General features: G+C 61.2%; 54 protein-coding genes (1 of these 54 running past the window's edge). 14 read left to right on the top strand and 40 right to left on the bottom strand.

Annotated elements, in window-relative coordinates; all coding sequences use genetic code 11:
* From AD662_RS05060 to ffh, 8 genes are all read right to left on the bottom strand, one after another.
* Positions 1-654, bottom strand: the 5' portion of a protein-coding gene (locus AD662_RS05060) for a homoserine dehydrogenase (RefSeq protein WP_003198098.1). 651 nt of this gene lie to the left of the window's left edge; only the first 654 of its 1,305 coding nucleotides appear in the window; it begins with the start codon at positions 652-654; the stop codon falls past the left edge of the window.
* 132 nt (positions 655-786) lie between these two features.
* Entirely contained in the window at positions 787-1,518 is a 732-nt protein-coding gene (gene dsbC / locus AD662_RS05055) for a bifunctional protein-disulfide isomerase/oxidoreductase DsbC (RefSeq protein ID WP_014336731.1), read from the bottom strand.
* Between the two features lie 340 nt (positions 1,519-1,858).
* Positions 1,859-2,755 carry a site-specific tyrosine recombinase XerD gene (xerD, locus tag AD662_RS05050; protein WP_018611113.1) on the bottom strand — a complete coding sequence of 299 codons (897 nt, stop codon included), beginning with the start codon at positions 2,753-2,755 and terminating at the stop codon, positions 1,859-1,861.
* 133 nt (positions 2,756-2,888) lie between these two features.
* Complete coding sequence (gene rplS, locus AD662_RS05045) at positions 2,889-3,239, bottom strand: 50S ribosomal protein L19 (RefSeq protein WP_003175895.1); 351 nt, start codon at positions 3,237-3,239, stop codon at positions 2,889-2,891.
* A gap of 45 nt (positions 3,240-3,284) precedes the next feature.
* A complete protein-coding gene (gene trmD / locus AD662_RS05040) occupies positions 3,285-4,058 on the bottom strand; it encodes a tRNA (guanosine(37)-N1)-methyltransferase TrmD (protein WP_170845966.1) in 774 nt (257 codons plus the stop codon).
* A complete protein-coding gene (rimM, locus tag AD662_RS05035; protein WP_018611149.1) occupies positions 4,040-4,576 on the bottom strand; it encodes a ribosome maturation factor RimM in 537 nt (178 codons plus the stop codon). Before rimM ends, trmD begins: the two co-directional genes overlap by 19 nt.
* A 5-nt stretch (positions 4,577-4,581) precedes the next feature.
* Complete coding sequence (gene rpsP, locus AD662_RS05030) at positions 4,582-4,833, bottom strand: 30S ribosomal protein S16 (protein ID WP_003198088.1); 252 nt, start codon at positions 4,831-4,833, stop codon at positions 4,582-4,584.
* 251 nt (positions 4,834-5,084) lie between these two features.
* The gene (gene ffh / locus AD662_RS05025) at positions 5,085-6,461 is read right to left on the bottom strand and encodes a signal recognition particle protein (RefSeq protein ID WP_003198085.1); all 1,377 of its coding nucleotides are present in this window, start codon (positions 6,459-6,461) and stop codon (positions 5,085-5,087) included.
* A 206-nt stretch (positions 6,462-6,667) separates the two neighbouring features.
* On the opposite strand from ffh, the gene AD662_RS05020 reads away from it, so the two are divergent.
* The 8 genes from AD662_RS05020 (at position 6,668) to cmoB (ending at position 16,432) form a co-directional block, all read left to right on the top strand.
* Positions 6,668-7,480 (top strand): cytochrome C assembly family protein, encoded by an 813-nt coding sequence (locus AD662_RS05020; protein ID WP_018611152.1) that lies wholly within the window; start codon positions 6,668-6,670, stop codon positions 7,478-7,480.
* A gap of 12 nt (positions 7,481-7,492) precedes the next feature.
* On the top strand, positions 7,493-8,734 hold the full coding sequence (locus AD662_RS05015; RefSeq protein WP_018611154.1) for an HlyC/CorC family transporter: 1,242 nt from the start codon (positions 7,493-7,495) through the stop codon (positions 8,732-8,734).
* Positions 8,735-9,154: 420 nt separating this feature from the next.
* The gene (locus tag AD662_RS05010; RefSeq protein ID WP_018611156.1) at positions 9,155-10,468 is read left to right on the top strand and encodes an MFS transporter; all 1,314 of its coding nucleotides are present in this window, start codon (positions 9,155-9,157) and stop codon (positions 10,466-10,468) included.
* A 209-nt stretch (positions 10,469-10,677) separates the two neighbouring features.
* Positions 10,678-13,092 (top strand): endopeptidase La, encoded by a 2,415-nt coding sequence (gene lon, locus AD662_RS05005; protein WP_018611158.1) that lies wholly within the window; start codon positions 10,678-10,680, stop codon positions 13,090-13,092.
* Between the two features lie 284 nt (positions 13,093-13,376).
* Positions 13,377-13,769 carry a protease inhibitor I42 family protein gene (locus AD662_RS05000; protein WP_053185830.1) on the top strand — a complete coding sequence of 131 codons (393 nt, stop codon included), beginning with the start codon at positions 13,377-13,379 and terminating at the stop codon, positions 13,767-13,769.
* A gap of 2 nt (positions 13,770-13,771) precedes the next feature.
* Positions 13,772-14,407 carry a lysoplasmalogenase gene (locus AD662_RS04995; RefSeq protein WP_053185827.1) on the top strand — a complete coding sequence of 212 codons (636 nt, stop codon included), beginning with the start codon at positions 13,772-13,774 and terminating at the stop codon, positions 14,405-14,407.
* Between the two features lie 328 nt (positions 14,408-14,735).
* Positions 14,736-15,479, top strand: coding sequence for a carboxy-S-adenosyl-L-methionine synthase CmoA (gene cmoA, locus AD662_RS04990; RefSeq protein ID WP_018611163.1), 744 nt, complete (start codon positions 14,736-14,738; stop codon positions 15,477-15,479).
* Positions 15,476-16,432 carry a tRNA 5-methoxyuridine(34)/uridine 5-oxyacetic acid(34) synthase CmoB gene (gene cmoB / locus AD662_RS04985; protein WP_043042530.1) on the top strand — a complete coding sequence of 319 codons (957 nt, stop codon included), beginning with the start codon at positions 15,476-15,478 and terminating at the stop codon, positions 16,430-16,432. Before cmoA ends, cmoB begins: the two co-directional genes overlap by 4 nt.
* 171 nt (positions 16,433-16,603) lie before the next feature.
* Here cmoB and tadA read toward each other — a convergent pair whose 3' ends face one another.
* The 6 genes from tadA to AD662_RS04960 form a co-directional block, all read right to left on the bottom strand.
* Positions 16,604-17,101 (bottom strand): tRNA adenosine(34) deaminase TadA, encoded by a 498-nt coding sequence (gene tadA, locus AD662_RS04980; protein WP_018611167.1) that lies wholly within the window; start codon positions 17,099-17,101, stop codon positions 16,604-16,606.
* On the bottom strand, positions 17,101-18,477 hold the full coding sequence (locus AD662_RS04975) for a multicopper oxidase family protein (protein ID WP_018611169.1): 1,377 nt from the start codon (positions 18,475-18,477) through the stop codon (positions 17,101-17,103). Before AD662_RS04975 ends, tadA begins: the two co-directional genes overlap by 1 nt.
* A 198-nt stretch (positions 18,478-18,675) precedes the next feature.
* Positions 18,676-20,655: a tetratricopeptide repeat protein gene (locus AD662_RS04970; protein WP_053185824.1), complete on the bottom strand. Its 1,980-nt coding sequence runs from the start codon at positions 20,653-20,655 to the stop codon at positions 18,676-18,678.
* 324 nt (positions 20,656-20,979) lie between these two features.
* Positions 20,980-21,504 carry a helix-turn-helix transcriptional regulator gene (locus tag AD662_RS04965; RefSeq protein WP_053185984.1) on the bottom strand — a complete coding sequence of 175 codons (525 nt, stop codon included), beginning with the start codon at positions 21,502-21,504 and terminating at the stop codon, positions 20,980-20,982.
* A 4-nt stretch (positions 21,505-21,508) separates the two neighbouring features.
* Positions 21,509-21,784 (bottom strand): hypothetical protein, encoded by a 276-nt coding sequence (locus tag AD662_RS28125; RefSeq protein ID WP_074849556.1) that lies wholly within the window; start codon positions 21,782-21,784, stop codon positions 21,509-21,511.
* A gap of 168 nt (positions 21,785-21,952) precedes the next feature.
* Positions 21,953-23,566: a Fic family protein gene (locus AD662_RS04960; RefSeq protein WP_053185821.1), complete on the bottom strand. Its 1,614-nt coding sequence runs from the start codon at positions 23,564-23,566 to the stop codon at positions 21,953-21,955.
* A 232-nt stretch (positions 23,567-23,798) separates the two neighbouring features.
* Here AD662_RS04960 and AD662_RS04955 point away from each other — a divergent pair, with 232 nt between their 5' ends.
* Positions 23,799-24,587, top strand: coding sequence for a hypothetical protein (locus AD662_RS04955; RefSeq protein ID WP_018611177.1), 789 nt, complete (start codon positions 23,799-23,801; stop codon positions 24,585-24,587).
* A gap of 308 nt (positions 24,588-24,895) precedes the next feature.
* The gene (locus AD662_RS04950) at positions 24,896-27,199 is read left to right on the top strand and encodes an autotransporter family protein (RefSeq protein ID WP_053185818.1); all 2,304 of its coding nucleotides are present in this window, start codon (positions 24,896-24,898) and stop codon (positions 27,197-27,199) included.
* Positions 27,200-27,394: 195 nt separating this feature from the next.
* Here the strand turns inward: AD662_RS04950 and guaA are convergent, their stop codons facing one another.
* From guaA to AD662_RS04930, 4 genes are all read right to left on the bottom strand, one after another.
* Positions 27,395-28,972 (bottom strand): glutamine-hydrolyzing GMP synthase, encoded by a 1,578-nt coding sequence (gene guaA / locus AD662_RS04945; RefSeq protein WP_003198041.1) that lies wholly within the window; start codon positions 28,970-28,972, stop codon positions 27,395-27,397.
* A 79-nt stretch (positions 28,973-29,051) separates the two neighbouring features.
* Positions 29,052-30,521: an IMP dehydrogenase gene (gene guaB / locus AD662_RS04940; protein ID WP_024616424.1), complete on the bottom strand. Its 1,470-nt coding sequence runs from the start codon at positions 30,519-30,521 to the stop codon at positions 29,052-29,054.
* 293 nt (positions 30,522-30,814) lie between these two features.
* Entirely contained in the window at positions 30,815-31,363 is a 549-nt protein-coding gene (locus AD662_RS04935) for a hypothetical protein (RefSeq protein WP_053185981.1), read from the bottom strand.
* A gap of 70 nt (positions 31,364-31,433) precedes the next feature.
* Positions 31,434-32,201 (bottom strand): sulfite exporter TauE/SafE family protein, encoded by a 768-nt coding sequence (locus AD662_RS04930; RefSeq protein ID WP_053185815.1) that lies wholly within the window; start codon positions 32,199-32,201, stop codon positions 31,434-31,436.
* A 251-nt stretch (positions 32,202-32,452) separates the two neighbouring features.
* On the opposite strand from AD662_RS04930, the gene xseA reads away from it, so the two are divergent.
* The 3 genes from xseA (at position 32,453) to leuA (ending at position 36,794) form a co-directional block, all read left to right on the top strand.
* Entirely contained in the window at positions 32,453-33,832 is a 1,380-nt protein-coding gene (xseA, locus tag AD662_RS04925; RefSeq protein ID WP_024616421.1) for an exodeoxyribonuclease VII large subunit, read from the top strand.
* A 3-nt stretch (positions 33,833-33,835) separates the two neighbouring features.
* A complete protein-coding gene (locus AD662_RS04920; RefSeq protein ID WP_053185812.1) occupies positions 33,836-34,657 on the top strand; it encodes a peptidoglycan DD-metalloendopeptidase family protein in 822 nt (273 codons plus the stop codon).
* Positions 34,658-35,114: 457 nt separating this feature from the next.
* Entirely contained in the window at positions 35,115-36,794 is a 1,680-nt protein-coding gene (leuA, locus tag AD662_RS04915; RefSeq protein ID WP_024616419.1) for a 2-isopropylmalate synthase, read from the top strand.
* Between the two features lie 207 nt (positions 36,795-37,001).
* On the opposite strand, the gene AD662_RS04910 is transcribed toward leuA, so the two are convergent.
* From AD662_RS04910 to trmJ, 22 genes are all read right to left on the bottom strand, one after another.
* Complete coding sequence (locus tag AD662_RS04910; RefSeq protein WP_018607665.1) at positions 37,002-37,418, bottom strand: hypothetical protein; 417 nt, start codon at positions 37,416-37,418, stop codon at positions 37,002-37,004.
* A gap of 68 nt (positions 37,419-37,486) precedes the next feature.
* Positions 37,487-38,278, bottom strand: coding sequence for an amidohydrolase (locus tag AD662_RS04905; protein ID WP_029866701.1), 792 nt, complete (start codon positions 38,276-38,278; stop codon positions 37,487-37,489).
* The gene (locus tag AD662_RS04900) at positions 38,266-39,414 is read right to left on the bottom strand and encodes a pyridoxal phosphate-dependent aminotransferase (protein WP_018607670.1); all 1,149 of its coding nucleotides are present in this window, start codon (positions 39,412-39,414) and stop codon (positions 38,266-38,268) included. Before AD662_RS04900 ends, AD662_RS04905 begins: the two co-directional genes overlap by 13 nt.
* Before the next feature lie 285 nt (positions 39,415-39,699).
* On the bottom strand, positions 39,700-41,172 hold the full coding sequence (der, locus tag AD662_RS04895; protein WP_053178266.1) for a ribosome biogenesis GTPase Der: 1,473 nt from the start codon (positions 41,170-41,172) through the stop codon (positions 39,700-39,702).
* Between the two features lie 133 nt (positions 41,173-41,305).
* The gene (bamB, locus tag AD662_RS04890) at positions 41,306-42,457 is read right to left on the bottom strand and encodes an outer membrane protein assembly factor BamB (protein WP_014336700.1); all 1,152 of its coding nucleotides are present in this window, start codon (positions 42,455-42,457) and stop codon (positions 41,306-41,308) included.
* Complete coding sequence (locus tag AD662_RS04885; RefSeq protein ID WP_018607675.1) at positions 42,450-43,091, bottom strand: YfgM family protein; 642 nt, start codon at positions 43,089-43,091, stop codon at positions 42,450-42,452. The genes bamB and AD662_RS04885 overlap by 8 nt, the downstream gene beginning before the upstream one ends.
* A 40-nt stretch (positions 43,092-43,131) precedes the next feature.
* Positions 43,132-44,421 carry a histidine--tRNA ligase gene (hisS, locus tag AD662_RS04880; protein WP_014336698.1) on the bottom strand — a complete coding sequence of 430 codons (1,290 nt, stop codon included), beginning with the start codon at positions 44,419-44,421 and terminating at the stop codon, positions 43,132-43,134.
* Positions 44,422-44,443: 22 nt separating this feature from the next.
* Entirely contained in the window at positions 44,444-45,553 is a 1,110-nt protein-coding gene (ispG, locus tag AD662_RS04875) for a flavodoxin-dependent (E)-4-hydroxy-3-methylbut-2-enyl-diphosphate synthase (RefSeq protein WP_018607678.1), read from the bottom strand.
* 3 nt (positions 45,554-45,556) lie between these two features.
* Positions 45,557-46,597, bottom strand: a complete 1,041-nt coding sequence (locus AD662_RS04870) for a RodZ domain-containing protein (protein WP_053185810.1) — start codon at positions 46,595-46,597, stop codon at positions 45,557-45,559.
* Complete coding sequence (pilW, locus tag AD662_RS04865; protein WP_018611567.1) at positions 46,597-47,355, bottom strand: type IV pilus biogenesis/stability protein PilW; 759 nt, start codon at positions 47,353-47,355, stop codon at positions 46,597-46,599. Before pilW ends, AD662_RS04870 begins: the two co-directional genes overlap by 1 nt.
* Positions 47,356-47,367: 12 nt before the next feature.
* Positions 47,368-48,516: a dual-specificity RNA methyltransferase RlmN gene (gene rlmN, locus AD662_RS04860; RefSeq protein WP_018611569.1), complete on the bottom strand. Its 1,149-nt coding sequence runs from the start codon at positions 48,514-48,516 to the stop codon at positions 47,368-47,370.
* A gap of 28 nt (positions 48,517-48,544) precedes the next feature.
* On the bottom strand, positions 48,545-48,970 hold the full coding sequence (gene ndk / locus AD662_RS04855; protein WP_003185145.1) for a nucleoside-diphosphate kinase: 426 nt from the start codon (positions 48,968-48,970) through the stop codon (positions 48,545-48,547).
* An 88-nt stretch (positions 48,971-49,058) separates the two neighbouring features.
* Positions 49,059-49,259 (bottom strand): Fe-S cluster assembly protein IscX, encoded by a 201-nt coding sequence (iscX, locus tag AD662_RS04850; RefSeq protein WP_018611573.1) that lies wholly within the window; start codon positions 49,257-49,259, stop codon positions 49,059-49,061.
* Between the two features lie 13 nt (positions 49,260-49,272).
* The gene (gene fdx, locus AD662_RS04845) at positions 49,273-49,614 is read right to left on the bottom strand and encodes an ISC system 2Fe-2S type ferredoxin (protein WP_018611575.1); all 342 of its coding nucleotides are present in this window, start codon (positions 49,612-49,614) and stop codon (positions 49,273-49,275) included.
* A 3-nt stretch (positions 49,615-49,617) separates the two neighbouring features.
* Positions 49,618-51,480: a Fe-S protein assembly chaperone HscA gene (hscA, locus tag AD662_RS04840; RefSeq protein ID WP_018611577.1), complete on the bottom strand. Its 1,863-nt coding sequence runs from the start codon at positions 51,478-51,480 to the stop codon at positions 49,618-49,620.
* A gap of 50 nt (positions 51,481-51,530) precedes the next feature.
* The gene (gene hscB, locus AD662_RS04835; RefSeq protein ID WP_024616411.1) at positions 51,531-52,052 is read right to left on the bottom strand and encodes a co-chaperone HscB; all 522 of its coding nucleotides are present in this window, start codon (positions 52,050-52,052) and stop codon (positions 51,531-51,533) included.
* An 8-nt stretch (positions 52,053-52,060) separates the two neighbouring features.
* Positions 52,061-52,384: an iron-sulfur cluster assembly protein IscA gene (iscA, locus tag AD662_RS04830; RefSeq protein ID WP_003185155.1), complete on the bottom strand. Its 324-nt coding sequence runs from the start codon at positions 52,382-52,384 to the stop codon at positions 52,061-52,063.
* A gap of 24 nt (positions 52,385-52,408) precedes the next feature.
* The gene (gene iscU, locus AD662_RS04825; protein ID WP_003185157.1) at positions 52,409-52,795 is read right to left on the bottom strand and encodes a Fe-S cluster assembly scaffold IscU; all 387 of its coding nucleotides are present in this window, start codon (positions 52,793-52,795) and stop codon (positions 52,409-52,411) included.
* Positions 52,796-52,838: 43 nt separating this feature from the next.
* Positions 52,839-54,053, bottom strand: a complete 1,215-nt coding sequence (locus AD662_RS04820; protein ID WP_018611581.1) for an IscS subfamily cysteine desulfurase — start codon at positions 54,051-54,053, stop codon at positions 52,839-52,841.
* A 50-nt stretch (positions 54,054-54,103) separates the two neighbouring features.
* On the bottom strand, positions 54,104-54,595 hold the full coding sequence (gene iscR, locus AD662_RS04815; RefSeq protein ID WP_018611583.1) for a Fe-S cluster assembly transcriptional regulator IscR: 492 nt from the start codon (positions 54,593-54,595) through the stop codon (positions 54,104-54,106).
* Between the two features lie 305 nt (positions 54,596-54,900).
* Positions 54,901-55,677 (bottom strand): serine O-acetyltransferase, encoded by a 777-nt coding sequence (cysE, locus tag AD662_RS04810; protein ID WP_053185807.1) that lies wholly within the window; start codon positions 55,675-55,677, stop codon positions 54,901-54,903.
* Position 55,678: 1 nt separating this feature from the next.
* Positions 55,679-56,449, bottom strand: coding sequence for a tRNA (cytosine(32)/uridine(32)-2'-O)-methyltransferase TrmJ (gene trmJ / locus AD662_RS04805; RefSeq protein ID WP_003185164.1), 771 nt, complete (start codon positions 56,447-56,449; stop codon positions 55,679-55,681).
* Between the two features lie 144 nt (positions 56,450-56,593).
* Here trmJ and suhB point away from each other — a divergent pair, with 144 nt between their 5' ends.
* The gene (gene suhB, locus AD662_RS04800; RefSeq protein WP_003185165.1) at positions 56,594-57,412 is read left to right on the top strand and encodes a type III secretion system regulator SuhB; all 819 of its coding nucleotides are present in this window, start codon (positions 56,594-56,596) and stop codon (positions 57,410-57,412) included.
* The last annotated feature ends 259 nt before the right edge of the window (positions 57,413-57,671 follow it).

Genomic DNA, 57,671 nt, shown 5'->3' with positions numbered 1-57,671 from the left:
GAACTGCAACGGAATGCCGAACGCAATGGAGGCCAGGATCGTCAGCTTGTGCGCTGCGTCGATGCCTTCCACGTCGAACGTCGGATCAGCCTCTGCGTAGCCCAGGGCCTGGGCTTCGGCGAGCACGTCTTCGAAGGTGCGACCCTTCTCGCGCATCTCGGTGAGGATGAAGTTGCCGGTGCCGTTGATGATCCCCGCGACCCAGTTGATGCGGTTGGCCGACAGGCCTTCGCGGATCGCCTTGATCACCGGGATACCACCGGCCACGGCGGCTTCGAAAGCCACGATCACGCCCTTCTCGCGGGCCTTGGCGAAAATCTCATTACCGTGAACAGCGATAAGCGCCTTGTTCGCGGTGACCACATGCTTGCCATTCTCGATGGCCTTGAGTACCAGCTCACGGGCAACGGTGTAGCCGCCGACCAGCTCTATGACGATGTCGATCTCAGGGTTCGTGGCCACTTCGAAGACATCGTTGGTAATCGCAATACCGGTCGTCTGGAACTGAGGCTTTGGCGTGCGCATGGCAATTTGTGCCACTTCGATCCCACGCCCGGCACGACGAGCAATTTCCTCGGCGTTGCGCTGAAGTACGTTGAAGGTGCCGCCACCGACGGTACCTAACCCACAGATGCCTACTTTGACCGGATTCACTCTTGACTCCCCATGAAACGGCCGACGCAAGGTCGGCCGTGAAATACAGCCGCGCAGCAACGCGACTTTGTGTTTAACGGCCCGACGAAGGTTTTCGCCGAGCCGTGATCTTCAGAAGCAGATCGCCCATGATCATTTCGCGTCCAGGGCCAGTTTGGCGACTTGTGGCGCCGGCTGGTAGCCCGGAATCACCTGGCCGTCGGCCAAAACGATGGCCGGCGTGCCGTTCACACCAATGGACTGGCCAAGGGCGAACTGCTTGGAAACCGGGTTCTCGCACTTGGCGGCCTTGATTTCCTTGCCATCGACCATCTTGTCCATGGCCGCTTTCTTGTCCTTGGAGCACCAGACCGCCTGCAACTGCTCATCGCCCGGCGAGCCCAGGCCCTGGCGCGGGAACGCAACATAGCGCACTTCGATGCCGCGCTTGTTCAGCTCCGGCACTTCGGCGTGCAGCTTGTGGCAATACGGGCAGGTGGTGTCGGTGAACACGGTGATGTGCGACTTGGTTTCGCCAATCGCCGGGTAGACCACGGTTTCAGCGACTGGAATGCCGTTGATCAACTTGGAAATGCCCTGGCGCTCGGTCATCTCGGTGAGATTGACCGGCTTGCCGTCCTTGAGCTCGAACAGGTTGCCCTGGACGATATACTGACCGTCGGCGCTGGCGTAAAGCACGCGACTGCCCTTGAGCTTGACCTCATACAGGCCGGCCATGGGACTGGCCGAGATGGTTTCGATCGGCACTTCGAGCTGAAGGTTTTCCAGGCTCTTGCGGATAGCCTTGTCGGCCGCGTCGTCGGCGATGGCAAAGGTACTGGCCAGCGCAATGGCGGCGGCGGTGAACATCTGGATCAAACGCATGGGGACTCCTGAGGCGAACAAATGAGACGGGAAACGCCGACCCGCAGATTCGGGTTCCAACCGCCCACTGTGCAAACCGACAAAGCCTACCACATAAGGCCCGCGTGACCGAATGCCGCTGATGCAAGACGCTTTGAGGATTGATGCAGGCTTTTCTGTGGGAGCTTTTCTATGAGAGCTTTTCTGTGGGAGCTTTTCTGTGGAGCTGTCCTGTGGGAGCTGTCCTGTGGGAGCAAGGCTTGCCCGCGATGGCCGCGCCGCGGTGTAACAACTACACCGCGTTATCGTTCATCGCGGGCAAGCCTTGCTCCCACAAGCTCGCTCCCACAGGGAATTTCATTCAGCCGCGCGGATGGTGTTTGGCATGCAAGTCCTGCAACCGCGCCCGGGCGACGTGGGTGTAGATCTGGGTGGTGGACAGGTCGCTATGGCCTAGCAGCATCTGCACCACCCGCAAGTCGGCGCCGTGGTTGAGCAAGTGCGTGGCAAAGGCATGGCGCAAGGTGTGGGGCGAGAGGGATTTGCCGATCCCGGCCACCTTGGCCTGGTGCTTGATGCGGTGCCAGAAGGTCTGGCGGGTCATCTGCTCACCGCGCAGGCTGGGAAACAGCACATCGCTGGGACGCCCGCCCAGCAGCTCATGACGGGCATCGCGCATGTAGCGCTCGACCCAGACGATCGCTTCCTCACCCATCGGCACCAGGCGTTCCTTGCTGCCTTTGCCCATCACCCGCAGCACGCCCTGGCGCAGGTTGACCTGCTCCAGGGTCAAGCTGATCAACTCGGTGACCCGCAGGCCACAGGCATACAAGACTTCCAGCATGGCCCGGTCGCGCTGACCGATGGCTTCGCTGAGGTCGGGTGCCGCCAGCAGCGCCTCCACATCGGCTTCCGACAGGGATTTGGGCAATGGGCGCCCCAGCTGCGGCATTTCCACGCGCAAGGTCGGGTCCACCGCGATCAGCTTTTCCCGCAGCAAATAGCGATAGAACCCACGCAGGCCGGAGAGAAACCGTGCCGTCGAGCGAGGTTTGTAGTTCTGCTCCAAGCGCCACGCCAAGTGATCGAGGATCAACTCCCGGCCAGCATTGATCAGTTCCAGGTGGTTTTCCTGCAGCCAACCGTTGAACAGCGCCAGGTCGCTGCGATAGGCATCGCGGGTGTTATCGGACAGGCCCTTCTCCAGCCACAGGGCGTCGAGAAACTGGTCTATCAGCGGATGATCGATGGCGGGCATATGAACTCTTGAAGGATGCGGGCACACACAGCATCAATATGGCAAATGAAGCTATGCAGGGTGCTCAAAGCGCAAATCGCAGGCAACAAAAAAGCAGCCCGCAGGCTGCTTTTTTTTGCATCGGAAGCTGGACTTAAGCCAGTTTTTCCTTGATGCGAGCTGCTTTACCCGACAGGTCACGCAGGTAGTACAGCTTGGCTTTACGTACGTCACCGCGACGCTTGACAGCCATGCTGTCGATTTGCGGGCTGTAGGTCTGGAAAGTACGCTCTACGCCGACACCGTTGGAGATTTTACGAACGGTGAATGCACTGTTCACGCCACGGTTACGCTTGGCGATAACGACGCCTTCGAACGCTTGCAGACGGGAACGGTCGCCTTCCTTCACTTTCACCTGAACGACAATGGTGTCGCCTGGGGCAAAGGTAGGGATTTCTTTGGTCATCTGCTCTGCTTCGAGTGCAAGGATGATTTTGTTAGTCATGCTGTGCTCCTAAGGCAAGTCGTCGGACTCACCATCGATACGTTGTTAACTATCGTCCCGCTCGCGGATGTATTCCTCGAGCAGCTTCTTCTCTTCTCCAGAAAGCGAGCGGCTTTCCAGAAGATCGGCGCGTCGTTCATAGGTCCGACCAAGGGACTGCTGTAAACGCCAACGCCGGATGTGCGCGTGATTGCCACTTAGCAACACGTCGGGAACACGCTGATCCGCATACACCTCCGGTCGGGTGTAGTGCGGGCAATCCAGCAGACCATCCGTAAAGGAATCTTCCTCAGCGGAATCTGCATGCCCTAAAGCTCCAGGCAGCAGTCGTGTAACCGCATCGATCAGGACCATCGCCGGCAGCTCGCCGCCAGACAGTACATAGTCGCCAATCGACCACTCTTCATCGACATGAGCTTCAATGAAACGCTCGTCAATGCCTTCATAACGGCCGGCAATCAGGATCAATGCATCCGAATTCGCCAGCTCGCGTACCGCCGACTGAGTCAGCTGACGGCCTTGGGGCGACAGGTAGATCACCTTCGCACCCTCCCCGGCTGCCGTCCTGGCCTGAACCAGCGCATCTTCCAGGGGCTTGATCTTCATCACCATGCCCGGACCACCGCCAAACGGGCGATCGTCCACAGTGTGATGTCGATCCGTGGTGTAGTCCCGCGGATTCCAACAGGTGAGCTGCAACAGCTCCTGTTTCACCGCGCGGCTGGTTATGCCGTACTCGCTGATGGCGGAAAACATCTCGGGAAACAATGTAATGACTTCAACGCGCAAATTAGCCACGTTTAGAAATCCGCATCCCATTCCACCTTCATCTCGCCTGCGGCAAGGTCGACGGCCAACACGCATTGCTCGGTATAGGGCAACAGGCGTTCGCGATCATCCAGGCTGCCGACGCAAGGCTTGACCACCATGACATCGTTCGAACCGGTCTCGAGCAGGTGATCGATTTTCCCGAGCAATTGCCCGAGGTGGTCGATGACCTTCAGACCCACCAGCTCGTACCAGTAGTACTCGCCGTCGGTCAGTTCAGGGAACAGGTTGCGCGGCACGCAGATCTCATAACCGGCCAGAAGACGCGCTTCTTCACGATCATCGAGATCCTTGAGCTTTGCGACCAGGAACTTGTCGTTCCCGCGTCCGCTGACCAGCTCCACCTGTTTCACGCTACCTTCGCGCTTGAGCGTCCAGGTTTTGTAGTCCAACAGGTTCTTGATCGGATCAGTAAAGGAATACACCTTCACTTCGCCGCGAACGCCATGTACAGAGTAGATCTTGCCGACAACGATCAAATCATCAGCATCTTTTGGCGTCGCGTTCATATTGCTCAGGCCGCAGCCTTAGCCGATTCCTTCAACAACTGAGCAACGCGCTCAGAAGGTTGTGCACCAACGCTCAGCCAGTAGGCTACGCGCTCTTGGTTCACGGACAGACGAACTTCCTGACCACGGGCAACAGGGTTGAAGAAACCAACCTGCTCCTTGTGGGAACCGTCACGCGGGTTGCGGCTGTCGGTTACGGTCAGGTGGTAAAACGGGCGCTTTTTGGAGCCGCCAAGGGCAAGACGGATTGTTAGCATGTGAACATCGTTCCTGTAGTCGGTGCTGCAAATCTAAATGCACAGCGGGCATAGGTGCCCGAAAGGCCGCATATTCTAAGGAATATCCGGACTTTTGCAAATGTCTTTTTCCGGCGCCTGGCGCCATGCGATCAAGATTTGCCATAGAGCCGTCATGAAAAACGGCAAGTCAGCTCCCGCGTAGCGCGGGTTTGCTGGAGATCCCCGCATCCGTGCGGGGCAACGCCGACATGACAGTCGGCGCAGATTCTTTACATTTTCGGCATGCCGCCGCCGGGCAACATACCACCCATGCCGCGCATCATCTTGGCCATTCCGCCCTTGGCGGAGAATTTCTTCATCATCTTCTGCATCTGCTTGTGCTGCTTGATCAAGCGACCGATGTCCTGCACCTGGGTGCCGGAACCCATGGCGATACGGCGTTTGCGCGAACCACTGATCAGCTCAGGGTCGCGGCGCTCGGCCGGGGTCATGGAGTTGATGATGGCTTCCATCTGCTTGAACTGCTTTTCAGCCGCGCCCTGGGCATTGCCCATCTGCGCCAGGTTCACGCCACCGATGTTCGGCAGTTTGTCCATGAGGCCGCCAAGGCCGCCCATGTTCTTCATTTGTTGCAACTGGTCGCGGAAGTCTTCGAGGTCGAAGCCCTTGCCCTTCTTCAGCTTCTTGGCCAGTTTGTCGGCCTTGTCCTTGTCGAGGGTCTGTTCGGCCTGCTCGATCAGGCTGAGCACGTCGCCCATGCCGAGGATGCGCGAAGCGATACGCTCGGGGTGGAACGGCTCGAGCGCTTCGCTCTTCTCGCCCATACCGATGAACTTGATCGGCTTGCCGGTGATGGCGCGTACCGACAGCGCGGCACCGCCACGGGCGTCACCGTCGACCTTGGTCAGGATCACGCCAGTCAACGGCAGCGCATCACCGAATGCCTTGGCGGTGTTGGCCGCGTCCTGGCCGGTCATGGCATCGACCACGAACAGGGTTTCCACCGGGTTGATCGCGGCATGCAGCGCCTTGATCTCGCCCATCATCTCTTCATCGATGTGCAGGCGACCGGCGGTATCGACGATGACCACGTCGATGAATTTCAGTTTTGCTTCTTTAATTGCCGCCTGGGCGATGTCCACCGGCTTCTGGCTCAGGTCGGACGGGAAGAACGTCACGCCAATGTCGTTGGCCAGGGTTTCCAGTTGCTTGATTGCCGCCGGACGGTAGATGTCCGCCGACACCACCATCACCGACTTCTTCTTGCGCTCTTTAAGGAAGCGCGCCAGCTTGCCGGCTGTCGTGGTCTTGCCCGCGCCCTGCAGGCCGGCCATCAGCACCACCGCTGGCGGTACGGCGCTCAGGTTCAGGTCTTCGTTGGCGGCGCCCATCAGGCTTTCGAGTTCGGCCTGGACGATCTTCACGAACGCCTGGCCCGGTGTCAGGCTGCGCGACACCTCGGTGCCGACGGCACGCTCCTTGACCGAATTGACGAAGTCCTTGACCACCGGCAGGGCGACGTCGGCTTCGAGCAACGCCATGCGCACTTCGCGCAGGGTGTCTTTGATGTTGTCCTCGGTCAGTTTCGCCTTGCCGGTGACATGGCGCAGCGTCTGCGAGAGACGGTCGGTTAGGTTTTCAAACATGCGCGATCCTTTCAGGCCCAGATGAGACCGGGATAATGGCGGCCCAGACCGTGAAAAATGTGCTCGGCGAGCCTGCGGCGTGGGCAGGTCGCGGATTATAGCGAAGAAGCGGGCGACGTACACCTTACTGTCAGTTGCGGTGGTCTTTCGTGCGGAGGGGGTTCTATGCCAAACTCAGCGCCTTTCGGGCTTGCCTAACAGGATTTATGCTCCCCTTGTCACCCAGCTTGCTTGCCACGCTCGCCGCCGCTTGCCTTTATGCCGCTGCGACCCTCTATCAAGGCACCCGCCTGGCCACCGGCGCCAAGGCGAACAAACGCCTGCTGGTTACGCTTGGCGTGCTGGCGGTGCTCGGTCACGCGACCAGCCTTTATACCCACCTGATGACACCGATCGGCCTGGGCCTGGACTTCTTCAACGCCGCCAGCCTGATCGCCGTCGCCGTGATCGCCCTGACGCTGCTGGCCTGCTCGCGCATTCCGGTGGAAAACCTGCTGGTGCTGCTGTTCCCGCTGGGGCTGGCGACGGTGCTGCTGGCGCAATTCGCGCCGTCGGGCACGGTGCAGATCATCGACGAAGAGCCAGGCATCCTAGCCCACATCCTGCTGTCGATCCTCGCCTATGGCCTGTTCACCATCGCGGTGTTCCAGGCCTTGCTGCTGCTGGTGCAAGACCACCAGCTCAAAAACAAGCACCCGTCCGGGCTGATCCGCAACTTCCCGCCATTGCAAACCATGGAAAGCCTGTTGTTCGGCTTCCTCTGGGCCGGCTGGAGCCTGTTGTCGCTGTCGCTGATCTCCGGCTGGCTGTTCGTAGAGAACCTGTTCGCCCAGCACCTGGTGCACAAGACCCTGCTGGCCTGCCTGGCGTGGATCGTCTTCAGCGTGCTGCTGTGGGGCCGCAACCGCCTCGGCTGGCGCGGCCACAAGGCGATTCGCTGGACCCTGGCCGGTTTCTGCCTGCTGATGCTCGCGTACTTCGGCAGTAAGCTGGTCCGCGAATACATCCTGCATGTGTGACGGACGGCGCTGATGGATACGTTGCCCGTGGCGCCGCTGTTTGCCGTGCTGGTGGTGCTGATCCTCTGGTCGGCCCTGTTCACCGCCATCGAAGCCGCCCAGCAGCACCTGCTGGCCCAGCGCACAGCTTCGCGCGCCAGTGACAAGCCACTGGCAGCGCTGACGTTCCCGTTGGCCAGCCTGATCCTGTGCAATACCCTCTGCCGCACCCTGGCCGTGGTCATCGGCACCTTGCTGGCGATCTTTACCTGGCTGGAAAACGGCCCTTGGGTAGCCTGGCTCGGCAGCGGCGCTGCCCTGCTGGTGTTTGCCGACTACCTGCCGCGCACCTTGGCCACCCGCCAACCCGAAGCGGTGCTGGCCCTGGGCAACGCCTTGCTGGGCATACCGTTGAAGATCCTCTATCCGTTTGCCTGGCTGTTGAATGGTGCCAGCCAATTTTTGCTGCGCCCCTTTGCGCGCAAGGCCAGCATGGTGCAACAGAGCGACGACGAAATGCCCGCGCCACCGCGCAGCGAACACGAACCTGAACACGGCGGCGGCCGGCTGCACCCGATTTCCGGCATACACGCCCTGGACAACATCACCGTCAACGATATCCTCGTGCCCCGCAGCGAGGTCGATGGGATCAACCTCGACGACCCCATCGGCGAGATCATCGAACAGTTGCGCCTGAACCGGCGTACCCGCCTACCGATGTTCCACAGCGACATCAACCAGGTCGAAGCGGTGCTCAACACGCGCCAGATCCGTCATTTGCTGGCGGACGCGAGCCTGACCAAGGAAGCGCTGCTGACCGCCTCCCACGAGCCCTACTTCGTCCCCGAAAGCACGCCACTGCAACTGCAATTGCTGAATTTCCACAAGCAGCAGCGGCGCCTGGGCATGGTGGTGGACGAGTACGGCGAAGTGCTGGGCATCGTCACCCTGGAAGATATCCTGGAAGAAATCGTCGGCGAATTCGAGAGCGAGCACAGCCTCGATAACCCCCACATCCATCCCCAGCCCGATGGTCGCCTGATGATCGATGGCGCGGCGTCGATCCGCGAATTGAACAGGACCCTGGGCTGGCACCTGCCTTGCGACGGCCCCAAGACCCTCAACGGGCTGGTGACCGAAGCCCTGGAAACCATCCCCGAAAGCCCGGTGTGCCTGAAGATCGGCCGTTATCGGCTGGAAATCATCGAAACCGTGGACAACCGTGTCAGCCAGGTGCTGGCGTGGCATAACAGTTCGGTGCCCACGGCTTCCTGAATCCCCCCCAGGCTCAAGGTAAAACACAGTTGTGGCGAGGGGATTTATCCCCGCTGGGCTGCGAAGCAGCCCTAAAACCCGGCAACTCGGTGTGCCAGGCAAAATTGAGTTGACTGTATTTGGGGCCGCTTCGCAGCCCAGCGGGGATAAATCCCCTCGCCACAAAAAGCCCAGCGCACGCTTCAATATTGTGTGCGGGCTCTCTTGTTGATTCGTTAGCCCCCTTCCTATACTCAAGCCGCTTACCCAGCCCCGCCCGAACCCCGTGCTTACCCGCACCCAGCCGGTTCATCGGCAAAATCAGCATCAGTCCTGCGGCTGTTCCTACCCGAAACAGCGAAAGGATACCCGCCCACATCCCTGGGTGTTCGACCATAATAATTCGCTCCAACGGAGCACATGACTGTCAGGGATAACCGCATGACGACCGCTACCTGCAACGAGGCTGTGTCTGCCCAGCCGACAAATTCGGCCACCCGCGTGGCCACCGCGAGTTTCATCGGCACCGCCATCGAGTTCTACGACTTCTACGTCTACGCCACGGCTGCGGCCCTGGTGATCGGGCCGGTGTTCTTCCCGCAAACCTCAGGCACGGCACAGATGCTGTCGTCCTTCCTGACGTTCGGCATCGCCTTCCTCGCACGCCCGTTGGGCTCTGCGCTGTTCGGCCATTTCGGCGACCGGATCGGGCGCAAGTCGACGCTGGTGGCGTCCCTGCTGCTGATGGGTGTGTGCACCACGCTCATCGGCGTGCTGCCGGGCTACGCCAGCATTGGCGCCTGGGCGCCGATCCTGCTGTGCGTGCTGCGTTTCGGCCAGGGCCTGGGGTTGGGCGGTGAATGGGGCGGCGCGGCGCTGCTTGCCACCGAGAACGCGCCCAAGGGCAAGCGTGCCTGGTTCGGCATGTTCCCCCAGCTGGGGCCCTCCATCGGCTTCCTGGCGGCCAACGGGCTGTTCCTGACCCTGGCCATGACCCTTGACGACGAGCAGTTCCGCGCCTGGGGCTGGCGGATTCCGTTCCTGCTCAGTGCCGTACTGGTGATCGTCGGCCTCTATGTGCGGCTCAAGCTCCACGAAACCCCGGTGTTCGCCAATGCCATGGCCCGCCAGGAGCGAGTGAAGGTGCCGTTGGTCGAGCTGTTCAGCCAGTACTGGGCGCCAACCTTGCTGGGCGCGGCGGCGATGGTGGTGTGTTACGCGCTGTTCTATATCTCGACGGTGTTTTCCCTGAGCTACGGCGTGTCCACCCTCGGCTACAGCCGCGAGACCTTCCTGGGCCTGCTGTGCTTTGCCGTGCTGTTCATGGCCGCCGCTACGCCCCTGTCGGCCTGGGCCAGCGACCGCTACGGACGCAAGCCGGTGCTGATCATCGGCGGCGTATTGGCGATTGCCTCGGGTTTCCTCATGGAACCCTTGTTGACCCACGGCTCGACCGGCGGCGTGGCGCTGTTCCTGTGCATCGAGCTGTTCCTGATGGGGGTGACCTTCGCCCCCATGGGCGCCTTGCTACCAGAACTGTTTCCGACCCACGTGCGCTACACCGGTGCCTCGGCGGCCTACAACCTGGGCGGCATCGTCGGCGCCTCGGCCGCGCCGTTCTTCGCCCAGAAACTGGTGGCGATGGGCGGTTTGAGCTATGTCGGGGGTTATGTTTCAGCGGCCGCGCTGCTTAGTGTGATCGCCGTGCTGTGCCTGAAGGAGACGCGTCATAACGACTTGAACCGGGTCGCCTGACGCGCCTCCCGTAGGAGCTGCCGCAGGCTGCGATCTTTTGATCTTTCACTTGAGACTCAAGCGTCAGGGGAAAGATCGCAGCCTCGCTTCGCTCGGCAGCTCCTACGGGGCAGAACCGGCCAATGAAATAACCGCTAACAATCACCCTCCATTGAAACCACCCCCCACCTGCCCCATCTAAGACCCATACCCCATTGCGCAGGTGCCCCATGAGCGACCAGCACTCTACAGAAGCCACTCACGATTACGCTGACTCCGAACACATCGAACACACCTCCTCCGGCACCGGCCTGGCCCTGCCTGGCCAGAATTTGCCGGACAAGGTCTACATCATCCCGATCCACAATCGTCCATTCTTCCCGGCCCAGGTGTTGCCGGTCATCGTCAACGAAGAACCATGGGCCGAGACCCTGGAGCTGGTGGCCAAGTCCGACCATCACTCCCTGGCACTGTTCTTCATGGACTCGCCCCAGGAAGACCCGCGCCATTTCGACACCTCCAAACTGCCGCTGTACGGCACGCTGGTGAAGGTGCACCACGCCAGCCGGGAAGGCGGCAAACTGCAATTTGTCGCCCAGGGCCTGACCCGCGTGCGTATCCGCACCTGGCTCAAGCACCATCGCCCACCGTACCTGGTGGAAGTCGAATACCCGCACCAGCCGAGCGAGCCGACCGATGAGGTCAAGGCCTACGGCATGGCGCTGATCAACGCGATCAAGGAACTGCTGCCGCTCAACCCGCTGTACAGCGAAGAGCTGAAGAACTACCTCAACCGCTTCAGCCCCAACGACCCTTCGCCGCTGACCGACTTTGCCGCTGCGCTCACCTCCGCCACCGGCAATGAACTGCAGGAAGTGCTCGACTGCGTGCCCATGCTCAAGCGCATGGAAAAAGTCCTGCCGATGCTGCGCAAGGAAGTCGAAGTGGCGCGGCTGCAAAAAGAAATTTCCGCCGAGGTCAACAACAAGATCGGCGAACATCAGCGCCAGTTCTTCCTCAAGGAGCAGCTCAAGGTCATCCAGCAGGAGCTGGGGCTGACCAAAGACGACCGCAGCGCCGATATCGAACAGTTCGAGCAGCGGCTCGAAGGCAAAGTGCTGCCGGCCCAGGCGCAGAAACGCATCGAAGAGGAAATGAACAAACTCTCGATCCTGGAAACCGGCTCGCCGGAATATGCCGTCACCCGCAATTACCTGGATTGGGCGACCTCGGTGCCGTGGGGCGTGTATGGCCAGGACAAACTCGACCTCAAGCATGCGCGCAAGGTGCTCGACCAGCACCACGCCGGCCTGGACGACATCAAGGAGCGCATCCTCGAATTCCTCGCCGTTGGCGCCTACAAAGGCGAGATCAGCGGTTCCATCGTGCTGCTGGTGGGTCCGCCGGGCGTGGGCAAGACCAGTGTCGGCAAATCCATCGCCGAGTCCCTCGGGCGACCGTTCTACCGTTTCAGCCTCGGCGGCATGCGTGATGAAGCCGAGATCAAGGGGCATCGGCGCACCTACATCGGCGCCCAGCCGGGCAAGCTGGTGCAGGCACTGAAAGATGTCGAAGTGATGAACCCGGTGATCATGCTCGACGAGATCGACAAGATGGGCCAGAGCTACCAGGGCGACCCGGCCTCGGCCCTGCTGGAGACCCTCGACCCGGAGCAGAACGTCGAATTCCTCGACCACTACCTGGACCTGCGCCTGGACCTGTCGAAAGTGCTCTTCGTCTGCACCGCCAACACTCTGGACTCGATCCCCGGCCCGCTGCTGGACCGGATGGAAGTGATCCGCCTGTCGGGCTACATCACCGAAGAAAAAGTCGCCATCGCCAAGCGTCACTTGTGGCCCAAGCAACTGGCCAAGGCCGGCGTGTCCAAGGGCAGCCTGAGCATCAACGACAGCGCCCTCAAGGCCCTGATCGACGGTTATGCCCGTGAAGCCGGGGTGCGACAGCTGGAAAAACAGCTGGGCAAACTGGTGCGCAAGGCGGTGATGAAGCTGATCGACGACCCCAAGGCCATGATCAAGCTCGGGCCGAAGGACCTCGAGGCCTCGCTGGGTAAACCGGTGTTCCGCAACGAGCAGGTGTTGTCCGGCATCGGCGTGATTACCGGCCTGGCCTGGACCAGCATGGGCGGCGCGACCTTGCCGATCGAAGCAACGCGCATCCACACCCTCAATCGCGGCTTCAAGCTGACCGGGCAACTGGGGGACGTGATGAAGGAATCGGCGGAAATCGCCCACAGCTACGTCAGTTCGCACCTGAAGCAATTTGGTGGCGATCCGAAGTTCTTTGACGAGGCCTTCGTTCACCTGCACGTACCGGAAGGCGCCACGCCCAAGGACGGCCCGAGCGCCGGCGTGACCATGGCCAGCGCGTTGCTGTCCCTGGCCCGCAACCAGCCGCCGAAAAAAGGCGTGGCCATGACCGGCGAACTGACCCTCACCGGGCACGTCCTGCCGATTGGCGGGGTGCGCGAGAAGGTCATCGCGGCGCGGCGGCAGAAAATCAACGAGCTGATCCTGCCGGAAGCCAACCGGGGCAACTTCGAAGAACTGCCGGACTACCTCAAGGAAGGTGTCACGGTGCACTTTGCCAAGCGGTTTGCGGATGTGGCCAAGGTGTTGTTCTGATATTTCTCTAGCGCTTGTGCGGGCGCCATCGCGGGCAAGCCTTGCTCCCACAGGGTAAAATGTCGCTCACAGATTTTGTGTGCGACAAAGATCCACAGTGGGAGCAAGCCTTGCCCCACAGGGTTAAATGTCGCTCACAGATTTTGTCTGCAACAAAGATCCATTGTGGGAGCAAGGCTTGCCCGCGAAGGCGTTATCAGCAACAACATATGCCCACCTGACACACCCAGTAGCATCTTCGGTTATGCTCGCCGTTCGTCGTGAATGCCGGAGCCACCACCCTTATGTTCCCCACCCGCCTGCTCGTCCCCCTCAGCCTCGCCCTGCTGAGCGCCTGCGCCACGCAAACCAGCAACAACGTGACCGTGGAAAAACTGAGCCAGTGCCCGGTAAGGCTCAATAACGGGCAGAACCTGATCCTGAGCTTGCCCAGCAACCCCACTACCGGTTATCGCTGGGCGATCCAGGATTCGGCCGGTGGCGTGCTCAAAGGCTTGGGGCCGGAGGTTTATCGCAACCCGGAAGACGCCGGTATCGTCGGCGCCGCAGGTGTCTCGACCTGGCGCTTCCAGGCGTTCAGCGCTGGCACCGGGCGCTTGCGCCTGACTTATCAACAGCCCTGGGCCCCGGAAGTACCGCCCGTGGAAACGTTTGACTGCGCCATTGCGGTGAACTGACCGTGGGTTGGCTGATCCTTGCACTGATGGGCGCAGCCACCTACCTGTACGGCCTGACCGTGCACGCCACGCTGTTGTGCCTGCTGGTCAAGCCCATGCCGGTCCTGGCCCTGCTCGGCTGGCTGCACGATGCGCCGCCCAGTGACTATCGGCGCTGGATCAGCCTCGGGCTGATTTTTTCGCTGGTGGGCGATGTGTTGCTGGCCTGGCCGGGGGATCTGTTCGTGTTCGGTCTTGGCGCGTTTCTGCTGGCGCACCTGGCCTACCTGAAAGCCTACCTCAGCGACTGCCGCCGCCCGGCACTGCTGCCATTGGCCCTGGCCTTGGGCATCGGCGCGGTGCTGTTGGGGATCCTGGTGTCGAACGGCCTCGGGCCGTTGCTGGTGCCGGTGATTGTCTACGGCCTGGCCATCAGCGCCATGCTTTGGCGAGCGTTGGCGCGGCTGGGCACCGACGTGCCGAAACGCTCGGCCTGGCTGGCCGCCGCCGGGGCGCTGGCCTTTGTGTTCTCCGACAGCCTGATCGGCATCAACCGGTTCGTGCAGCCCTTCCATGCCGCGCCTTACCTGATCATCGTCATTTATTGGCTGGGCCAGTGGGGGATTACGGCGTCGGCGTTTACCCAAAAGCCACACTGAACAAAGATAAATATGGGAACAAAGCTCTGTGGGAGCAAGGATCTGTGGGAGCAAGGATCTGTGGGAGCAAGGCTTGCCCGCGATGAACGATAATGCGGTCTTGCTATAGACCGCGGTGCCTTCATCGCGGGCAAGCCTTGCTCCCACAGAGCCCTACTCCCACAAAACCTTACTCCCACAAAACCTTACTCCCACAAAACCTTACTCCCACAAAACCTTACTCCCACAAAACCTTACTCCTACAAAGCCTTGCTCCCACAAAGCTCGCTCCCACAGGTTTTTTGGTTAAAATGCCGGCCTTTTCACCACCCATGCCGCTGGAACCGCCGTGAGTAAAGATCCCGATCGCCTATTCGCCCAACCCCTGGCCCAAGTGCCGGACTTCGCCTTCAACGAGGACGTGGTGCGGGTGTTTCCGGACATGATCAAGCGTTCGGTACCGGGTTACCCGACCATTGTCGAAAACCTTGGCGTGCTCGCCGCGCAATTCGCCCAGCCGGGCAGCGTGCTCTACGACCTGGGCTCGTCCCTGGGCGCCGTGACCCAGGCCCTGCGCCGCCACGTGCGCACGGACGGTTGCCGGGTAATCGCTGTGGATAACTCGGCGGCCATGGTCGAGCGCTGCCGCGAATACCTCAACGGCCAGGACTCGATGTTCCAGGAGCTGCTGCCGGTGGAAGTGATCGAAGGCGACATCCTCGCCCTGACGTTCCAGCCGGCCTCGGTGGTGGCACTGAACTTCACCCTGCAATTCATCGCGCCGGACCAGCGCACCGCATTGTTGAGCCGCATCCGCCAGTCCCTGCTGCCGGGCGGCGCCCTGATCCTGTCGGAAAAATTGCGGTTCAACGATGCCGAGGAACACGCCCTGCTCACCGACCTGCACGTGGCGTTCAAGCGCGCCAACGGCTACAGCGAGCTGGAAATTGCCCAGAAACGCAGCGCCATCGAAAACGTCATGAAGCCCGACAGCCTCGAAGAACACCGCGAGCGCCTGCTGGCAGCCGGGTTCTCGAAAGTCGTGCCGTGGTTCCAGTGTCTTAACTTCGCCTCGTTGATTGCCCTGCCATGATTGATCTGTCCCCCCTCGCCCGCCATCTGGCCGGCACGCCCCTGGCCGATTGGGCCGCGACGCTGCAGACGCAACTCGACAGCAAGATGGAAAAGGGCCATGGCGATCTGGAGCGTTGGCAAAGCGCGCTCGATGCGCTGCCGGCCTTGCAACCCACCACAGTCGACCTGCTGAATGGTCTGACGCTCGACACCGATTGTTCCGACGAAACCCGTGCGCAAATGCGTACCGCGTTGATGGGCCTGTCGCCATGGCGCAAAGGCCCTTTCGACCTGTTTGGCGTGCACGTGGACACCGAATGGCGCTCGGACTGGAAGTGGTCACGGGTGGCCCCGCACCTGGACCTGAAAGGCAAGCGCATCCTCGATGTGGGCTGCGGCAACGGCTACTACATGTGGCGGATGCTCGGCGCCGGGGCGGACACGGTGATCGGCGTCGACCCCAATTGGCTGTTCTTCTGCCAGTTCCAGGCGGTGCAGCGCTACCTGTCGCAGCCCAACGCCTGGCATTTGCCGTTCCCCTTCGAGGCCCTGCCAGCAGAGCTGGAAGGCTTCGACACGGTGTTTTCCATGGGCGTGTTCTACCACCGCCGCTCGCCGATCGAGCACCTGCTGGCCTTGAAGGACTGCCTGGTCAAGGGCGGCGAACTGGTGCTGGAAACCCTGGTGATCGAGGGCGACGAACACCAGGTGCTGGTGCCCGAGGACCGCTACGCGCAGATGCGCAACGTGTGGTTCCTGCCGTCGGTCCCGGCCCTGGAGCGCTGGCTGCGCCGCGCCGGGTTCAGCGACGTGCGTTGCGTGGACGTGAGCCTGACCACCGTAGAGGAACAGCGCAGCACCGAGTGGATGAAGTATCAGTCGCTGAGCGACTTCCTCGACCCCGCCGACCACAGCAAAACCATCGAAGGGCTGCCGGCGCCGATGCGGGCGGTGATTGTGGCGCGGAAATAACCCAGACAGCCACAAATCCCCCTGTGGGGGCGAGCCCTTGTGGGAGCAAGGCTTGCCCGCGATGGAGGCACCGCGGTCTATAGCAAGGCCGCGTTATCGTTCATCGCGGGCAAGCCTTGCTCCCACAAAGGTTCACTCCTACAGAGGTTCGCTCCCACAGGAGATAAGTGTTTAGTCTGAGGATTTGGCTCTTCGGGCCTTGAAGAACTCACTCAGCATGGTGCTGCATTCCTCGGCCAACACCCCGCCCTCGTACATCACCCGATGGTTCAGGAAACCCTGGTTGAAGAACTGCCCCTGGCTCTGCACGATGCCGGCCTTGGGCTCCAGGGCGCCGTAGACGACCCGGGCGATACGCGAATGGACGATCAGGCCAGCGCACATGCTGCATGGCTCCAACGTTACATACAGCGTGCTGCCGGGCAGGCGATAGTTGCTCACCGCCTGGGCGGCGGCGCGGATGGCGACCATTTCGGCGTGGGCACTGGGGTCGTGGCCGCTGATCGGGCAGTTGAAACCGCGTCCGATGATCTCGCCGTCCTGCACCAGCACCGCGCCCACGGGCACTTCGCCCAGGGCGGCGCCTTGTGCGGCGAGGGCCAGGGCTTCGCGCATGAAGTCCTGGTCACGGCTGCGGTCGATGATCCGGGCAGGGCGAATCTGGCGCATCAAGCCACCTCGATGGCGGCCATCAGGCCGGTTTCCATGTGGTCGATCACATGGCAGTGGAACATCCACACACCTGGATTATCCGCCACCAGCGCCACCTGCGCCCGCTCGTTCTTGCCCAGCAGGTAAGTGTCGGTGAAATACGGCACGACCTTGTGCCGGTTCGACGCGATCACCTTGAAGCTCATGCCGTGCAAATGGATCGGGTGCTGGTACTGGGTCATGTTCTTCAATTCGAAAATGTAGCTCTGGCCTTTCTTCAGCGTGGCGATCGGCCGGTCAGCGCAGGTCTTGTCGGTGATGTCCCAGGCCTTGCCGTTGATCTGCCACAGGCTCGGTGGCTTGCCATTGTCGACATTGACCGACACCGAGCCAACCCATTCGAAATTGAAGTTGAGTTTTTCGGCATTGGCCAGGTCCGGCTCCGACACCGGGTTGGGCGGCAGCGCCGGCGGCCATTGGCTCGGCGCGTCACTGTTAGGCACCGAACGCAAGGTCCCCAGGCGCACCGGGCCATTGCGCAACGACAACTCTTCGCCGGCTGGCGGTGCCTTGATCGCCAGGCAAATGCGCATGCCCGGGCCAAGCCAGTATTCCTTGCCCAACGGGCGCGGTTCGATGGGGTTGCCGTCCAGTGCATAGATCTGCGCTTCAACGCCTGGGATGTTGATGCGATACGTCAGGGTGTTGTCCAGATTGAGCAAGCGCACCCGGGTGATCTGCCCGGCCGGCAGGTCAATCACCGCTTGCGCCACGCCGTTGATGGTCGCCAGCCGGCCAGCCGTGCCGCCACGCGCCGCTTCACGGGGAATGCTGAACGCGACGAACTCGCCCTGCTCGTCCACATGCCAGCTCTTGAGGCTCAGGGTTTGTTCGTACTTGAAACCGGTGGGCTCACGCTCTTCGATGATCAACGGCCCCACCAGCCCACGCCCGAGCTCTTCGCTGCTGTTGACGTGGGGGTGATACCAATAGCTGCCAGCGTCCGGCACGCGGAATTTGTAATCGAAATACTCGCCCGGCAGCACCGGCAGTTGCGAGACATACGGCACACCGTCCATCTCCAGCGGCAAACGGATCCCGTGCCAATGAATGGTGGTGGCGACCGGCAGGTGATTGATGAAACGTACCCGCAGCCACTCACCCTGGCGCACCCGCAACTCGGTGCCCGGCGCCGAAGAGCCAAACGCCCAGGCCTGGGTCTTGTGCCCGGCCACCAGCTCGACGTCCAGCGGTGCGGCGATCAATTCATAGTCGTGACCGGCCTCGGCATCGGCGCGCTTGCCCAACCAGTACCGCGACGCACCTCCCGCACCCACGCCAACGACAACAAGACCGGCCAGGCCACCGAGTATTTGGCGACGGGTAAAGGACATGAACGCAACCACCTATTGAATCCGCGGCGAACCGTTGGGCCCGCAAAAGGCGAATACGATACACCCGCGGATGAGAAACGGTAAGGAAAGCAAAATGAAAAAAACGTGTGGTGGTTTTTCCCAGCGTTTTCCCGATAGGAGAATGATTCGAACGATCAGCGTGCTTTTGCACCGCGTGGCGTAAAAAAAACCGAGCGACTACTCGCTCACCCGCTCCAACCAGGCCTTGTGCGCAGCACTTGTATCGTCGGGCAAGTTGCGCAGGTAAGCGTGTAGCTCCGCCTGCATACCGAACACCTTCCATATCAACGGCGCCAAGCGCGATGCAGGGTTGCCCGCCTGCTCCAACTCGCGCAGCCACTGCAGGCTGCGCTCTTTGTATTCGGCGAGTACGTCCGACTGGTAATCGTGGGCCTTGCCCAACCCGGAGATGTACATCAGCTTGGCGACTTCCACCGTGGGCCAATGAAGAGCCATGTTGAGCGGCCAGTCGAGCATGGCACGCTCACCCCACATCGCGGATTTAGGCATGCGCCCGTTCGCCAGCAGCGTCAACATGAAGGCCTGGCCCAGCTCGGTCAGGTAGACCGGCAAGGCTTCGGCGGTGGGATGCAGGTAGAACGAATCCACGGGCGTCTCGCGCTTCAGGCCAATGCGCGCAAGCAAACGCTGCTCAAGGTCGAGTACCAGAGCACCGATGCCGGCCTTCGTCGCGCTGCCGCTTTCGGTAGTTTGCCTGGTGCGAGTCGCGCAGTCCCAGAGGCTCAGGGAAAGCTGCCATTGGGCTAGATCACCTTCACCCGAACAGCCGATCTCGCCGGTGATGAAGGACTTCATCGTCGGCGGCACGATATCGAAAAGCGCTTGGCCGTCGGCTTCACCCCCCGATAGCACCGGGCCGCCGCCTTCCACGATTTGGATATAACACGTGCCTACATGGTCGCTCCAGTAGTGCACGGCTTCGGCCAGATAGAGAGGAATCGCGCGCGAGAAGCGCCCCAGTTCATCCTCCCGTTGCGATTCGGCGCGCTCTGCCCCGTCTGTGCTTTTGGACAGCGCGAAGAAACCGATTTGCGATGCCCCTTCCGGTTTCTGCGCGAAGAACCAATCGGCGTTGCGCAAACCGTAGTGCCAGATCGGCTGGCTCAATGCCAACGTCGCGAACTGCAGGCTTTCAGGATCCACCGGCACGCCTTGGGCGTCCTGCTTGTGCATTTGCTGGAAGGCTTGGGCAAACTGGTCGAGCTGGCTTTTGATCGGCGCAAAACCCAGGGCATACAGGCGGGCGAGCAGCGCCTCGCCTGCGGCCGCTTGGCCAAGTTCCTGATAGGCGCGCAGCAAGTTGATACCGGCCATGGGGTCGTGTTTGCGCTCATCATAGACGGGCTCGACCAGCTCGATGATCAGTGGAATCTGGCCGTTGTTACCCAAGTCGCCCGAGATCATCATCAGCGCGCTGCCGTCGAACGTACCCGCCGTCAGCACCTGCGTGTAAAACCCGCGTGCCGATTCGACGTCCTTCTGTTCCAGGCAATGACGCGCCAACCACAAGGGCGCACGCCAACTGCCGGGCAACGCAGCCACGGTACGCAGCGCCTCGAGATAACCCGCCTCGCCCCCTCGTTCCCGCTGAAGGGCCGCCCACCACAACAGGCCATTCTCTTGATTCGGGTCGGCCTGGATCGCGTGCCAAAGCGTTTCATCGGCAAGCGCCTGCTCGCCGCGCTCGCTGAAGACCTTGGCCAGGTTGGTCAGCAAGGTGCCTGTCGCGCCCACTTTCGCCATCCCGGTGCGCAGCGCGTTTTCGGCGGCATCGAGCTGGCCGTTCTCCAGCAGCACAATGCCCTGGATGACATGACTGCGCTCGGGGTTGCTGTCGATCTCGACCAGTTGTGCCGCGGCCGGAATCAAGTCAGCGACAAAACCATCATTCAAACCCGAGATAATCAGGCTGTAGAGTTCGTCGGCAGAATTCCATTTCTCTCGCAGGTTTGGCAGGAAGACGTTGTTGCGCCACTCGTTGCGGGTGATCTGCATCTCACGACCGTAGCTGTCGTAGACCGTGATCAATTCACCCTCGTCCGGCTGGGGCGGCGGCGCATCAGCGTGCGCGGAAGAAACCGGTGTCGACGTGCTGGATTTCTTGCCGCTCAGAGCGGACAGGATGCGTTTGAACATAAGGGCAGTGACACCGTTTCTGAGTTTGTCGGCACGGTGTTCTTGGGATGGAAGTTTGCAGTCTTGTTGTGAGCGGCCGACAGCTTTGCGCATTCACGAGCAGAGAGCGACGGACAAACGTGGACAAGCCAAGAGCAACGATGGGGAAGTTGGCATTTAAGCACAATTTGAAACACGACTTTGCGCAGCGGCTAGGCACAGACGCCTGGAAAACGCCTCTGCCCCTGTGGCGAGGGGATTTATCCCCGTTGGGCTGCACAGCAGCCCCCCGGAACCGTTATCGCCATGTGCCAGCTTCGGCTACTCCGTTATTCCCCAAGACTGTCACCCAACCAAAGCGTCCAACTCTTCGCAAGCCATACCAGGCAACCGTCGACCTTCTTTCGCAACGTTGACCTGCAGCGCCACTTGGGCCACATCCAACACATTCTTGGTAAGCGAATAGCTGCCCCTGGCCTGCAGCCAACCCAGAACATCTGCCAAATGCCAGATAGATGTACTGCCCTCATGCACCGGCGTCGGGAAGCTACCTGGATGGGCCAACATCAACTTGCGCATATTCTGCCGAGACACACCTACGATCTCGGCAACGTCGGTCAACCCGACCAAATCAGGCGCAACCTCGATCAATTTGGCCGACGGCACCGCGCGATGGACGTCGGCCAGAGCGCTAAGCACAGCCTTGACCGCATCAGGAGCCTCGCGAGTGAACTCAAGCGCCAGACGCCCCGGCTGCCCGATGCCTACCAAGGCATCGTCGCAGCCCGCTTCTCCCAGCCGCTCGACCAGTTCATCCATGGCACAGCCATCGTCAGCAAGCTGATATTTCAAGGTAAAAATATATTCCATTGTTCTATTCCTCAGCATCGTCATCAGCCTCGCGCCGATTGCGATGCGCAGTGCAATTGTCCACGACGCGTCGCAATGCTCGCGCATGGTTGCCAGGGTTCTTCGGCGTGCTCCATATCGAGGTGATGCAGAACTCGCCACAACGGCACTCCACCTCTTTGTACGGGCAATAAACCCGCCCCCAGGCGTGACTGCCGCCAACGTCTACACGCCACCCCTGCCCTTCGGCATGCCTGAGTGCTTCTTCAATTTCTTTCTTCGGATGCGTTGGACGAATCATCCGTGATCTCCAGTATTCGCATGACCAGTCAGGTTGTCAAATGACAACCACACTAATTTCGAATGGCTGCACTATCCGCAGGCCATACCGTTCGATGATAAGCGTGTCTCGGTGCCCGCTGAGACGGCAATCGTAGCGAAAGGTGACGGGGAAGCTGCATGAAGGGCTTCAGCGGTCGACGGGCTTTCCCGGGCGATATCGATCAATCACGCCAGCACCCACTCCACCGTCCTGCGCAAACGCCCGCGAGACGACATCAACGATTTCGGCCCACACCCCGACCTGTTGCAGCACGGGCATTTCCTTGGCAAGCACATTGCTCAACTCGCCGCGATTCTGCTCGATTGAGCGCAGCACCCGATCTGCCTGTTGATCGGGCATCTCGACCACCTCCTTCAACATCGCGCGCGCGCGCGCGTGGCTGCGCAGGTAACGAGACTCTTCGCGCATCTGCTCGGTCAACGTCCGGCCAATGATATTGGCCAGGAACACGGTATGAGGTCCGAGATCCGGATAACGCCACAGCGGTCGGGCCTGGTCAGCACCTTGAAAAGAGAAGTTCGATACGACACCGTCTGGATAGGTCGTCTGCCGGGGCTCAAAGACTACTTGTTCGCGTACAGCCTGCATAAGCGGCCTGGAGACCTGGTCCAGCACTCGGTCGTAGCCGCGACGCTCGCCCGCGTCATCTGTAATCACCGCTGAGATCGGTAGAATCACCGGATCCGGGATCACGCCGTCGCGTCGCAGTACATCGTTGACCAAAAACCGGTGTACACGGCCGTTACCATCAGCGAGTGGGTGGATATAGACGAAACCAAAGGCTGCAACTGCGCTGCGCATCACCGACGACTGGCCCTGCGTCCTTTCGAGAAATACCCTCAGCCCGTCAAGCATCGCGCCGATCTCATCGGCCGCAGGAGCGACGTAATGCACCACCTCTTGGTAGCGCACCGTTTCGCCGACGAAAACCGGTGACTGGCGCACGCCGAAGTGGGTGATCGTCGTCCGATCACCGAGAATTTCCTGCTGCAACTCTGCCAGTGCGGCATTGCTCAACGGGATCGCCCCCTGCCCTGTACGACGTGCCATCACGTCCGCAAAGCGTTGCACCCGCCCTACCCGGTCGGCCTCGCCTTCGATGGCGAAGCTGGCCTTGCTCTCGCGTAACGTCATCCAGACCGCCGACCGCATCAGCAGATCCTCGCCGAACTCGTCCGTCAGTTCACCGAACAAGCGTGGGACGTCCAGTCCGACCGCACGCATTACCGCCTCGGTCTTGATCAAGCAGGGGCAGAATTCGCGCGTGCCGGGCAGGTTGTCATTTACCCGCCAGCGCTGCACCTTCACCACCTGGTCGCGGGATGCCGACACCAGCTTGGCTTCGTCAATGGCATCGACGTAATTGCCACCCAGGCGTTCGGGCACGACCAGAGTATTTCCCGTCAGCCATTCATAAAGAAACGCAGCACGACGCGCATACTGCCCAGTAGGCTCGGTCGCAACCCAGTCCTGGACGAAACCTGGCCCCGTTTTCTCGAACAGACGGGCAATGAACTCCAGATGGGGGACTTCATGCCGCAGATGGAACTGCAGATGCGCGGCAGGCTCCTTATCCGGTCGCATCGCCTCCGTGTAGGTTTCCAGACGGAAGCCGTCGTTGACTTGAGTTGCGCGTCGCCCGCCCACTTGACTCGTTACGGGTAGCCGCCCCAGAGGCTGTACGCCATAGGTTTGGGCCAGCCAGGCGGCGCCTATCGGGTCTGCGGGCAAATCGGTCATAAAGGGCCTCCGCGGACAAGACGACTTTCAGGGGTTTAGAAATGATGGCGTGCGCCTGATTTTGTCAGCTAACGGTTAAGATGGGATAAAAACGATTAGATCACAAGAGCTGCGCACAAAAACGATTATCCCTGACAGCCAGCTTGTCTGAGGAAGAGGCCGAACATTCATGACGAGTAGATGCTTTCCCTGTCGCCGGACATTGGCCTGCTTCTATAAAACCTGGATGGTGATGATCAGCGCGCTTCTCATCGCCTGCCAATCGCCGCGCGAGGCACTGCAACAACTGGCTGAAGAGCGCGGCCGACAATTGGAGGTCCTACCGGGACACGCCTTCCCCCTCCTCATACTTGCGCCGCAAACTACAGAAAAGATAACTCGCCTGCGTGTCTATCTGGAAGGCGATGGCCATTCCTGGGCGACGGCCACTCAACCCAGCCTGGATCCGAGCCCGCACAATTTGTTAGTGCCACGGCTGGCGGTCGATGATCCGACACCGAATGCGTACCTGGCACGCCCCTGCCAGTTCGTCATGGCCGCAGCCTGTCAATCAGCACTCTGGACCCATCGACGATTCTCTCAGGAAGTGGTCACCCGCCTCAGCCAGGCGCTGGACCAATTAAAACAGCGATATGGCAATAGGGAGTTCGAACTGGTGGGGTACTCAGGTGGAGCCGCCCTCGCATTATTGTTAGCGGCGCAGCGCAATGATGTTACCCAGGTGCAAACCCTTGCTGGCAATCTCAGTCCCCGTCTGTGGGCGACGATGAAAGGACTGTCGCCACTCGACGGTTCACTGGATCCGCTGGACTATCGTAATCGACTCGCCTTATTGCCCCAGCGTCATCTCATCGCAGAAGCAGACCAGATTATTCCAGGCAGCTTAGCGGATAGGTACCAACAGGCGCTTGGCTCGCCCCTCTCCCAATGCGTCCATGTACCAGGAGTAAGCCATGATAGGGGGTGGGAAGCGACATGGAGCCGATGGGTTAAAACTCCGTTGGCACATGAGAATCCTTAGATTAGGTGCAGGCAGGTCCGTTTGAAAACATCCAAATCTCATCCACCTTAGTGCCCGACCACAACGACAATCTAAAGTTCAACTTATTGCTGAATAGTGCAGTAAAGCCTCAAAAAATAACTGTCGCATCGCATTTTTTAGCTATTTCTTCTTCATTTATTCTTTTTATGGTGAATTATCCTACAAGCATCGTGTAAATTTGCCCGCGCTTGAATCAGCACTTCACTGACAAGCTGGCAGGGATGCCTAAAACGGACGCTGACGCGTGGGTTATTCCCTGTCAGTTTCTGCACTGTAAGGATACTGCCTTGAACATTTCCCACCTGCGCCGCTCGTTGTTGGCGCTGTCCGTCGCGGCCACCACTGCCACGGTCCATGCCGCACCCGCACTCGACCTCAACCACGACCTGAGCACAGGGGCTTACAGCAGCTCCGGTGATGTTTTCAATAACGCCACCTTCACCGGGACGTCGCAAAACGCAGGTGTGGAGCTGACCGACGTGACCCTGGCGGGCAACCTGGTCAACCAGGGCAAAATCAACCTGACGGCTGCAAACCCCAGCGAGATCCCGGCCGGTATCTCCATGACCCTCAATTCCACCGTCGCTGGCGATCTGGTAAATGATGGTGACATTACGGTAAGCGGCAACGGCGCCATGGGGCTGGACCTGTATCTGGCGAACACCGCAGGTGAAGTGAACAACAACGGCAACATCACTGTAACTGGCGAAAATGCCAATGGCATGATGATCACCTCGACCCAGGCGCACATCAATAACTCGGGCACTATCACCGCTCGCGGCATCGACTCTGCGGGTATCGAGATCGAGAACGCCCGCTTTACCGGTCAGATGACAGGCGCTCCCTTCAAGAGTGATATCAACAACAGCGGGACTATCTCCGCCGACGGAGTCGGTATCCATTTTCTCAGCCTCGACACCTCCGGCGGTTTCGACACCCTCACCATCAGGCAGACAGGCGGCCTGATCGAAGGCGGCACCGCAGCAATTTTGGCGGACGACAATGCCTCCCCTTCGTATTTCTACTGGCAAGGTGGTCAGGTCAAGGGTGACCTGCTAGGCCTGAGTGGTGTGCTGGTGCAAGGGGACGCAATGTTCGATGGCTCGACCATCCGCGCCGGTTTCGTCGATATCGACGGTGGCAGCCTGACTCTGCTTCGCCCACAGACTACAATTGCGGGCGACCTCGACATGGACAGCGAAACTGCGCGCTTGCGCCTGCTGCTGGATAACAACACACAGCCCAACACGCCGATCCTGAAAGTCACCGGCAATACCTTCTTCGCTCCAGGCAGCCAGATCGAACTGCAGGCTCGCTCCGACGACTTCCGCACCTCGGCCCAGGGCACCCGCTACACCCTCATCAACTCTGGCACTTGGGAAGATCCGCAGAACCTGTCCGTGGTTTCCTCCTCGGCGCTGCTTGAGGTGAGAAGCTTCGGTATTGAAGGCCAGGACGTGAAAGCACTGGTTGCCACCCGCAGTGATGAGGTGATCACTCAAGACCTGCTGGATGCCCGTGGTTCGCGCAACGCGGTGAACGCCATCAATCCGTTCAAGAACACGCTCATGGGCCAGCTGGACGAAAACGACCCGGTATTCCAGCGCTTCGCCAACGCCGCCACCAGTGAAGACCTGGCCAAACTTGCCGAAACCCTGACCCCGGACGTCAGCCGTGGGGCGATCAACGCCGCCACCAACAGCCAGAACCTGGTCGCAGGCGCCATCAACCGCCGCGCCAGCAAAGCGCGTAGCGGTCTGTCTTCCGGTGACGTCCTGGCAGAACAAGGCGTATGGCTGCAAGCGCTGTCCAGCGATGCCAACCAGGACAGCCGCCACGGTATCGACGGCTACGACGCCAACACCAACGGCATCGCCGTGGGTGCCGACGGCAAGCTCAACGCCGATACTACCGTTGGCCTGGCTTACAGCTACCTGACCAGCGACGTCAAATCCGACCTGGGCAACAAAACCGACGTCAGCGGCCATGCACTGACCCTGTACGGCAACTGGACCCGTGACAACTTCTTTGTCGACACCTCGCTGATGTATGGCTGGAACGACAACGAGTCCAAACGCTACATCGCCGGTACCCGCGCCAAGGCCGACTACGACAGTGAGATCTTCGGCGTCAACGCGCTGGCAGGCTACACGTTCCAGCTCGACAAGCAGTGGCTACTGGAACCACAGATCGGTGCGCGCTATGCCAACGTATCGATGGATTCGTACCGTGAAAAAGGTAGCTCAGCCGCCCTCAACGTCGGCAACCAGCGCTATGAAATCGGCGAAATGGGCCTGGGCGCTCGTCTGGCGGCCGCTTTTGATGTAGGTGTAGGCAGCCTGGAACCGGAAGCCAAGCTGATGGCCTGGCACGATTTCATCGGCGACAAGGCCGGCACCACCTCCACCTTCGTGCTCGGCGGTACCCCGTTCACCACTACAGGCGCAACACCGGCACGCGACAGCTACGAGTTGGGACTGGGCGCGAACTACCGCGTGGGCGCGTGGAGCGTGGGAGGGACGTACAACTACCTGACCAGCAGTGGTTTCGACGCAGACACCTTCACTGCGAACGTGCGTTACGACTTCTGATCAACGTCTGCGCCTTAAACAACAAAACCCGCCAATGCGGGTTTTGTTGTTTAAGGCTGAGGGTAAAGCTCGTAAGCGCCTGGCGTCGCTGAATCAAAACCGTCCCAGGCCGCAACTGCCTCTGCGCAGAAAAGCGCTATCGATACCCTGTCGGCATTGCTCTACCGAACAGGGAACAGAGCGTGCGGACAAACCTTACTCCCACTCAATCGTCGCCGGCGGCTTGCTCGACACGTCGTACGTCACGCGAGAAATACCTTCGATTTCGTTGATGATGCGCCCGGAAACGGTTTCCAGCAGCTCGTACGGCAGGTGTGCCCAGCGCGCGGTCATGAAGTCGATGGTTTCCACGGCACGCAGGGCCACGACCCAGGCGTAACGGCGGCCATCGCCGACCACGCCCACCGACTTCACCGGTTGGAACACCACGAAGGCCTGGCTGACCTTGTGGTACCAGTCGGCCTTGCGCAGTTCTTCGATGAAGATGTGGTCGGCGCGACGCAGCAGGTCGGCGTATTCCTTCTTCACTTCGCCGAGGATCCGCACGCCCAGGCCCGGGCCCGGGAATGGGTGGCGGTAGACCATGTCGTACGGCAGGCCCAGCTCAAGACCCAGGCGACGCACTTCGTCCTTGAACAGTTCGCGCAGCGGCTCGACCAGCTTGAGGTTCATCTCTTCCGGCAGGCCACCGACGTTGTGGTGGGACTTGATCACGTGGGCCTTGCCGCTCTTGGCGCCGGCCGACTCGATCACGTCGGGGTAGATGGTGCCCTGGGCCAGGTACTTGATGTTGTCCAGCTTGTTGGACTGGGCATCGAACACGTCGATGAAAGTGCGGCCGATGATCTTGCGCTTTTTCTCCGGGTCGGACTCGCCGGCCAGGTTGTTCAGGAACTGCTCTTCGGCGTTGGCGCGGATCACTTTGACGCCCATGTTCTCGGCGAACATGGCCATCACTTGCTCGCCTTCGTGCAGGCGCAGCAGGCCGTTGTCGACGAAGACGCAGGTCAGCTGATCGCCAATGGCCTTGTGCAGCAATGCGGCAACCACCGAGGAGTCAACGCCGCCAGACAGGCCGAGCAGCACGTTGTCAGTACCGACTTGAGCACGGACTTGGGCAATGGCGTCTTCAGCGATTTTCGACGGGGTCCACAGGGCTTCGCACTCGCAGATGTCGAGGATGAAGCGCGACAGGATGCGACCGCCCTGCTTGGTGTGGGTCACTTCAGGGTGGAACTGCACGCCGTAGTAACGGCGATCATCGTTGAACATGCCGGCAATCGGGCAGCTCGGGGTGCTGGCCAGGATGTGGAAGTCTTCCGGCATCCTGGTGACCTTGTCACCGTGGCTCATCCACACGTCCAGGCCGAACAGGCCGTCGGCGTCGACGTGGTCCTCGATGCCGTCCAACAGGCGGCTCTTGCCGACTACGTCAACGCGGGCATAACCGAACTCACGCAGGTCCGAACCTTCGACCTTGCCGCCCAGCTGTTCAGCCATGGTCTGCATGCCGTAGCAGATACCGAAGACGGGCACGCCCAGGTCGAACACGGCTTGCGGGCAGCGCGGGCTGTCGGCTTCGTGCACGGACTCGGGGCCGCCGGCGAGGATGACGCCTTTAGGCGCGAATTCGCGAATCGCTTCGTCATCCATATCGAACGGATGCAATTCGCAGTACACGCCGATTTCACGCACGCGGCGGGCGATCAGCTGGGTGTACTGGGAACCGAAGTCGAGGATCAGGATGCGGTGAGCGTGAATGTCGAGGGCCATGACTCATTCTCATGTAGTGAATCAGAAACAACTCGGGGCTGAATGAACAGCCCCGGTGATTAACGTTTTGCTGAAGGCCTTAACCTACGCGGTAGTTCGGCGCTTCCTTGGTGATCTGCACGTCGTGGACATGGGACTCGGCCATGCCAGCGCCGGTGATACGCACGAATTCAGGCTTGGTGCGCATCTCTTCGATGTTGGCGCTGCCGGTGTAGCCCATGGAAGAACGCAGGCCGCCCATCAGTTGATGGATGATGGCGCTCAGGGTGCCTTTGTACGGCACGCGACCTTCGATGCCTTCCGGCACCAGCTTCTCGGCACCCGCGGAGGAGTCCTGGAAGTAACGGTCAGACGAGCCCTGGGCCTGGGACATGGCGCCCAGCGAACCCATGCCGCGATAAGCCTTGTAGCTACGGCCCTGGAACAGCTCGATCTCGCCCGGTGCTTCTTCGGTACCGGCAAACATCGAACCCATCATCACGCAGGAGGCACCGGCTACGATGGCCTTGGACAGGTCACCGGAGAAGCGGATACCGCCGTCGGCGATCAACGGCACGCCGGTGCCTTCAAGGGCGGCGGCGACGTTGGCGATGGCGCTGATCTGCGGCACGCCGACACCGGCAACGATACGGGTGGTGCAGATCGAGCCAGGGCCGATACCGACCTTGACCGCGTCGGCGCCGGCTTCGGCCAGGGCCTTGGCGGCAGCGCCGGTGGCGATGTTGCCGCCGATCACCTGCACTTCAGGGAAGTTCTGCTTGACCCAGCGAACGCGGTCGATCACGCCTTTGGAATGGCCGTGGGCGGTGTCGACCACCACCACGTCAACACCGGCACTGACCAGGGCGGCGACACGGTCACCGGTGTCCTTGCCGGTGCCGACCGCAGCGCCGACGCGCAGACGACCTTGGTCGTCCTTGCTGGCCAGCGGGTAGGCCTTGGCTTTTTCGATGTCGTTGACGGTCATCATGCCCTTGAGGGCGAATTTGTCGTCGACGATCAGCACGCGCTCGATGCGGTGCTTGTGCAGCAACTCGCGGACTTCGTCCTTGTTGGTGCCTTCCTTGACCGTGACCAGGCGCTCTTTAGGCGTCATCACTTGGCGGACGGTGGCATCCAGGCGATTCTCGAAACGCACGTCGCGGGAGGTGACGATGCCGACCAGGTCGCCATCGTGCAGCACCGGAACGCCGGAGATGTTGTGCATGCGGGTCAGTTCGAACAGATCCCGGACCGTGGCGTCAGCCTCGATGGTAATCGGATCCTTGACCACGCCAGCCTCGAACCGCTTGACCTTGCGCACTTCGGCGGCCTGCTGTTCGATGGTCATGTTCTTGTGGATGATACCGATACCGCCTTCCTGGGCCATGGCAATGGCCAGACGGGCTTCGGTCACGGTGTCCATGGCGGCGGAAACCAGGGGGATATTCAGTTCGATGCCACGGGTGAGACGGGTTTTGAGACTGACTTCGTTAGGCAGTACTTCGGAATAACCGGGCACTAGGAGAATGTCGTCGAAGGTCAGAGCTTCTTGGCTGATACGCAGCATCGCGGGGGCTCCCGAGCGGGAAAATGGAAGCGCGCCATTATACTCATGGACCCCGTCTGGCTCAATGTAAAACTCTGTCTATTATTGCCGGGCTGATTGACGGGCTAAAACCAACAATTCTTGTTGTACACCAAACCCTGTGGCGAGGGGATTTATCCCCGCTGGGGCGCGAAGCGGCCCTAAACCCAGACCATGCGGTACATCTGGCAGATTGAGTCGACTGCTTGGGGACTGCTGCGCAGCCCAGCGGGGATAAATCCCCTCGCCACAAAAGCATCCTGTGGTGTACCTATCTACAACTCCACCTTCACCCAACTCACCGGCTGGTCGAGCCAATCGGCGAATTCATCGAGGAAGTCCTGCTTGAACCCCGCCTCCAGCCAATTGTTGAAGATGAACCCCAGGTTGGAAAAGCCGCAGGGCTGCAGGAACAGGAAGCCGTTGATGTCATCTTCATGGCCGCATTCGGGGCAGGTGAAGTTGTCGGTGCGCGCCGGCATCCAGTCTTCCAGGCTTTCGAACAGCGCTTCGCCGACTTCCTTGCGGCACTCGGCGCAACCGGCTTCTTCGAGAAAGCCCTTGGCCGGCGTATAGATGCAGCGCTTGGTGATGATCTCCAGGCCATTGATCGCCTCACCGAACGGCAAGGCTTCGGGGTGCATGACCACCTCGCGGGCACCGGAGGCGATGGCGTGGGCCATGCGACTGCCAGTGCGCCCGCAGGTGGTCAGTTGTTCTTCGACGATATTCTTGCGCACCAACCAGCGCACGATCGCCCGGGCCCGAGGCTCGTGGACCGGCAGGGTGGAAATTTTCGGAACGATGATGCTTTGCGAGTTCATGGCGAGGCCTGGCTGTTTCCCTGGCAGGGTCTGATCAAAGGCCGGCAGCTTAATCCCTGGCAGGGCCAGGTCAAGCACTCAGGTAGCGCCCGATCAACGCGAGGCCGCTGGCAAGCACCAGCCAGGTGACCAGCCGCACGAATGCCTCTCGCGACATCTTCATGGTCAAGCGACGCCCTACCCACAACCCCAGCGCCATGGCCGGCAACAAACACAGCGCCAGTACCAACAAGGGTAGCTCGGCATACACCCCGGCCACGATAAACAGGCTCAGGCGCACCACGGTGCTGCAACTGATCAGGGCACTTTGCGTGGCTCGGGCCGCGTCCTTGGGCAAGCGACTGTTCAGATAGATGGCATATAAAAAGCCGCCACTGCCAAACAACGCGCCGAACATCCCGCCCACCGTGCCCATCGGAAACGCCCACCGCGCTGACAACTGCGTCGGCCGGGTTTTTATCAACAGGCTGTAGATCGCATAGCAGCTGATGAACAGCCCCATCAACAGCAACAACAGATCGGACTTGAGGTTGAGCAGGAAAATCACCCCGAGGGTGCAACCCAGTGCCATGCACGGCAGCAACCGCAGCAGCTCCGGCCGGGACACATCTCGGCGCGAGGGCAGCAAGTTGCCGAAGGCCGCGACGAAATCGAGCAAGACCAGCAGCGGGACGATTTTCGACAGCGGCATGAACAGCAGCAGGATGGGCGCGGCCACCAGCGCCGTGCCGAACCCGGCAATGCCGAACACGATGTAGGCCAGGGCAATGGCCGAGCCGATCACCAGCCATTCCATGGGGGCGAAGGCCCATTGGCCCAGCCATGGGAGAAGATTCATCCGGCACTTCCTTGATGAGGAGAGCGGGGACTTTAGCCAGAGGTCGGGGGCATATCCAGCATTTGTGGTGACAGACCTAGCGCCTTCGCGAGCAAGCCCGCTCCCACAGGGGATATCGGCGATTTCAAGATTGATGCTGTACCTGTGGGAGCGGGCTTGCTCGCGAAGGCGCTAGGTCTGACAGGCAGTGCACAGGAGGAATTATCTGTACACATGGAGATTCCCCTGCGAATCCCCTTATCATGCCGCCCATGATTAAAGATCCCTTTGCCCGACTGGGCCTGGACCGCGAAGTCCTGACTGTCAGCCAGCTCAACGGCCGTGCGCGGGTGTTGCTCGAAGACGTGTTCAGCAACATCTGGGTCGAGGGCGAAATCTCCAACCTCGCCCGCCCGGCCTCTGGCCATGTGTACTTCACCCTCAAGGACAGTGGCGCCCAGGTGCGTTGCGCGCTGTTCCGGCAGAATGCCGCGCGGGTGCGCCAGGCCTTGAAGGACGGGCTGGCGGTGAAAGTGCGCGGCAAGGTCTCGCTGTTCGAAGGCCGTGGCGACTATCAGTTGATCCTCGACACCGTCGAGCCGGCCGGCGATGGCGCCCTGCGCCTGGCCTTCGATGCCTTGAAGGAAAAACTCAGCGCCGAAGGCCTGTTCAGTGCCGAGCGCAAGGTGCCGCTGCCGGCCCATCCGCAACGCATCGGCATCATCAGCTCGCCCACCGGCGCGGTGATCCGCGACATCATCAGCGTGTTCCGCCGCCGCGCGCCGCAGATTGCCCTGACGCTGATCCCCACCGCCGTGCAAGGTCGCGAAGCCACCGCACAAATCGTCCGCGCCCTGAAGCTGGCCGACGCCCGTGGTTTCGATGCGCTGATCCTGGCCCGGGGCGGCGGTTCGCTGGAAGACTTGTGGTGCTTCAACGAAGAAGCCGTGGCCCGGGCGGTGGATGCCTGCGTCACGCCGATCGTCAGCGCCGTGGGCCATGAAACCGACGTATCCATCAGCGATTTCGTCGCCGACGTCCGCGCCCCGACCCCGTCCGCCGCCGCCGAACTGCTGGCGCCGGATGCCGGCGACCTGGTGCGTCGGGTCGAAAGCCTGCATCGCCGACTGGTGATGCGCATGCGTGACCGGCTGATGCGCGATCAACTGCGCCTCGAGGGCCTCACCCGACGCCTGCGCCACCCCGGTGAACGCCTGCGCCAGCAAGCCCAACGCCTCGACGACCTGGACATGCGCATGCGCCGGGCGTTCGAACGCAGCCTCAATACCCGCCGCGAACGCCTGATCCGCCTGGAAACCCGCCTGGCCGGGCAACATCCGGGCCGGCAACTGGCCTTGCTGCGCCAGCGCCTGGACAGCCTGGCCGAACGCCTGCCCCGGGCCATGCGCGAAGGCCTCAAGACGCGCCGCGTGCAATTGCACAACCAGATGCAGACGCTGCACATCGTCAGCCCCCTGGCGACCCTCGGCCGCGGCTACAGCATTTTGCTCGACGAACGCGGCCAGGCGATCCGCAGTGCCGGGCAAACCCAGACCGGCCAGCGCCTGACCGCCAAGCTCGGCGAAGGCGAATTGCTGGTGCGCGTCGAAGACAATCACCTGACGCCGGTCACCCTTTCTTTACTGGATTGATTCATGCCGCGATATCTCGCCCCTTTGCTCTTGCTGTGCCTGAGCTTCAACGCCCACGCCGACAGTTACATCACCCGCCTGTTGAACAAGCCGGTGCCCGGCGGCGTGGCCGTGGTGGACCTGGGCAGCGCCGCCAAGGCACCGAAAGCCAGTTACCAGGGCAAGCCGGTGCTGGTGGTCAAGGAACAGGACAACTGGCTGGCGATTGTCGGTATCCCGCTGACGGTGCAGCCCGGCACGCAACAGATCAGCAGTGGCGGCGGCACCCAGCCGTTCGTGGTCGGCTACAAGAAGTACCCGGAGCAACACATCACCCTGAAGAACAAGCGCCAGGTCAACCCGAACCCGGCGGACCTCAAACGCATCGAGGCCGAACTGGCGGTGCAACTGAAGGCCTACCGCAGCTTCAGCCCGAACATCCCCAGCAACCTGTTGCTGGACAAACCGGTCAACGGCCCGCTGTCGAGCAAGTTCGGCGTGCGCCGCTTCTTCAACGGCGAAGAACGCAACCCCCACGCCGGCCTGGACTTCGCCGTGCCCGCCGGCACGCCGATCAAGACCCCGGCCGCCGGCAAGGTGATCCTCACCGGCAATTACTTCTTCAATGGCAACACCGTGTTCGTCGACCATGGCCAGGGCTTCATCAGCATGTTCTGCCACATGTCAAAGATCGACGTGAAGGTCGGCCAGCAACTGGCCCGGGGCACCGTGGTGGGCAAGGTCGGCGCCACCGGCCGCGCGACCGGGCCGCACATGCACTGGAACATCAGCCTGAACGATGCGCGGGTGGATCCGGCGATTTTTATCGGCGCTTTCCAACCCTGAGCTTTTGCGGTGAGGCTACTGGCCTCTTCGCGAGCAAGCCCGCTCCCACAGGTACAGCGTTGATTCTGAAATCATCCACATTCCCCTGTGGGAGCGGGCTTGCTCGCGAAAGGGCCAGCGGCATCGCAACTCTTCGCCATGGATTGCCGAGTGACAAGCATCGACGCAATAAAACTACAAATACCTGATAGTCACGCGATTAAATCTCGCAAACCCGCCTAAAAGCAGAACTTCTCTCAATTTTTTCCGACTGCTTGCGATCCTCTCCCCACGCGGTTAGGGTTGAGGGCATGAAAACCTCTCACACCCTCATTCAGCTTCGCCAGCACCGCAGCCTGTGCCTCGTCAGCGCACGACTGCCGGGCTGAATCGCGGCACCTCGTCCCGGCTGTGAAGCCACCCCCATCGAACCACCGGCAGGCCGCCTTTTTCCGGCCACGACAATAAGGATTTCCCCATGAGCATGCTCAAAGACCCGTCTTCCAAATACCGTGCCTTCCCGACCATCAACCTGCCGGATCGCACCTGGCCGTCGAAGACCATCACCGCCGCGCCGATCTGGTGCAGCTCCGACCTGCGCGACGGCAACCAGTCGCTGATCGAGCCGATGGACGCGGTCAAGAAGCTGCGCTTCTGGAAAACCCTCGTCGCGGTGGGCGTGAAGGAAATCGAAGCCTCGTTCCCAGCCGCTTCGCAAACCGACTTCGACTTCGTGCGTACCCTCATCGAAGAAGGCCACATCCCGGACGACACCACCATCCAGGTGCTGACCCAGGCCCGTGAAGACCTGATCGCCCGTACGTTCGAATCCCTGCGCGGCGCGAAAAAAGCCATCGTCCACCTGTACAACGCCACCTGCCCGTCGTTCCGCCGCATCGTGTTCAACCAGGACAAGGAAGGCGTGAAGGAAATCGCGGTGAACGCGGCCAAGCTGTTCGTCAAATACGCCGCGCAGCAGCCGGAAACCCAGTGGCAGTTCGAGTATTCGCCAGAGACTTTCAGCGCCACTGAGCTGGAATTCGCCAAGGAAGTCTGCGACGCGGTGATCGAAGTCTGGAACCCGACGCCCGAGCGCAAGGTGATCCTCAACCTGCCCGCTACCGTGGAAGTCGCCACGCCGAACATCTACGCCGACCAGATCGAGTGGTTCCACCGCAACATCACCCGTCGTGACAGCGTGCTGATCAGCCTGCACACCCACAACGACCGTGGCACCGGCGTGGCCGCTACCGAGCTGGGCCTGATGGCCGGCGCCGACCGTGTCGAAGGCTGCCTGTTCGGCAACGGCGAACGCACCGGTAACGTCGACCTGGTGACCGTGGCGCTGAACCTCTACACCCAGGGCATCAACCCCGGGCTGGACTTCTCCGACATCGACGGCGTGCGCAAAGTGGTCGAGGAATGCAACCAGATCCCGGTGCACCCGCGTCATCCGTACGTTGGCGACCTGGTCCACACCGCGTTCTCCGGCTCGCACCAGGACGCCATCCGCAAAGGCTTCGCCCAGCAGAAGTCGGACGGTCTGTGGGAAGTGCCATACCTGCCGATCGACCCGGCCGACATCGGCCGCAGCTACGAGGCAGTGATTCGCGTCAACAGCCAGTCGGGCAAGGGCGGCATCGCCTACCTGCTGGAACAGGAATACGGCATCAGCCTGCCGCGTCGCATGCAGATCGAATTCAGCCAGGTGGTACAGCGCGAAACCGATCGCCTGGGCCTGGAAATGACGGCCCAGCAGATCCACGCCTTGCTGCAGCGTGAATACCTGCAAGCCAACACTCCGTACGCGCTGGTCAGCCATCGCCTGCAGGAAGAAAACGGCAACAGCGCCGTGGAAGTGGAAGTGGCGAGCAAGGGCCAGGGCGAGACCAACCTGCACTGGCGCGGCAAGGGCAACGGCGCGCTGGAAGCGCTGGTGGCCGGCCTGCCAATTCCGGTGGAGATCATGGACTACAACGAACACGCCATCGGCGCCGGCACCAATGCCAAGGCGGCGGCGTACATCGAACTGCGGGTAAACGGCGAGCGTGCAGTGCACGGCGTGGGCATCGATGAAAACATCACCACCGCCAGCTTCAAGGCGCTGTTCAGTGCACTGAACCGGTCGCTGAGCCAGCCGGAAGCCAAGGCGGCCTGATCGGTCGCTGAAAAATCAAAAAGGCCCCGAGGTGTGAACCCTGGGGCCTTTTTTATTTGGCTTGATTTTGGGGTGGCTGTTCCGACCTCTTCGCGAGCAAGCCCGCTCCCACAATGGATCTGCGGCGGACACAAACTCTGTGTCTGGCAGAAATCTCCTGTGGGAGCGGGCTTGCTCGCGAAGGGGCCCTACTAGACGACCGAGATGTCAGGCATGGGTATCGATCGAGATGGTCATCGCCTGCAGCAACGATGCCCGCAGGGTTTGCAATGTCGCCTGGGTGCCCATGATCTGGGTCTGGAGGGCCATGGCCTGCTGGGCTTTCTGCTCTTCGCTGGCCTGGCTCTTCTGCACGCGGGCCAGTTGGGCCTGCTGCTGGGCCAATAGTTTTTCGGCCTGCTCGATCTGCTTCTTCAACTGTTCGATGATGCTGCCACCCGCCTCGGCACCCGCACCGGCGACGTTTGCGCCACGGGTATCGACCTGCAGTGTCTTGTCTTTGTCATCATCGGTTTCAGTCGAGGCGACAGGGCTGACCGCTTTTTCCTCTTCCGCCCCCTTGATAGAGACTTTAGGGGCCGACGTCGGGTACGGGTTGACGGTGGTTGCGCTGATGCTGGTCATAGGGACTTCTCCTTGGCTGACCGGTTATCGGCACGCAACACCGTTCCTGAAGGGTTGAAACGTTTCAGTTAGATGAATTCGAACGAGTCGGCATCCAGGTTCGCCGGAAACCGCGTGCGATACGCCGCCAGGTCCGCTGCGTTCAAGCACACCTTGAACACACCATCCGCCTCACCGGCGCTGAGCAAGCTCTCGCCCTGGAAATCCAATACCTGGCTGTCACCGGTATAGGCGAAGCCCTTGCCGTCGGTACCGACACGGTTTACCGCCGCCACGTAGCACAGGTTCTCGATCGCCCGGGCCGGCAACAGCCGGTTCCAATGCTGACGCCGCGCCCCGGGCCAGTTGGCGGTGTACAGCAGCAGGTCGGTGTCCTCGGCATCGCGGCTCCAGACCGGGAAGCGCAGGTCGTAGCAAATCAGCGGACGAATCCGCCAGCCCCTGAGCTCGAACAGCACCTGTCGCTCACCCGGGGTGTAGTGGTTGTGCTCCCCCGCCATGCGAAACAGATGGCGCTTGTCGTAATGCAGCACTTCTCCATCCGGCCGCGCCCAGAGCAGGCGATTGCGATGGCTGCCGTCAGCGGCCTGGATGATCACACTGCCGGTAATCACTGCGTCCAGCTTCGCCGCCTGGGCCTTGAGCCATTGGCGCGTCGGGCCGTTCTCCGGCTCCGCCAGGGTCTCGGACTCCATGGAGAAACCCGTGGTGAACATTTCCGGGAGGATGATCAAATCGGCCCCGCGTGCCTGCTCCAGCAACGCTTCGAAATGTTCCAGGTTGGCCCGGCGGTCGTGCCAGGCCAGGGTGGTCTGGACCAGGGCAATGTCGAGGTCCGGCAATGTGCTCAAATCACGCATAGCTTTTGCGCTGCTTCGCGCAGCGTCTCCTCACGTTTGGCAAAGCACAGGCGCACCAGGCGCTGGCCTTGTGGTGGGTGCTGGTAGAACACCGAGATCGGAATCGTCGCCACGCCATGCTCGCGGGTCATCCACACCGCCATGTCGACGTCATTCAGGTCCGGGCGAATCTGCGAATAATCCACCAACTGGAAATAAGTGCCGGTCACGCGCTTGAAGCTGAAGCGCGACGGCGCCAGCAGATCGCAGAACAGGTCGCGCTTGGCCTGGTAGAAGTCCGGCAGTTCATCGACGTGTTCCGGATGCTCGGCCATGTAGTCGGCCAGGGCGTACTGCAACGGCGTCACGCCGCAGAAGCTGACGTACTGGTGCACCTTGCGCAGTTCCGCCGTCAGGGCCGCTGGCGCCACCACGTAGCCGGTTTTCCAGCCGGTGACGTGGTAGGTCTTGCCGAACGAACTGACCACGAAGGCGCGGCGGTACAGCTCTTCATGGGCCAGGACACTGGCGTGGGCGACGCCGTCGAACACCAGGTGTTCGTAGACCTCGTCGCTGACCAGGTAGATGTCACGGTCGCGAATCAGCGTCGCCAATTGATCCAGTTCGGCGCGGCTGATCAGGGCGCCGCTGGGGTTGTGTGGCGAGTTGAGGATGATCATGCGCGTACGCGGGCTCAGGGCTTCGCCGAGTTTCTCGAAGTCGATGGCAAAGTCATCCAGGCCCAACGGCACGTGCACGCAATGCCCGCCGGCCAATTGCACGGCAGGCTCGTAGCTGTCGTAGCTGGGGTCGAAGACGATCACTTCGTCGCCGCTGTGGACCACCGCCGCAATGGCACAGAAAATCGCCTGGGTCGCGCCAGGGGTCACGGTGACTTCCTGGTCGGCATCGACGTTGACGCCATAGCTGCGGGCGATCTTTGCCGCGATCTGCTGGCGCAGGGCGGGTAAACCGGTCATGGGTGAGTATTGGTTATGACCTTGGGCAATGTGCCGGCCGACCGCATCGCGCAGGGCCTGCGGACCATCGAAATCGGGAAAACCCTGGGACAGGTTCAGCGCGCCCGTCTGCGCGGCGAGCTGGGACATCTGGGTGAAAATCGTGATGCCGACATTCGGCAACTTGCTGGTGATCATGAAGGGTCCCTGCTCTGCACCCGGCTCTGGTGCGGCACGGGAGAGCTCGAGAATAGCCCAATCGCCGGGCATGAAAAAGGGTGCCGCCAAGGGCACCCTTCTCATGCTGAAGACTCATGCCCTGTGGGAACCAGAACTGTGGTAAGCAAGACTGTGGGAGCAAGGCTTGCCCGCGATGGCCGCGCCGCGGTGTAACAGCTAAACCGCGTTATCGTTCATCGCGGGCAAGCCTTGCTCCCACAGCTTCACAGCTTCACAGCTTCACAGTCCCAGATCCAGACTGGATCAGCGCTTGTCGCGGCGTTTCTTGTCGGCCTTCTTGTGGTGCGACATCAAGCGGCGCTTCTTGTTGACCTGACGGTCGGTGAGCGTGTTTTTGTTGCCTTCGTACGGGTTCTCGCCGCCCTTGAACTCGATGCGGATCGGCGTGCCGACCAGCTTCAGGACGCGACGGTAGGTGTTCTCCAGGTAACGAACGTACGACTTGGGCACCTTCTCGATCTGATTACCGTGGATCACGATAATCGGCGGGTTGGCACCGCCCAAGTGGGCGTAGCGCAGCTTGATCCGACGGTTGTTGACCATCGGTGGCGCGTGCTCGCCGACCGCATCTTCGAGGATCTGGGTGAGGCGGTTGGTCGGCCAGCGGGTCACCGCCGACTTGAACGAGTTCTGCACCGAAGCGTAGAGGTTGCCCACGCCCGTGCCGTGCAGGGCCGAGATGAAGTGGATGTCGGCGAAGTCGACGAAGAACAGCCGGCGCTGCAATTCGATCTTGACGAAATCCCGTTCGCTCGGCGTCATGCCGTCCCACTTGTTGATCGCGATGACCAGCGCACGACCGGCTTCCAGGGCGAAGCCCAGCAGGTTGAGGTCGTGATCGACCACGCCTTCGCGGGCGTCCATCACGAAGATCACCACGTTGGCGTCTTTGATCGCCTGCAGGGTCTTGACCACGGAGAACTTTTCAACTTCTTCGTGGATCTTGCCGCGCTTGCGCACACCGGCGGTGTCGATCAGCGTGTACTTCTCTTCGTTACGCTCGAAGGGAATGTAGATGCTGTCGCGGGTGGTGCCAGGCTGGTCATAGACGATGACCCGGTCTTCACCGAGCATGCGGTTGACCAACGTCGACTTGCCCACGTTCGGGCGGCCGATGATGGCGATCTTGATCCCGTCTTTTTCGCTCGGGCCCGGAATGCGCTTGGCTTCCTCGCCTTCGGCAACGATCTCTTCCTCGCCGTCTTCCGGTTCTTCCGCGTCGTCCTTGGGGAAATCAGCCAGGGCGATTTCCAGCATCTGGGTGATGCCGCGACCGTGGGCGCCGGCGATCGGAATCGCCTGGCCCATGCCCAACGGGGCGAACTCGGCGCGGGCCATGTCCGGGTCGATGTTGTCGACCTTGTTGGCGACCACGTAGGAACGCTTGTTACGCTTGCGCAAATGCTCGGCGATCATCTGGTCGGCGGCGGTAAAACCGGCCTTGGCGTCTACCAGGAACAGCACCACATCGGCTTCTTCAATGGCGAGCAGCGACTGCTCGGCCATTTTTTCGTCCATGCCGTGTTCATCACCGGAGATGCCGCCGGTGTCGACCAGAATATAGGTACGCCCTTGCCACTTGGCCTCACCGTATTGGCGATCACGGGTCAGACCGGACAAGTCGCCGACAATGGCGTCGCGAGTCCTGGTCAGGCGGTTGAACAAGGTGGACTTGCCGACGTTCGGTCGGCCCACCAGGGCGATTACGGGAACCATGCGGCTCTCCACTTCGTTATTTCAGAAAATACAAAAGCCGCTGCGAGGCAGCGGCTGGTGCTCGGGGCAGTCTGTAGAAGCCCTGCAAACCTTGTGAACAAGGCCGCTTGGGGGATTAGCCCCAAGCATAGTCTTACTTGATGGTCAGGGCTTCCAGTTTGCCGCTGTTGCCATACACATAGATCATGTCGCCCACCACCAGCGGACGGGCACGCAGGCCGTCGCTGTCGATGCGCTCACGGCCGACGAAACGACCGTCCACCTGGCTGAGCAGGTGCAGGTAACCTTCCAGGTCACCCACTGCAACGTAACTGGAGAACACTTCCGGGGCCGACAGTTGACGACGGGCCAGGGAGTCGTTGCTCCACAAGGCGGTGGTGGAACGCTCGTCAACGCCTTCGACGGTGCCCGAAGACAGGCTCACGTAGACGCTGCCAAAGCCTTGGGCGACACCGGCGTAGCTGGACGCATCGCGCTGCCACAGCGGACGACCGCTTTCCAGGTCCAGTGCCGCCACGCGGCCCTGGTAGCTGGCGACGTACAGGGTACCGCCGGACAGCAGCAAGCCGCCGTCGATGTCGACCACACGCTCCAGCTCCGAACGACCTTGCGGGATCGCTACACGCTGTTCCCACACCGGCACGCCGTTGGAAACATCCAGGGCCACCACTTTACCGGTCGACAAACCAGCCACCGCCAGACGGTTGGTGACGATCGGCGCACTGGTGCCGCGCAGGGTCAGTACCGCCGGGGTGCTGTCGTACAACCAGCGTTGGTTGCCGGTGGCGGCATCCAGGCCGATCAGACGGTCGTCCTGGGTCTGGACTACCACCACATCACCGTTGGTGGCCGGCGGTGCGAGCACTTCACTGGTCACGCGGGCGCGCCATTTCTCTTCACCGCTGCTCGCGTCCAGGGCGACGATCTCGCCTTTGAGCGTGCCGATCATGACCAGGCCGTAACCCACGCCAACGGCGCCGGAAACAGGCAGTTCAAGATCCTTTTCCCATTTGACGTCACCGTTGGTGCGGTCCATCGCCATCACCACGCCCGTGACATCACCTGCATAGATGGTGTCGCCGTCAATGGCCGGCACCAGCATGTTGTAGGTTTCGCCCTGGCCATCGCCGATGGAACGGCTCCACTGCTTCTGCAGCACGACTTCTTCTTTGAAGTCGGTCAGTTCGGCCGGCGGCAGTTCTTTCTTGCTGTTGCTGCTGCAACCCGCGGCCAGAATGGCCAGAGCCAGCAATGCTGCATGTTTCCAACGGATCACGTCACGCATCCCCTTTGGCCAGGTCGTCCAGCTTGATTTGCAGGCCACCGACTGCAGCTTCATCCGACAGCGCAGCCTTGGCTTTTTGGTAGGCCGCATGGGCCTCATCGGCACGGCCCAGCTGTACCAGCAGGTCGCCCTTGAGTTCTTCGCGTGTCGCCAGGAATGCCTTGTCGGCATCACCCTCGAGCAGCTTCAAGGCGTCTTCGGCCTTATTCTGTGCCGCCAGCACCTGCGCCAGGCGCTGACGCGCCACTTCGCCCAGGGTCGGGTTGGCCGGTTTGTCGACGATACCTTTGAGCTCGGTGGCCGCGTCGTCCAGCTTGCCGCTGTCCACCGCCACCTTGGCCACGAACAGGCGACCGTATTGGGCGTAGGCAGTGCCGCCGAATTCCTTGTCCAGCTTGCCGGCCAGGTCCGCCACGCGGGCCGCGTCAGGCTTTCCGTCCGGGGTCAGGGTGGTTTCCAGCAATTGCTGGTAGAGCACCGAGGCGCCTTGCGACTGGTTGCTCTGGTATTTCTGGTAGGCCTGCCAGCCGAACACGATGACCAGCGCCAACAGGCCGCCAGTGACCAGCGGCTTGCCGTTGCGCGTCCACCAGTCCTTCAAATCCGCCAGCTGTTCATCTTCGGTACTCGACACCCCAATACTCCTTAATCGCTAAATCGGCTGTTTGACAGCTTCAACCCTGCACGACGCAGGTGGCCAGGTGTGCAGCAAGCGCATCCCAGGCAATGCTTTGTTGTTCGCCCTGGCCACGCAGGGGTTTGAAACCTACCACTTGTTGGGCCAGTTCGTCGTCACCGAGGATCAGTGCGTACAGCGCACCGCTCTTGTCGGCCTTCTTGAATTGGCTCTTGAAGCTGCCGGCGCCGGCGTTGATCTGCAGGCGCAGGTTGGGCAACTGGTCGCGGATCCGCTCGCTCAACGACAGGGCTGCCAGCTCGGCGGCCTCGCCAAAGGCGCACAGGTAGACGTCGACCTGACGGGACAGTTCTTCGGGCACCTTGTCCAAGGCTTCAAGCATCAGCACCAGGCGCTCGATGCCCATGGCAAAGCCCACGCCTGGAGTCGGCTTGCCGCCCATCTGCTCCACCAGCCCGTCGTAGCGGCCGCCGGCACACACAGTGCCCTGGGCGCCGAGCTTGTCGGTGACCCACTCGAAGACGGTCTTGCTGTAGTAGTCCAGGCCACGGACCAACTTGGGGTTGATCACGTAAGGGATGCCCACGGCGTCGAGACGCGCCTTCAGCCCTTCGAAGTGTGCACGGGATTCGTCGTCGAGGTAGTCGGCCATTTTCGGCGCATCGACCAGGACCGCTTGGGTCTCGGCATTCTTGGTGTCGAGCACACGCAGTGGGTTGGTCTTCAGACGGCGCTGGCTGTCTTCGTCGAGCTTGTCCAGGTGGGCGGAAAGAAACTCCACCAACGCTTCACGGTAGCGGCCACGGGACTCGCTGGTGCCCAGGCTGTTGAGCTCAAGCTTGACCGCGTCACGCAGCCCCAGCTCGCCCCACAGGCGCCAGGTCATGACGATCAGTTCGGCGTCGATGTCCGGACCCTCGAGGTTGAACACCTCCAGGCCAATCTGGTGGAACTGGCGATAACGGCCTTTCTGCGGACGCTCGTGACGGAACATCGGCCCGACGTACCAGAGTTTCTGCACCTGGCCGCCGCCGGTGATGCCGTGCTCGAGCACCGCACGCACGCAGGCCGCCGTGCCTTCGGGGCGCAGGGTCAGGGAGTCGCCGTTGCGGTCGTCGAAGGTGTACATCTCTTTTTCGACGATGTCGGTCACTTCACCGATGGAGCGCTTGAACAGCTCGGTGAACTCGACGATCGGCATGCGGATCTGCCGATAGCCGTAGTTATCCAGCAGACGCGCCACAGTGCCCTCGAAATAACGCCACAGGGGCGTCTGCTCGGGCAGGATGTCGTTCATGCCACGAATGGCTTGCAGGGACTTGCTCACGTGTATTCCTTAATCTTTCGACTTAACCGCGCGCGATAACCGCTGCGTCGGCTTCGACCTTTTCGGCCGCTTTCTGGCGAATCAGCCGTTCCAGCTCATCCACCAGATTGTCATTCGTCAGTTTCTGCGACGGCTTGCCGTCGATGTAAATCAGGTTCGGTGTACCGCCAGTCAGGCCGATGTGGGCCTCTTTGGCTTCGCCCGGCCCGTTGACCACGCAACCAATCACCGCGACATCCAGCGGCACCAGCAGGTCTTCGAGGCGCCCTTCCAGCTCGTTCATGGTCTTGACCACATCGAAGTTCTGCCGCGAGCAGCTCGGGCAGGCGATGAAGTTGATGCCACGGGAACGCAGGTGCAGGGACTTGAGAATGTCGTAGCCGACTTTCACTTCCTCGACCGGGTCAGCCGCCAACGAGATGCGGATGGTATCGCCAATCCCTTCGGCGAGCAGCATACCGAGGCCGACGGCGGATTTCACCGTGCCCGAACGCAACCCACCGGCTTCGGTGATGCCCAGGTGCAGCGGCTGGACGATTTCCTTGGCCAGCAGGCGGTAGGCTGCGACGGCCATGAACACGTCGGAGGCCTTCACGCTGACCTTGAAGTCCTGGAAGTTCAGGCGTTCGAGGTGTTCGACATGGCGCAGGGCCGACTCCACCAGCGCCGCCGGGGTCGGTTCGCCGTATTTCTTTTGCAGGTCTTTTTCCAGGGAACCGGCGTTCACGCCGATGCGGATCGGGATGCCCCGGTCGCGGGCGGCATCCACCACCGCGCGGACACGGTCTTCGCGACCGATGTTGCCCGGGTTGATGCGCAGGCAATCGACGCCTAACTCGGCCACGCGCAAGGCAATGCGGTAGTCGAAGTGGATGTCGGCCACCAAGGGGACCTTGACCAGTTGCTTGATCTTGCCGAACGCCTCGGCGGCGTCCATGTCCGGCACCGATACGCGCACGATGTCGACACCGGCGGCTTCCAGGCGGTTGATCTGCGCGACCGTGGCGGCCACGTCATTGGTGTCGCTGTTGGTCATGCTCTGCACAGCGATAGGCGCATCACCGCCCACGGGCACGTTGCCGACCCAGATCTTTCGGGATTCGCGACGCTTGATTGGAGATTCGCCGTGCATGACTTATTGACCCAACTTCAGGCGAGCGGTCTCGCCACTGGTGAACGGAGCGATGTCGACCGGCTGGCCGTTGTAGCTGACCTGCGCGCCACGGGCATAACCCAGGCGCACGGCAAATGGCGGCTTGCCGTTGATGGCGGTGCTGTCGCCCTTGCGCTTGAGGCCACTGAACAGCACCTTGCCGTTGCCGTCGGTGACTTGCGTCCAGCAGTCGGCGACAAACTGAATCTGTACCTGGCCTTCACCCGCGACCGGAGCCGGGGTCGGAGCCGCCGGAGCTGCCGGGGCGACTGGAGCGGCTGGAACGGCGTGGGTCGCAGGCGCAGCCACGGTCGGCGCGGGTGTGCTCGGCGCGGCAGGTGCCGGGGCAATCGGTGCGCTGCCGGTGATCGGGGTAGCCGGCGCTGTCGGTGCAGCGGGTGCCGGGGCTGGAACAGCCGGCTCGGCACCCGCCTGGGCATCAGCGGCGTCCTGGCCCTGTGGCAACGCCAGGGCGGTTTCGCCTTCGGCCTGGCCTTCGACGACAGCCTGGTCTTCCGGCTCGTCCAGCGGATGGATCTGGGTGGTGCCGTCGGCGCCCTCGACCTCAACGTGCTCAGGGTTCATGGCGACCGGCTCCTTGCTGCGCAAGGACGCCTGGTCCTGCCACCAGACAAAACCGCCGCCAATCACCGCGATCAGCAGCAACAGGCTGACGATTCGCAAAATGGTGTGGGAAACGCGAACCGGCTCCTCGATGCGACCCAGGCTGTGCACGCTGCTGCCCTGGGCATCGGAACCGGTGTATTGATCGAATTGCTGGACCAGCACGGTCTGGTCCTTGCCGAGCAACTTGGCATAGGCGCGGATGTAGCCCCGGGCGAAGGTGTGCCCAGGCAGCTTGTCGAACGCGCCCGCTTCCAGATTGCCCAGGGAAGCCACGGTGAGATTGAGCTTGAGGGCTACTTCGGCCAGCGACCAACCATTGCTTTCGCGGGCTTGACGCAGGGTCTCACCAGGATTTACGCGAGTCGCTGCTACAACTTCGGGATGCGCCGCTTTCATCATTGCTCCGACAGGTATTGCTGATATTCCGGCGTACCGGGATAGAGTCTTTTGAGTTGCAGGCCGTAACTTGCAGCCTTGTCGCGATCTTCAAACACATGTGCCAGCCGAACGCCGAGCAATAGACTACGTGCATTTTGCTCACTCAGCAGGCTAAAACGCTCGTAGTAGTCACGCGCGGGCACATAATGCCTGTCTTCGTAAGACAACTCAGCCATTTCGAGCAGCGCCCGCGGTTGCTGGCGGTTGAGCCGCAGCGCCTTTTCCAGCTGCTGGCGGGCCAGGTCACGCTGGCCCAGCTGCGCGGCCGTCATGCCGAGGTTTTCGAAAACCCGCGAACGCTCAGGGTAAAGGGTGTCGGCGGCGGCCTGCTCGAAGCGCTCGTAGGCTTCTTTGAAGCGTTTCTGCTCGAAAAGAAAGCTGCCGTAGTTGTTCAGGATCCGTGCGTCTTGCGGGCGGGCAGACAGCGCCTTGCGAAAATGCTGGTCGGCCAGCTCCGGTTCCATCTCGGCCTGGAACACCAGGGCCAGGGCCGCGTTGGCATCCGGGTCGGAATCGTCCAGCTCCAGGGCTTTCTTGAGCGGCACCTTGGCCCGTTCGGTCATGCCCTGCTGCAGGTAGCCAATGCCCAGTTGCACGTAGGCCACACGCGCCTCGTCGCGCCCTTTGCTGGTCCTCATCGGGTTGTAGTCACCCGACAGGACACAACCGGAACAAAGGCCGGCCAACAGCAAAACGAGCGCGAAGCGCAGGGACATAGAGTTCCTCTCTTAGTGACTGTTCGCAGCGTTTTGCACCACATCGTCCGCGGCGTTCAACTCACGCACGGCAATGTAACGCTCGCTGCGACGGGTGCGATCCAGCACCTGTCCTACCAATTGGCCACAGGCGGCGTCGATGTCTTCGCCGCGAGTGGTGCGCACGGTGACGTTGAAGCCAGCGTGGTGAAGCTGATCCTGGAAGCGACGAATCGCGTTGTTGCTCGGACGCTCATAACCGGAATGCGGGAACGGGTTGAACGGGATCAGGTTGATCTTGCACGGGATGTTCTTGAGCAGCTCGATCATCTCGACCGCGTGTTCGACCTTGTCGTTCACATCCTTGAGCAGCGTGTACTCGATGGTCAGCACGCGCTTTTCGCCCAGGGACGACATGTAGCGCTGGCACGACTCGAGCAGCATCTTAAGCGGATACTTCTTGTTGATCGGCACCAATTGGTTACGCAATGCGTCATTGGGTGCGTGCAGCGACAACGCCAGGGAGACGTCGATGTGCTTGGCCAGCTCATCGATCATCGGCACCACGCCCGAGGTGGACAGGGTCACCCGGCGCTTGGAGATGCCATAGCCCAGGTCATCCATCATCAGATGCATGGCCGCGATGACGTTGTCGAAGTTCAGCAGCGGCTCACCCATGCCCATCATCACCACGTTGGTGATGGCACGGTCGACGGTCGCCGGGACGCTGCCAAAGGATTTGTTGGCAATCCACACCTGGCCGATCACTTCGGCGGCGGTGAGGTTGCTATTGAAGCCTTGCTTGCCGGTGGAGCAGAAACTGCAATCCAGGGCACAGCCTGCCTGGGACGAAACGCACAAGGTGCCGCGTTTTCCCTGGGGAATGTAAACGGTCTCGACGCAGCTGCCGGACGCCACGCGCACCACCCACTTGCGGGTGCCGTCGCTGGAGATGTCCTCGCTGACCACTTCCGGACCGCGAATTTCAGCAACGGTCTTGAGCTTTTCGCGCAAGGCCTTGCTGACATTCGTCATGGCGTCGAAGTCGTCGACGCCAAAGTGGTGAATCCATTTCATCACCTGGCCGGCACGGAAACGCTTCTCCCCGATCGAGTCGAAGAATTTTTCCATTTCCTGTTGGGTCAGCCCCAGCAGGTTGGTTTTAACAGTCGATGTAGTCATGGATTCACCTTCACTCTTAAGCCAATGCTTAGCGAGCGGTTACTTCAGTAGCGGCGAAAAAGTAAGCGATTTCGCGAGCAGCAGCGGCTTCGGAGTCCGAACCGTGAACGGCGTTGGCGTCGATGGACTCGGCGAAGTCAGCACGGATGGTGCCAGCAGCAGCTTCTTTAGGGTTGGTAGCGCCCATCAGCTCACGGTTGCGAGCGATAGCGTTTTCGCCTTCCAGCACCTGAACGACAACCGGACCGGAAGTCATGAAGGCAACCAGCTCACCGAAGAAACCGCGCTCGCTGTGCTCAGCGTAGAAGCCTTCGGCTTCGGCCTTGGACAGTTGCTTCATTTTCGAAGCTACAACGCGCAGGCCAGCGTCTTCGAAGCGGGTAACGATCTTGCCGATCACGTTTTTAGCAACGGCGTCAGGCTTGATGATGGAGAAAGTACGTTGAACAGCCATGGTGTAACTCCAGAAACGGTAATTTGCGAAAAATTAAACCCGCGAATTATACGCGGGTTCAGGGGTATTGCCTAACCTGCCAGGTCGATCAGTCGATTTCTTCGATCCAGAGCGCCTGAACCGCTTCCAAGACCTTCTCGCCACAACGGCCAGAGGTGCTGTCGAAATCGGGAAGCTCCATGATCCAGTGCTGCAGATCGACAAAATTAACAGTCAACGGATCCACGTCCGGCTTGGCTTCGGCCAGTTCTTCTGCGATGCGTTGTACATCATTCCAACCATAGCTCATGACAGTGTCACCATCAGTGCGGCGCTTCGGCCGCATGGTTAAGCGAATATTTCGGGATTTCGACGGTCAGGTCTTCGGTGCCGACGATGGCTTGGCAACCCAGGCGCGATTGCGCTTCCAGGCCCCAGGCCCGATCAAGGAAATCTTCCTCCAGATCGTCCGCTTCTTCCAGCGAATCGAAGCCCTCACGAATGATGCAATGGCACGTCGTGCAGGCGCAGACGCCGCCACAGGCACTTTCCATCTCGATATGGTGCTCATGGGCCAGCTCGAGAATGGAGATTCCCGGCTCAGCCTCCACGACCATGCCCTCCGGACAGAACTTCTCGTGAGGCAGAAAAATCACCTGCGGCATCAGTTATTCCTCGATTTCATTCAGGTTGCGCCCCGCCAGGGCGGCTTTCACCGTCGAGTCCAGGCGGCGGGCAGCAAAGGCATCGGTGACGTGCGACAGACGCTTGGTCTGCTGCTCGATGGCATAACCATCGGTGCCTTTGATCAATTCGGACAATTCCTGCATCTGCAGCTCGATGACCATGCGCTCTTCGGCATCCAGCAAGCGCTCGCCGTCAGCCTCAAGGGCACCTTGCACGGCCTCGATCAGGCGCTGGGCGTCGACCTGTTGCTCGCGCAGCACACGCGCCACCTTGTCGTCGCTGGCATGCTGGAACGAATCCTTGAGCATCTTGGCGATTTCGCCGTCGGTCAGGCCATAGGACGGCTTGACCTGGATGCTCGCCTCCACGCCCGAACCCAGTTCGCGGGCAGAGACGTTGAGCAAGCCGTCGGCGTCGACCTGGAAGGTCACGCGGATCTTCGCCGCACCCGCCACCATCGGCGGGATGCCGCGCAATTCGAAACGAGCCAGGGAGCGGCAGTCGCTGATCAGCTCACGCTCGCCTTGCAGCACGTGGACCATCATGGCCGACTGGCCGTCTTTATAGGTGGTGAAGTCCTGGGCGCGAGCAACGGGGATGGTGGTGTTGCGCGGAATCACCTTCTCCATCAGGCCGCCCATGGTTTCCAGGCCCAGGGACAACGGAATCACGTCAAGCAGCAGCAGTTCGCCGCCATCGCGCTTGTTGCCAGCCAGGGTATCGGCCTGGATCGCGGCGCCGATGGCAACCACCTGGTCCGGGTCGATTTCAGTCAGCGGCTGACGGCCAAAGGCCTCGGCAACGGCTTCGCGAACCCGAGGCACACGGGTCGAACCACCGACCATGACCACGGCCTTGACGTCTTCCAGCTCTACGCCGGAATCGCGCACGGCACGGCGGCAGGCCTTGAGGCTGCGGGCGACCATGGGCTCGATCAGGGCATCGAAGGCTTCGCGGGTCAGCGCGGCTTTCCAGTCGCCATAAGCGACTTCAACCGTGGCGGCGTCGGTCAAGGCTTCCTTGGCGGCGCAGGCGGTTTGCAGCAAATGGCGTTGCGCACCTGGATCGAGGTCGGCGGACAAACCGGCTTGCTCGATGATCCAGCCAGCAATGGCATGGTCGAAGTCATCGCCGCCCAGGGCGCTGTCGCCACCGGTAGCCAGGACTTCGAAGACACCGCCGGTCAGGCGCAGGATCGAAATATCGAACGTACCGCCGCCCAGATCGTAGATCGCGACCAGGCCTTCGGCATGCTGGTCCAGGCCGTACGCCACCGCAGCGGCCGTCGGCTCGTTGAGCAGGCGCAGCACGTTCAGGCCGGCGAGCTTGGCCGCGTCCTTGGTGGCTTGGCGCTGGGCGTCGTCGAAATAGGCCGGCACGGTGATGACCGCACCCACCAATTCACCGCCCAATGCCGCTTCGGCGCGCTGGCGCAGGACCTTGAGGATGTCGGCGGAAACCTCGACCGGGCTTTTCGGGCCCTGTACGGTTTCGATGAACGGCATGTGGGATTCGCCACCGACGAAGCGGTACGGCAGTTGGTCGCCCAATTGCTTGACGTCGGACAGACCACGACCCATCAAGCGCTTGACCGAAACAATAGTGTTGAAAGGGTCGGTGGCCGCGGCCAGCTTGGCCGACTCGCCCACTTCGACGCGATCGGCGTGATAGCGCACGGCGGATGGCAGGATCACCCGCCCCTGCTCGTCGGCCAGCGGTTCGGAAAGACCGCTGCGCAAGGCAGCGACCAGGGAATTGGTGGTACCCAAGTCGATCCCGACAGCCAGGCGACGCTGGTGCGGTTGTGGACTTTGGCCGGGTTCGGCGATCTGCAGTAGGGCCATCGTAATCAGGACTTATCTGTAATCAGGCGTGCGACCGGAGCGGCACTGGGTTAATCGTCGAGGCGCTCTTCGAGCTGGCGCACTTCATAGGTGAGCTTGTCGAGAAACTGCATGCGCCGCATCAGGCGTTCGGCCTGTTCGCGTTGCGCGGCATCGTTCCAGCAGGCTGCGAAGCTGTCGTTCAGTGTTTGCTGGGCGTCTTTCAAGCGCCGCTTGAATACCGCGACACCGGCCAGGTCGGCGCTGTCCTGCAGGTCCTCGAGCTCTTCGCGCCACTGCATCTGCTGCAAAAGAAACTCGGGATCATGGACCGTGACCTCCAGCGGCAACTCATGGCCGCTGATGGCGAGCAGGTACCGCGCGCGCTTGGCCGGGAGCTTGAGCGTCTGGTAGGCCTCATTGAGGTTCGCCGACTGCTCGAGCGCCCGCCGCTGCTCCGCCTCGGAAGCATCGGCAAAGCGGTCGGGATGGACGCCACGGGCCAATTCAAGGTAACGCGCGGACAACTGATCGAGATCCAGCTGGAACGCAGGCTGCATCTGGAACAACGCAAAATGACAAGGAGTACCCACAAGCTGCCTCAGATGTTGAAGCTTTCGCCGCAGCCACATTCACCGCGCACGTTGGGGTTGTTGAACTTGAAGCCTTCGTTCAACCCTTCCTTGACGAAATCCAGCTCGGTGCCGTCCAGGTACGTCAGGCTTTTCGGGTCGATGATCACTTTCTGACCATGACTCTCGAATACCTGATCGTCTTCGCCCACTTCGTCGACGAATTCCAGTACATAGGCGAGGCCAGAACAGCCCGTGGTGCGAACACCCAGGCGGATACCCTCGCCCTTGCCGCGCCCCGCAAGTGAGCGCTGGATATGGTTAGCTGCCGCTTCTGTCATCTGGATAGCCATGAAAACTCCTTACCAATGCGCGGATCAGATCAAGCCTTTCTTCTGCTTGTAATCGCGAACGGCGGCCTTGATGGCGTCTTCGGCGAGTACCGAGCAGTGGATCTTCACTGGCGGCAAGGCCAGTTCTTCGGCCAGCTGGGTGTTCTTGATGGTTTCGGCTTCATCAAGGGTCTTGCCCTTCATCCACTCGGTGGCCAGGGAGCTGGACGCGATGGCGGAACCGCAGCCATAGGTCTTGAACTTGGCATCTTCGATGATGCCTTGCTCGTTGACCTTGATCTGCAGGCGCATGACGTCGCCGCACGCCGGAGCGCCGACCATGCCGGTGCCGACATCAGGATCCTGCGCGTCCATCTTGCCGACGTTGCGCGGGTTCTCGTAGTGGTCGATGACCTTTTCGCTATATGCCATTTGCTTCAATCCTCATCAGTGAGTCGCTCTGGTGGCGACTTCTTCAGTGCGCCGCCCACTCGATTTTCGAAATGTCGACGCCGTCTTTGTACATGTCCCACAGCGGCGACAGAGCGCGCAGCTTGGTAACGGCCTCGCAGACTTTCTGCGCGGCGTAATCGATTTCTTCTTCGGTGGTGAAGCGACCGAAGGTGAAGCGAATGGAGCTGTGGGCCAGTTCGTCGTTGCGGCCCAGGGCGCGCAGTACGTACGAAGGCTCAAGCGATGCCGAGGTGCACGCCGAACCGGACGACACGGCCAGATCCTTGAGCGCCATGATCAGCGACTCGCCTTCAACATAGTTGAAGCTCAGGTTCAGGTTGTGCGGTACGCGGGCGGTCAGGCTGCCGTTGACGTAGAGTTCTTCCAGGTGCTCGACCTGCTTGAAGAAGCGGTCGCTCAGGGCCTGGATGCGCACGTTCTCGGCAGCCATGTCTTCCTTGGCGACGCGGAAGGCTTCGCCCATGCCGACGATCTGGTGGGTCGCCAGGGTGCCGGAACGCATGCCACGCTCGTGACCGCCGCCGTGCATGGTCGCTTCGATGCGAACACGCGGCTTGCGGCTGACGTACAGGGCGCCGATGCCTTTAGGACCGTAGGTCTTGTGGGCCGAGAACGACATCAGGTCGACTTTCAGCTTGGACAGGTCGATGTCGACCTTGCCGGTGGACTGCGCGCCGTCGACGTGGAACAGGACGCCCTTGGAGCGGGTCAGCTCGCCGATGGCAGCGATGTCGTTGACGGTGCCGATTTCGTTGTTCACGTGCATGATCGAAACCAGGATGGTGTCGTCGCGCAGGGCGGCTTCGACCATGGCTGGAGTGATGATGCCGTCTTCACCGGGCTCGATGTAGGTGACTTCGAAGCCTTCACGCTCCAGTTGGCGCATGGTGTCCAGGACAGCCTTGTGCTCGATCTTGGAGGTGATCAGGTGCTTGCCCTTGGTGTGATAGAAATGCGCGACACCCTTGATTGCCAGGTTGTCGGACTCGGTGGCACCGGAGGTCCAGACGATTTCACGCGGGTCGGCGTTGACCAGGTCGGCGACCTGGCGACGGGCGTTTTCGACCGACTCTTCGGCCTTCCAGCCGAACACGTGGGAACGGGACGCCGGGTTACCGAAGTTTCCGTCGACCAGCAGGCATTCACTCATTTTTTGCGCAACACGCGGATCAACCGGGGTGGTCGCAGAGTAATCAAGGTAAATCGGCAATTTCATGGACTTTCTCCTAAATCAGGCTGGCTGGCGTTCCGCGTGCTCTGCGGCAGTCATTCGACGGCGGACGCTTCAATCTTGTCCAGGTGCAGCGTCTTGCTATTGCAACGGCGCTGGTCCTGACGCTGGGCTACTTCTTGCACCTCACGACGAGTTACAAGGTCAGCCAAGCTGATACCGCTTAGAAATTCGTGAATCTGCAGGCTGAGGTCGCACCACAAGTGGTGGGTCAGGCAAGTATCGCCGCCATGGCAGTCGCCAAGGCCCTGGCACTTGGTCGCATCGACCGATTCGTTCACCGCATCGATCACCTGGGCAACCTGGATGCCCTGCATGTCGCGCGACAGCTGGTAGCCGCCGCCGGGGCCGCGAACGCTGGAAACCAGGTTACTGCGGCGCAGCTTGGCGAACAGCTGTTCAAGGTAGGACAGGGAAATGCCCTGGCGCTCGGAGATATCGGCCAGGGACACCGGCCCGTGCTGCGCATGCAATGCCAGATCCAGCATTGCGGTCACGGCGTATCGGCCTTTTGTAGTCAGTCGCATGGACAATTACCACGGAGTTCGGAATGGGGGCGAGTATGCAATTCCCGAGTATTTAAGTCAAGTATAAGACCTAGTGCTTTACTCAGGTTTACCCGCGAAAGAGCGCGCGCATGATAGCAAAGGCTGGCCGGCGGCGACCAGCTATACCGCGTTATCGTTTATCGCGAGCAAGCTTTGCTCCCACAGCCCCCCCCCCGCTCCCACAGATGGTCCTGTAAAACCAGAACACCTGTGGGAGCAAGGACACCTGAGGGAGCAGGAACATCTGTGGGAGCAAGGCTTGCCCGCGATGCAGGCACCTCGGTTTAGCTGGCCTGAGTCTCATCCTTGTCCTTCACACACGCAAAATCTTCCTCGCGCAGCTCAGGCAGCTCCTTGGCACAGTAATTACTGCCCAGGTCCTTCAGGGCGCCGCACATCCCCTCCAGGCGCCCATCGACGGCCTGCAGGTGATCGAGCAACTGGTTGATGGCGCGGGCGACCGGGTCGGGCATGTCTTCGCCGACACCGTAGGCGTCGAAGCCGATTTTCTCGGCCATGGCCTTGCGCCGGGCATCCTGCTCGTCATCGGACTTGATGATGATCCGCCCCGGAATACCCACCACGGTCGCGCCCGGCGGCACGGCCTTGGTCACCACGGCGTTAGAGCCGACTTTCGCCCCCGCCCCTACCGTGAACGGCCCGAGCACCTTGGCGCCGGCACCCACCACCACGCCGTCTTCCAGGGTTGGGTGGCGCTTGCCTTTGTTCCAGCTGGTGCCGCCGAGGGTCACGCCCTGGTACAGGGTCACGTCATCGCCGATCTCGGCGGTTTCGCCGATGACGATGCCCATGCCGTGGTCGATGAAGAAGCGGCGACCGACCTTGGCGCCCGGGTGGATCTCGATCCCGGTCAACCAGCGCCCGAAGTTCGAGACAACCCGCGCCAGCCACTTCCAGCCCATGTTCCACAAGGCGCCGGACAGGCGATGGATCCAGATGGCGTGCATCCCCGGGTAGCAGGTCAGCACTTCAAAGGCATTGCGCGCCGCCGGGTCACGATGGAAAACACTTTGGATATCTTCACGCAAACGTTCGAACATTTTATTTCTTCCGCTTAATCAGCTCGCCACGGGCCGCTTTCTGGGTTTCCGTGAGGATGCCGCGCAATATATTCATCTCCGCCCGGCTGACCGAGCTTCGTCCGTACAACCGACGCAGGCGCGCCATCAAGTGTCGCGGCTTTTCCGGGTCGAGGAACTCGATGTCCACCAGGGTCTGTTCCAGGTGTTCAAAGAACCGTTCCAGTTCATCCATGGTCGCCAGTGTCTCACTGCGCGGCGACGTGACCTCGGTTTTTTCGACTTTGCTGGGCTTGCCTTCGGCTGCCAGCCAAGCCATGCGCACTTCATAGCTCAACACCTGCACCGCCGCCCCCAGGTTCAAGGAACTGAACTCGGGGTCGGAAGGGATATGCACGTGAAAGTGACATCGCTGCAGCTCGTCGTTGGTCAGGCCGGAGTCTTCACGGCCGAACACCAGGGCGATCTCGAAGCCTTGCGCGGCTTCCTCGACCACTTTGGTGCCGCATTCGCGGGGGTCGAGCAGCGGCCAGGGGATGCGCCGGTCGCGGGCGCTGGTGCCGAGCACCAGGTTGCACCCCACCAGGGCGTCTTCCAGGGTGGCGACGACCTGCGCGTTGGCCAGGATGTCACCGGCGCCGGAGGCCCGGGCGTCGGCTTCGTGATGGGGAAACAAGCGCGGCTCGACCAGCACCAGGCGCGACAGGCCCATGTTCTTCATGGCCCGCGCAGCTCCGCCGATGTTACCCGGATGGCTGGTATTGACCAGGACGACACGAATGTTCTGCAACAAGGGAGGCGCTCTCGAACACGATAAAGGGAGCAAATCTTACATAAGCACCTACCGTTAAGCTATGAAAGCGAACACCAACCTTCTCCTGAGAAAACTTTCTGATAGAATGCGCGGCTTTCTTTAACAACCTTAGGTGACACATCCATGCAGCCCATGCTGAATATCGCGCTGCGCGCCGCCCGCAGCGCCAGTGAACTGATCTTCCGCTCCATCGAGCGCCTGGATACCATCAAGGTCGATGAAAAAGACGCCAAGGACTACGTGTCCGAGGTTGATCGCGCCGCCGAGCAAAAGATCGTCGACGCCCTGCGCAAGGCTTACCCCAACCACTCGATCCTCGGTGAAGAGACCGGCATGCACGCTGGTACTGGCATCGAAGGTGAAGAGTACCTGTGGATCATCGATCCGCTGGACGGCACCACCAACTTCCTGCGCGGCATTCCTCACTTCGCTGTCAGCATCGCCTGCAAATACCGTGGCCGCCTGGAACACGCCGTTGTGCTGGACCCGGTTCGCCAGGAAGAATTCACCGCCAGCCGTGGCCGTGGCGCCCAACTCAACGGTCGTCGCCTGCGCGTCAGCGGCCGCACCAGCCTGGACGGCGCCCTGCTGGGCACCGGCTTCCCGTTCCGCGATGACCAGATGGACAACCTGGACAACTACCTGGGCATGTTCCGCGCCCTGGTCGGCCAGACCGCCGGCATCCGCCGCGCCGGCGCTGCGAGCCTGGACCTGGCTTATGTGGCCGCTGGCCGTTTCGATGCGTTCTGGGAATCGGGCCTGTCCGAATGGGACATGGCTGCTGGCGCCCTGCTGATCCAGGAAGCCGGCGGTTTGGTGAGCGACTTCACCGGCGGCCACGACTTCCTTGAAAAAGGCCACATCGTTGCCGGCAACACCAAATGCTTCAAGGCTGTGCTCACCGCCATCCAGCCACACCTGCCGGCTTCGCTGAAGCGCTAAGCAGCTCGGCTACAGAAAAAGCACCTTTCGGGGTGCTTTTTTTATGCCCGGATTTCGACATACCTCCAATTATCTGCAAGTTTTCAAGAGCAAAGCCTGTGGGAGCAAAGCTTGCTCGCGATAGCAGTGGGTCAGCTTGCATCAATGCTGGATGTGCCGCCGTCATCGCGAGCAAGCTTTGCTCCCACAGATGAGGTTTGGGTAGCCGGGAAATCGGAGTCTGCCGCAGATCCAGTGTGGGAGCTGGGATGGGGCATAA

It is taken from the genome of Pseudomonas kilonensis (assembly GCF_001269885.1).
Taxonomy (GTDB): domain Bacteria; phylum Pseudomonadota; class Gammaproteobacteria; order Pseudomonadales; family Pseudomonadaceae; genus Aquipseudomonas; species Aquipseudomonas kilonensis.
Note: the sequence above shows the minus strand (reverse complement) of the source record. Positions and strands in the feature narration are given on the sequence as shown.

Bases quoted from the DNA above. Each gene is read 5' to 3' on its own strand.
- dsbC (WP_014336731.1), bottom strand. From the start codon at position 1,518: ATGCGTTTGATCCAGATGTTCACCGCCGCCGCCATTGCGCTGGCCAGT.
- xerD (WP_018611113.1), bottom strand. From the start codon at position 2,755: ATGCCCGCCATCGATCATCCGCTGATAGACCAGTTTCTCGACGCCCTG.
- rplS (WP_003175895.1), bottom strand. From the start codon at position 3,239: ATGACTAACAAAATCATCCTTGCACTCGAAGCAGAGCAGATGACCAAA.
- trmD (WP_170845966.1), bottom strand. From the start codon at position 4,058: ATGGGATGCGGATTTCTAAACGTGGCTAATTTGCGCGTTGAAGTCATT.
- rimM (WP_018611149.1), bottom strand. From the start codon at position 4,576: ATGAACGCGACGCCAAAAGATGCTGATGATTTGATCGTTGTCGGCAAG.
- rpsP (WP_003198088.1), bottom strand. From the start codon at position 4,833: ATGCTAACAATCCGTCTTGCCCTTGGCGGCTCCAAAAAGCGCCCGTTT.
- ffh (WP_003198085.1), bottom strand. From the start codon at position 6,461: ATGTTTGAAAACCTAACCGACCGTCTCTCGCAGACGCTGCGCCATGTC.
- AD662_RS05020 (WP_018611152.1), top strand. From the start codon at position 6,668: ATGCTCCCCTTGTCACCCAGCTTGCTTGCCACGCTCGCCGCCGCTTGC.
- AD662_RS05015 (WP_018611154.1), top strand. From the start codon at position 7,493: ATGGATACGTTGCCCGTGGCGCCGCTGTTTGCCGTGCTGGTGGTGCTG.
- AD662_RS05010 (WP_018611156.1), top strand. From the start codon at position 9,155: ATGACGACCGCTACCTGCAACGAGGCTGTGTCTGCCCAGCCGACAAAT.
- lon (WP_018611158.1), top strand. From the start codon at position 10,678: ATGAGCGACCAGCACTCTACAGAAGCCACTCACGATTACGCTGACTCC.
- AD662_RS05000 (WP_053185830.1), top strand. From the start codon at position 13,377: ATGTTCCCCACCCGCCTGCTCGTCCCCCTCAGCCTCGCCCTGCTGAGC.
- cmoB (WP_043042530.1), top strand. From the start codon at position 15,476: ATGATTGATCTGTCCCCCCTCGCCCGCCATCTGGCCGGCACGCCCCTG.
- tadA (WP_018611167.1), bottom strand. From the start codon at position 17,101: ATGCGCCAGATTCGCCCTGCCCGGATCATCGACCGCAGCCGTGACCAG.
- AD662_RS04975 (WP_018611169.1), bottom strand. From the start codon at position 18,477: ATGTCCTTTACCCGTCGCCAAATACTCGGTGGCCTGGCCGGTCTTGTT.
- AD662_RS04970 (WP_053185824.1), bottom strand. From the start codon at position 20,655: ATGTTCAAACGCATCCTGTCCGCTCTGAGCGGCAAGAAATCCAGCACG.
- AD662_RS04965 (WP_053185984.1), bottom strand. From the start codon at position 21,504: ATGGAATATATTTTTACCTTGAAATATCAGCTTGCTGACGATGGCTGT.
- AD662_RS28125 (WP_074849556.1), bottom strand. From the start codon at position 21,784: ATGATTCGTCCAACGCATCCGAAGAAAGAAATTGAAGAAGCACTCAGG.
- AD662_RS04960 (WP_053185821.1), bottom strand. From the start codon at position 23,566: ATGACCGATTTGCCCGCAGACCCGATAGGCGCCGCCTGGCTGGCCCAA.
- AD662_RS04955 (WP_018611177.1), top strand. From the start codon at position 23,799: ATGATCAGCGCGCTTCTCATCGCCTGCCAATCGCCGCGCGAGGCACTG.
- guaA (WP_003198041.1), bottom strand. From the start codon at position 28,972: ATGGCCCTCGACATTCACGCTCACCGCATCCTGATCCTCGACTTCGGT.
- guaB (WP_024616424.1), bottom strand. From the start codon at position 30,521: ATGCTGCGTATCAGCCAAGAAGCTCTGACCTTCGACGACATTCTCCTA.
- AD662_RS04935 (WP_053185981.1), bottom strand. From the start codon at position 31,363: ATGAACTCGCAAAGCATCATCGTTCCGAAAATTTCCACCCTGCCGGTC.
- AD662_RS04930 (WP_053185815.1), bottom strand. From the start codon at position 32,201: ATGAATCTTCTCCCATGGCTGGGCCAATGGGCCTTCGCCCCCATGGAA.
- xseA (WP_024616421.1), top strand. From the start codon at position 32,453: ATGATTAAAGATCCCTTTGCCCGACTGGGCCTGGACCGCGAAGTCCTG.
- AD662_RS04920 (WP_053185812.1), top strand. From the start codon at position 33,836: ATGCCGCGATATCTCGCCCCTTTGCTCTTGCTGTGCCTGAGCTTCAAC.
- leuA (WP_024616419.1), top strand. From the start codon at position 35,115: ATGAGCATGCTCAAAGACCCGTCTTCCAAATACCGTGCCTTCCCGACC.
- AD662_RS04910 (WP_018607665.1), bottom strand. From the start codon at position 37,418: ATGACCAGCATCAGCGCAACCACCGTCAACCCGTACCCGACGTCGGCC.
- AD662_RS04905 (WP_029866701.1), bottom strand. From the start codon at position 38,278: ATGCGTGATTTGAGCACATTGCCGGACCTCGACATTGCCCTGGTCCAG.
- AD662_RS04900 (WP_018607670.1), bottom strand. From the start codon at position 39,414: ATGATCACCAGCAAGTTGCCGAATGTCGGCATCACGATTTTCACCCAG.
- der (WP_053178266.1), bottom strand. From the start codon at position 41,172: ATGGTTCCCGTAATCGCCCTGGTGGGCCGACCGAACGTCGGCAAGTCC.
- bamB (WP_014336700.1), bottom strand. From the start codon at position 42,457: ATGCGTGACGTGATCCGTTGGAAACATGCAGCATTGCTGGCTCTGGCC.
- ispG (WP_018607678.1), bottom strand. From the start codon at position 45,553: ATGCACGGCGAATCTCCAATCAAGCGTCGCGAATCCCGAAAGATCTGG.
- AD662_RS04870 (WP_053185810.1), bottom strand. From the start codon at position 46,597: ATGAAAGCGGCGCATCCCGAAGTTGTAGCAGCGACTCGCGTAAATCCT.
- pilW (WP_018611567.1), bottom strand. From the start codon at position 47,355: ATGTCCCTGCGCTTCGCGCTCGTTTTGCTGTTGGCCGGCCTTTGTTCC.
- rlmN (WP_018611569.1), bottom strand. From the start codon at position 48,516: ATGACTACATCGACTGTTAAAACCAACCTGCTGGGGCTGACCCAACAG.
- ndk (WP_003185145.1), bottom strand. From the start codon at position 48,970: ATGGCTGTTCAACGTACTTTCTCCATCATCAAGCCTGACGCCGTTGCT.
- iscX (WP_018611573.1), bottom strand. From the start codon at position 49,259: ATGAGCTATGGTTGGAATGATGTACAACGCATCGCAGAAGAACTGGCC.
- fdx (WP_018611575.1), bottom strand. From the start codon at position 49,614: ATGCCGCAGGTGATTTTTCTGCCTCACGAGAAGTTCTGTCCGGAGGGC.
- hscA (WP_018611577.1), bottom strand. From the start codon at position 51,480: ATGGCCCTACTGCAGATCGCCGAACCCGGCCAAAGTCCACAACCGCAC.
- iscA (WP_003185155.1), bottom strand. From the start codon at position 52,384: ATGGCTATCCAGATGACAGAAGCGGCAGCTAACCATATCCAGCGCTCA.
- iscU (WP_003185157.1), bottom strand. From the start codon at position 52,795: ATGGCATATAGCGAAAAGGTCATCGACCACTACGAGAACCCGCGCAAC.
- AD662_RS04820 (WP_018611581.1), bottom strand. From the start codon at position 54,053: ATGAAATTGCCGATTTACCTTGATTACTCTGCGACCACCCCGGTTGAT.
- iscR (WP_018611583.1), bottom strand. From the start codon at position 54,595: ATGCGACTGACTACAAAAGGCCGATACGCCGTGACCGCAATGCTGGAT.
- cysE (WP_053185807.1), bottom strand. From the start codon at position 55,677: ATGTTCGAACGTTTGCGTGAAGATATCCAAAGTGTTTTCCATCGTGAC.
- suhB (WP_003185165.1), top strand. From the start codon at position 56,594: ATGCAGCCCATGCTGAATATCGCGCTGCGCGCCGCCCGCAGCGCCAGT.